54 protein-coding genes (1 of these 54 running past the window's edge) are annotated in these 57,671 nt (G+C 57.0%); 36 read left to right on the top strand and 18 right to left on the bottom strand.

The window, feature by feature from the left end:
- Nucleotides 1–425: 425 nt before the first annotated feature.
- Nucleotides 426–1,829, top strand: a complete 1,404-nt coding sequence (mdtD, locus tag MXF20_RS19780) for a multidrug transporter subunit MdtD (protein ID WP_325970985.1) — start codon at nt 426–428, stop codon at nt 1,827–1,829.
- On the opposite strand, the gene rbsR is transcribed toward mdtD, so the two are convergent.
- The 7 genes from rbsR to MXF20_RS19815 all read right to left on the bottom strand — a co-directional run bounded on the left by rbsR (nt 1,826) and on the right by MXF20_RS19815 (nt 8,191).
- Nucleotides 1,826–2,818, bottom strand: coding sequence for a ribose operon transcriptional repressor RbsR (gene rbsR / locus MXF20_RS19785; RefSeq protein WP_418936868.1), 993 nt, complete (start codon nt 2,816–2,818; stop codon nt 1,826–1,828). The genes mdtD and rbsR overlap by 4 nt on opposite strands.
- A gap of 4 nt (nt 2,819–2,822) precedes the next feature.
- Nucleotides 2,823–3,752: a ribokinase gene (rbsK, locus tag MXF20_RS19790; RefSeq protein WP_325970987.1), complete on the bottom strand. Its 930-nt coding sequence runs from the start codon at nt 3,750–3,752 to the stop codon at nt 2,823–2,825.
- 64 nt (nt 3,753–3,816) lie between these two features.
- Nucleotides 3,817–4,692: a ribose ABC transporter substrate-binding protein RbsB gene (rbsB, locus tag MXF20_RS19795; protein ID WP_021508171.1), complete on the bottom strand. Its 876-nt coding sequence runs from the start codon at nt 4,690–4,692 to the stop codon at nt 3,817–3,819.
- A 27-nt stretch (nt 4,693–4,719) separates the two neighbouring features.
- Nucleotides 4,720–5,691, bottom strand: coding sequence for a ribose ABC transporter permease (rbsC, locus tag MXF20_RS19800; protein ID WP_021508172.1), 972 nt, complete (start codon nt 5,689–5,691; stop codon nt 4,720–4,722).
- On the bottom strand, nt 5,688–7,196 hold the full coding sequence (gene rbsA, locus MXF20_RS19805) for a ribose ABC transporter ATP-binding protein RbsA (protein ID WP_325970989.1): 1,509 nt from the start codon (nt 7,194–7,196) through the stop codon (nt 5,688–5,690). The genes rbsC and rbsA overlap by 4 nt, the downstream gene beginning before the upstream one ends.
- Nucleotides 7,197–7,203: 7 nt before the next feature.
- Nucleotides 7,204–7,623, bottom strand: a complete 420-nt coding sequence (gene rbsD / locus MXF20_RS19810) for a D-ribose pyranase (protein WP_264250031.1) — start codon at nt 7,621–7,623, stop codon at nt 7,204–7,206.
- A 172-nt stretch (nt 7,624–7,795) separates the two neighbouring features.
- A complete protein-coding gene (locus tag MXF20_RS19815) occupies nt 7,796–8,191 on the bottom strand; it encodes a NirD/YgiW/YdeI family stress tolerance protein (protein WP_325970994.1) in 396 nt (131 codons plus the stop codon).
- 170 nt (nt 8,192–8,361) lie between these two features.
- Between MXF20_RS19815 and qseB the strand changes: the two genes are divergently transcribed.
- Complete coding sequence (qseB, locus tag MXF20_RS19820; RefSeq protein WP_325970996.1) at nt 8,362–9,024, top strand: quorum sensing response regulator transcription factor QseB; 663 nt, start codon at nt 8,362–8,364, stop codon at nt 9,022–9,024.
- On the top strand, nt 9,021–10,352 hold the full coding sequence (gene qseC / locus MXF20_RS19825; protein WP_325970997.1) for a quorum sensing histidine kinase QseC: 1,332 nt from the start codon (nt 9,021–9,023) through the stop codon (nt 10,350–10,352). Before qseB ends, qseC begins: the two co-directional genes overlap by 4 nt.
- A gap of 11 nt (nt 10,353–10,363) precedes the next feature.
- Here qseC and kup read toward each other — a convergent pair whose 3' ends face one another.
- Nucleotides 10,364–12,232, bottom strand: a complete 1,869-nt coding sequence (gene kup / locus MXF20_RS19830; protein ID WP_325970999.1) for a low affinity potassium transporter Kup — start codon at nt 12,230–12,232, stop codon at nt 10,364–10,366.
- A gap of 299 nt (nt 12,233–12,531) precedes the next feature.
- Here kup and ravA point away from each other — a divergent pair, with 299 nt between their 5' ends.
- From ravA to MXF20_RS19965, 27 genes are all read left to right on the top strand, one after another.
- Nucleotides 12,532–14,028 (top strand): ATPase RavA, encoded by a 1,497-nt coding sequence (ravA, locus tag MXF20_RS19835; RefSeq protein WP_125311209.1) that lies wholly within the window; start codon nt 12,532–12,534, stop codon nt 14,026–14,028.
- Entirely contained in the window at nt 14,025–15,485 is a 1,461-nt protein-coding gene (gene viaA, locus MXF20_RS19840) for an ATPase RavA stimulator ViaA (protein ID WP_325971001.1), read from the top strand. The genes ravA and viaA overlap by 4 nt, the downstream gene beginning before the upstream one ends.
- Nucleotides 15,486–15,556: 71 nt before the next feature.
- Nucleotides 15,557–17,695, top strand: coding sequence for a 5-histidylcysteine sulfoxide synthase (gene ovoA / locus MXF20_RS19845; RefSeq protein ID WP_325971003.1), 2,139 nt, complete (start codon nt 15,557–15,559; stop codon nt 17,693–17,695).
- A 105-nt stretch (nt 17,696–17,800) separates the two neighbouring features.
- Nucleotides 17,801–18,262, top strand: coding sequence for a transcriptional regulator AsnC (gene asnC, locus MXF20_RS19850; RefSeq protein ID WP_007893613.1), 462 nt, complete (start codon nt 17,801–17,803; stop codon nt 18,260–18,262).
- A 154-nt stretch (nt 18,263–18,416) separates the two neighbouring features.
- Entirely contained in the window at nt 18,417–18,857 is a 441-nt protein-coding gene (gene mioC, locus MXF20_RS19855) for an FMN-binding protein MioC (RefSeq protein ID WP_325971005.1), read from the top strand.
- Nucleotides 18,858–19,297: 440 nt separating this feature from the next.
- Entirely contained in the window at nt 19,298–21,187 is a 1,890-nt protein-coding gene (gene mnmG, locus MXF20_RS19860) for a tRNA uridine-5-carboxymethylaminomethyl(34) synthesis enzyme MnmG (RefSeq protein ID WP_325971007.1), read from the top strand.
- A gap of 47 nt (nt 21,188–21,234) precedes the next feature.
- Entirely contained in the window at nt 21,235–21,852 is a 618-nt protein-coding gene (rsmG, locus tag MXF20_RS19865; protein WP_325971009.1) for a 16S rRNA (guanine(527)-N(7))-methyltransferase RsmG, read from the top strand.
- 713 nt (nt 21,853–22,565) lie between these two features.
- On the top strand, nt 22,566–22,946 hold the full coding sequence (atpI, locus tag MXF20_RS19870; RefSeq protein WP_325971012.1) for a F0F1 ATP synthase subunit I: 381 nt from the start codon (nt 22,566–22,568) through the stop codon (nt 22,944–22,946).
- A gap of 8 nt (nt 22,947–22,954) precedes the next feature.
- On the top strand, nt 22,955–23,773 hold the full coding sequence (gene atpB / locus MXF20_RS19875) for a F0F1 ATP synthase subunit A (protein ID WP_325971013.1): 819 nt from the start codon (nt 22,955–22,957) through the stop codon (nt 23,771–23,773).
- 49 nt (nt 23,774–23,822) lie between these two features.
- Nucleotides 23,823–24,062: a F0F1 ATP synthase subunit C gene (atpE, locus tag MXF20_RS19880; RefSeq protein ID WP_003849523.1), complete on the top strand. Its 240-nt coding sequence runs from the start codon at nt 23,823–23,825 to the stop codon at nt 24,060–24,062.
- Nucleotides 24,063–24,170: 108 nt separating this feature from the next.
- On the top strand, nt 24,171–24,641 hold the full coding sequence (gene atpF, locus MXF20_RS19885) for a F0F1 ATP synthase subunit B (RefSeq protein ID WP_021313757.1): 471 nt from the start codon (nt 24,171–24,173) through the stop codon (nt 24,639–24,641).
- 14 nt (nt 24,642–24,655) lie between these two features.
- On the top strand, nt 24,656–25,189 hold the full coding sequence (gene atpH / locus MXF20_RS19890; RefSeq protein WP_021508187.1) for a F0F1 ATP synthase subunit delta: 534 nt from the start codon (nt 24,656–24,658) through the stop codon (nt 25,187–25,189).
- Nucleotides 25,190–25,203: 14 nt separating this feature from the next.
- On the top strand, nt 25,204–26,745 hold the full coding sequence (gene atpA, locus MXF20_RS19895) for a F0F1 ATP synthase subunit alpha (RefSeq protein WP_021508188.1): 1,542 nt from the start codon (nt 25,204–25,206) through the stop codon (nt 26,743–26,745).
- Between the two features lie 52 nt (nt 26,746–26,797).
- Nucleotides 26,798–27,664 carry a F0F1 ATP synthase subunit gamma gene (atpG, locus tag MXF20_RS19900; protein ID WP_150361070.1) on the top strand — a complete coding sequence of 289 codons (867 nt, stop codon included), beginning with the start codon at nt 26,798–26,800 and terminating at the stop codon, nt 27,662–27,664.
- A 63-nt stretch (nt 27,665–27,727) separates the two neighbouring features.
- A complete protein-coding gene (gene atpD / locus MXF20_RS19905) occupies nt 27,728–29,125 on the top strand; it encodes a F0F1 ATP synthase subunit beta (protein WP_021508190.1) in 1,398 nt (465 codons plus the stop codon).
- 24 nt (nt 29,126–29,149) lie between these two features.
- Nucleotides 29,150–29,569, top strand: coding sequence for a F0F1 ATP synthase subunit epsilon (locus MXF20_RS19910; RefSeq protein WP_084932800.1), 420 nt, complete (start codon nt 29,150–29,152; stop codon nt 29,567–29,569).
- A 438-nt stretch (nt 29,570–30,007) separates the two neighbouring features.
- Complete coding sequence (gene glmU / locus MXF20_RS19915; protein ID WP_325971020.1) at nt 30,008–31,378, top strand: bifunctional UDP-N-acetylglucosamine diphosphorylase/glucosamine-1-phosphate N-acetyltransferase GlmU; 1,371 nt, start codon at nt 30,008–30,010, stop codon at nt 31,376–31,378.
- Between the two features lie 179 nt (nt 31,379–31,557).
- Nucleotides 31,558–33,387, top strand: coding sequence for a glutamine--fructose-6-phosphate transaminase (isomerizing) (gene glmS / locus MXF20_RS19920; protein ID WP_325971022.1), 1,830 nt, complete (start codon nt 31,558–31,560; stop codon nt 33,385–33,387).
- Between the two features lie 217 nt (nt 33,388–33,604).
- Entirely contained in the window at nt 33,605–34,096 is a 492-nt protein-coding gene (locus MXF20_RS19925; protein ID WP_325971024.1) for a fimbrial protein, read from the top strand.
- 110 nt (nt 34,097–34,206) lie between these two features.
- Nucleotides 34,207–34,620, top strand: a complete 414-nt coding sequence (locus MXF20_RS19930; protein WP_325971026.1) for a fimbrial protein — start codon at nt 34,207–34,209, stop codon at nt 34,618–34,620.
- 47 nt (nt 34,621–34,667) lie between these two features.
- The gene (locus MXF20_RS19935) at nt 34,668–35,600 is read left to right on the top strand and encodes a hypothetical protein (RefSeq protein ID WP_325971028.1); all 933 of its coding nucleotides are present in this window, start codon (nt 34,668–34,670) and stop codon (nt 35,598–35,600) included.
- A gap of 291 nt (nt 35,601–35,891) precedes the next feature.
- On the top strand, nt 35,892–36,935 hold the full coding sequence (gene pstS, locus MXF20_RS19940) for a phosphate ABC transporter substrate-binding protein PstS (protein WP_325971030.1): 1,044 nt from the start codon (nt 35,892–35,894) through the stop codon (nt 36,933–36,935).
- Nucleotides 36,936–37,021: 86 nt separating this feature from the next.
- Nucleotides 37,022–37,984, top strand: coding sequence for a phosphate ABC transporter permease PstC (pstC, locus tag MXF20_RS19945; RefSeq protein ID WP_031279603.1), 963 nt, complete (start codon nt 37,022–37,024; stop codon nt 37,982–37,984).
- On the top strand, nt 37,981–38,868 hold the full coding sequence (gene pstA / locus MXF20_RS19950; protein ID WP_325971032.1) for a phosphate ABC transporter permease PstA: 888 nt from the start codon (nt 37,981–37,983) through the stop codon (nt 38,866–38,868). Before pstC ends, pstA begins: the two co-directional genes overlap by 4 nt.
- Before the next feature lie 44 nt (nt 38,869–38,912).
- The gene (pstB, locus tag MXF20_RS19955) at nt 38,913–39,686 is read left to right on the top strand and encodes a phosphate ABC transporter ATP-binding protein PstB (protein WP_021506925.1); all 774 of its coding nucleotides are present in this window, start codon (nt 38,913–38,915) and stop codon (nt 39,684–39,686) included.
- Between the two features lie 14 nt (nt 39,687–39,700).
- Nucleotides 39,701–40,435, top strand: a complete 735-nt coding sequence (gene phoU, locus MXF20_RS19960) for a phosphate signaling complex protein PhoU (protein ID WP_021506924.1) — start codon at nt 39,701–39,703, stop codon at nt 40,433–40,435.
- A 119-nt stretch (nt 40,436–40,554) separates the two neighbouring features.
- A complete protein-coding gene (locus MXF20_RS19965) occupies nt 40,555–41,793 on the top strand; it encodes an MFS transporter (protein ID WP_325971033.1) in 1,239 nt (412 codons plus the stop codon).
- A 228-nt stretch (nt 41,794–42,021) separates the two neighbouring features.
- Here the strand turns inward: MXF20_RS19965 and yieH are convergent, their stop codons facing one another.
- On the bottom strand, nt 42,022–42,684 hold the full coding sequence (yieH, locus tag MXF20_RS19970) for a 6-phosphogluconate phosphatase (RefSeq protein ID WP_325971034.1): 663 nt from the start codon (nt 42,682–42,684) through the stop codon (nt 42,022–42,024).
- A 151-nt stretch (nt 42,685–42,835) separates the two neighbouring features.
- Between yieH and MXF20_RS19975 the strand changes: the two genes are divergently transcribed.
- Nucleotides 42,836–44,149, top strand: coding sequence for an NCS2 family permease (locus MXF20_RS19975; RefSeq protein WP_325971035.1), 1,314 nt, complete (start codon nt 42,836–42,838; stop codon nt 44,147–44,149).
- A 31-nt stretch (nt 44,150–44,180) separates the two neighbouring features.
- Here the strand turns inward: MXF20_RS19975 and MXF20_RS19980 are convergent, their stop codons facing one another.
- Complete coding sequence (locus MXF20_RS19980; protein ID WP_325971036.1) at nt 44,181–44,942, bottom strand: 4'-phosphopantetheinyl transferase family protein; 762 nt, start codon at nt 44,940–44,942, stop codon at nt 44,181–44,183.
- Nucleotides 44,943–45,235: 293 nt separating this feature from the next.
- Here MXF20_RS19980 and MXF20_RS19985 point away from each other — a divergent pair, with 293 nt between their 5' ends.
- The gene (locus tag MXF20_RS19985) at nt 45,236–45,745 is read left to right on the top strand and encodes a flavin reductase family protein (RefSeq protein WP_325971037.1); all 510 of its coding nucleotides are present in this window, start codon (nt 45,236–45,238) and stop codon (nt 45,743–45,745) included.
- Between the two features lie 41 nt (nt 45,746–45,786).
- Here the strand turns inward: MXF20_RS19985 and MXF20_RS19990 are convergent, their stop codons facing one another.
- From MXF20_RS19990 to rpmH, 8 genes are all read right to left on the bottom strand, one after another.
- Nucleotides 45,787–46,377, bottom strand: a complete 591-nt coding sequence (locus tag MXF20_RS19990) for a malonic semialdehyde reductase (protein ID WP_325971039.1) — start codon at nt 46,375–46,377, stop codon at nt 45,787–45,789.
- Between the two features lie 149 nt (nt 46,378–46,526).
- Nucleotides 46,527–47,837 carry a type II toxin-antitoxin system HipA family toxin gene (locus tag MXF20_RS19995; RefSeq protein WP_325971041.1) on the bottom strand — a complete coding sequence of 437 codons (1,311 nt, stop codon included), beginning with the start codon at nt 47,835–47,837 and terminating at the stop codon, nt 46,527–46,529.
- Nucleotides 47,837–48,094 carry a helix-turn-helix domain-containing protein gene (locus MXF20_RS20000; RefSeq protein WP_325971043.1) on the bottom strand — a complete coding sequence of 86 codons (258 nt, stop codon included), beginning with the start codon at nt 48,092–48,094 and terminating at the stop codon, nt 47,837–47,839. Before MXF20_RS20000 ends, MXF20_RS19995 begins: the two co-directional genes overlap by 1 nt.
- 207 nt (nt 48,095–48,301) lie before the next feature.
- Nucleotides 48,302–49,666 (bottom strand): tRNA uridine-5-carboxymethylaminomethyl(34) synthesis GTPase MnmE, encoded by a 1,365-nt coding sequence (gene mnmE / locus MXF20_RS20005; protein WP_325971045.1) that lies wholly within the window; start codon nt 49,664–49,666, stop codon nt 48,302–48,304.
- A gap of 81 nt (nt 49,667–49,747) precedes the next feature.
- Nucleotides 49,748–51,394 (bottom strand): membrane protein insertase YidC, encoded by a 1,647-nt coding sequence (yidC, locus tag MXF20_RS20010; protein WP_325971047.1) that lies wholly within the window; start codon nt 51,392–51,394, stop codon nt 49,748–49,750.
- A gap of 2 nt (nt 51,395–51,396) precedes the next feature.
- Complete coding sequence (gene yidD, locus MXF20_RS20015) at nt 51,397–51,654, bottom strand: membrane protein insertion efficiency factor YidD (RefSeq protein WP_325971049.1); 258 nt, start codon at nt 51,652–51,654, stop codon at nt 51,397–51,399.
- Complete coding sequence (gene rnpA / locus MXF20_RS20020; protein WP_325971051.1) at nt 51,618–51,977, bottom strand: ribonuclease P protein component; 360 nt, start codon at nt 51,975–51,977, stop codon at nt 51,618–51,620. Before rnpA ends, yidD begins: the two co-directional genes overlap by 37 nt.
- 15 nt (nt 51,978–51,992) lie before the next feature.
- Nucleotides 51,993–52,133 (bottom strand): 50S ribosomal protein L34, encoded by a 141-nt coding sequence (rpmH, locus tag MXF20_RS20025; protein ID WP_000831330.1) that lies wholly within the window; start codon nt 52,131–52,133, stop codon nt 51,993–51,995.
- A 601-nt stretch (nt 52,134–52,734) separates the two neighbouring features.
- Between rpmH and dnaA the strand changes: the two genes are divergently transcribed.
- From dnaA to gyrB, 4 genes are all read left to right on the top strand, one after another.
- On the top strand, nt 52,735–54,138 hold the full coding sequence (gene dnaA / locus MXF20_RS20030; protein WP_325971053.1) for a chromosomal replication initiator protein DnaA: 1,404 nt from the start codon (nt 52,735–52,737) through the stop codon (nt 54,136–54,138).
- Between the two features lie 5 nt (nt 54,139–54,143).
- Nucleotides 54,144–55,244 (top strand): DNA polymerase III subunit beta, encoded by a 1,101-nt coding sequence (gene dnaN, locus MXF20_RS20035; RefSeq protein WP_325971055.1) that lies wholly within the window; start codon nt 54,144–54,146, stop codon nt 55,242–55,244.
- Between the two features lie 172 nt (nt 55,245–55,416).
- The gene (gene recF / locus MXF20_RS20040; protein WP_325971057.1) at nt 55,417–56,502 is read left to right on the top strand and encodes a DNA replication/repair protein RecF; all 1,086 of its coding nucleotides are present in this window, start codon (nt 55,417–55,419) and stop codon (nt 56,500–56,502) included.
- Between the two features lie 17 nt (nt 56,503–56,519).
- Nucleotides 56,520–57,671, top strand: the 5' end (the start) of a protein-coding gene (gyrB, locus tag MXF20_RS20045) for a DNA topoisomerase (ATP-hydrolyzing) subunit B (RefSeq protein ID WP_325971059.1). Its footprint extends 1,257 nt past the window's final position; only the first 1,152 of its 2,409 coding nucleotides appear in the window; its start codon is at nt 56,520–56,522; its stop codon lies beyond the right edge, outside the window.

Raw genomic sequence — 57,671 nt, forward strand, 5'->3', positions numbered from 1 at the left:
TCCTGCGAGTGCCCACACAGATTGTCTGATAAATTGTTAAAGAGCGGTGCGACGCGGCGTTCGGCCTGCTGTCGCGAGGTGGCGTATATTACGCTTTCCTCCTTCAGAGTCAAACACTTTTTTCAGCATTTTTCTCCGGCGGGGTGAATCGCTTCACGCCCTGCTGAGCCGCCTGCGTTGCCGCTTTGCCGTCTCAGTGGTGGCGCATTATAGGGAGTTAATCTGAAGTGACAAGCATTTCCTGAAAAAAATTGACCGAAAGCTACTTTTTTATACGAACGCGTTAAAAACAGACATTTCCCGGCCAATAATCAGGCAAATCAGCTCTCCCGGCGGCACAAATCAGCGCCATCATCGCAGCCACCGATGCTATCCTGTTTAACTTACGCTCTTTGCTGACCGTTTTTCTTTAAGAAGGATTTTCAATGATTCGCTCCGCGCGCAGTATGGCCGGCCTGCCCTGGATCGCCGCCATGGCGTTTTTTATGCAGGCTCTCGACGCCACCATCCTGAATACCGCGCTTCCCGCCATTGCCACCAGCCTTGAACGTTCCCCACTCGCCATGCAGTCCGCTGTCATCAGCTATACGCTTACGGTCGCGATGTTGATTCCGGTCAGCGGCTGGCTGGCGGACCGCTTTGGCACGCGCAAAGTATTTATTGTGGCGGTTTCGCTGTTTACGCTCGGTTCACTGGCCTGCGCCCTGTCCGGCTCGCTGAGCATGCTGGTGGTTTCGCGCGTGGTGCAGGGCGTTGGCGGAGCGATGATGATGCCGGTCGCGCGTCTGGCGCTGCTGCGCGCCTATCCGCGCAGCGAACTGCTGCCGGTGCTCAACTTTGTCACCATGCCCGGCCTGGTCGGACCGATTCTCGGGCCAATGCTCGGCGGGCTGCTGGTTACTTACGCCAGCTGGCACTGGATCTTCCTGATTAATATTCCTATCGGTATCGCGGGCATCTTCTATGCGCGCAAATATATGCCGGACTTCACCACGCCAAAACGCCGCTTCGATTTCGCTGGCTTCATCCTGTTTGGTTTGGGCCTGGTGCTGATCTCCATCGGTATCGAGCTGTTCGGCGAACGCATCGTATCGCCGTGGCAGGCGGTGCTGGTGCTGGTCAGTGGCGTGGTGTTGCTGCTGCTCTACATCATGCATGCGCGCCGCCATCCGGCTCCGCTGATTAGTCTGCCGATGTTTAAGACCCGCACGTTCTCCGTCGGGATTATCGGCAATATTGCCGCGCGTCTCGGTACCGGCTGTATTCCGTTCCTGATGCCGCTGATGCTACAGGTAGGATTTGGCTATCCGGCGATCATTGCCGGCTGCATGATGGGACCCACGGCGATCGGCTCGCTGCTGGCCAAATCCACCGTTACCCAGGTGCTGCGCCGTTTTGGCTATCGTAAAACGCTGGTGGGCATTACGGTTATCATCGGCGTGCTGGTCGCCAGCTTTGCGCTGCAGTCGCCGGACGGAAGCATCATTATGCTGCTGGTAGCGCTGTTTGTGCTGGGCATGGCGATGTCCACCCAGTTCACCGCCATGAATACTATTACGCTGGCGGATTTGAATGATGAGAACGCCAGCGGTGGCAACAGCGTGCTGGCGGTAACCCAGCAGGTATCGATCAGTTTTGGTGTGGCGGTGAGCGCGGCCGTGCTGCGCTTTTACCAAGATTTTGAAAGCACCACGGTGCAGCAGTTCCACGCCACCTTCTTTACCATGGGCGTGATTACTGTGCTGTCAGCGCTGGCGTTTCTGATGTTGCGTCCGGGCGATGGCCGCAACCTGATTGCCAACCGGGAGAAGACGCGTAAAAACGCTTAAACCGAACCGCGCTCCACCAGCTCCGGCGTCAGCACCAGCGTTTGCTGGCTGGCGTCGGGATCGCTCATGCGATGAATCAGCGTATCAATGGCCAGCTCGCCCAGCTCATCTTTCGGCTGATGAACGGTGCTGAGCGGCGGCGTCAGATAGCGCGCCAGCTCGATGTTGTCATAGCCCATCACCGCCATGTCCTGCGGCACGCGCAGCCCGGCCTGATACAGGGCATGATAAACGCCCACCGCCATCGCATCGTTGCTGGTGAAAACCGCCTGCGGTGGCGGATCGAGCGCCAGCAGCTGATTCATGGCGTTAAAACCGCCCTGAAACTCGAAATCGCCGTCCACCACATAGCCCGGCGGCACGGCCAGCCCGCTGGCAGCCATCGCCTGATGAAAACCGTCCAGACGCAGGCGCGCCGGCGTTTTATCCTGCGGCCCGGCAATACAGGCAATACGGGTGTAACCGCGATCGATCAGATGCTGCGTAGCCAGTTCACCGCCCAGCAGCGCATTGTCCTGAATAATATCGCCGCGTCCTTCAAACGGTGCCCAGTCCATCATCACCATTGGCACCGACGGATAACGATTGAGGATTTCAGCGGAGGGCAGATGGGTTTCCGTGCACATCATCAGCAGGCCATCCACGCGCTTCTGCATCAGCGTTTCAAGGCTGCGATTCATGCGCTCTTCGTCGCCTTCGGTGTTGCACAGAATCAGGCTGTAGCCGCGTTCATAGCAGCTGTTCTCTACACCGCGCACCACTTCCGAGTAGAACGGGTTGCTGCTGGCGGTCAGTAACATACCAATGGTGCGCGTTTGCTTGATCTTCAGGCTGCGCGCCAGCGCCGACGGCGCGTAATTTAATTCGCGAATCGCCTGTTCCACTCTGTCGCGCACCTGCTCACTAACAAAACGGTTGTTGTTGATCACGTGCGAAACGGTGGAGGTGGAGACGCCCGCCAGGCGGGCGACATCTTTCATGGTAGCCAAGCGCTTAACCCTGTTGTTGCAGGAACGCGTCAATCTCAGTGCGCCATGGCACTGAGGGCTGCGCGCCGGGACGCGTCACGGCAATCGCTGCTGCCGCATGGGCAAAGCGGACCGCATCCTGTATCGCCACACCTTCCAGACGCGCGGTAATGAAGGCCCCGTTGAAGGTATCACCGGCAGCGATGGTATCCACCGCCTGCACGCTGAAGCCGGGAATACGCTGTCCGCGGCCCTGCTCGCTGAGCCATACGCCGCGCCGGCCCAGCGTAATCAGTACGGTATCGATGCCTTTGGCGTGCAGCGCCTGCGCTGCACGCGCCGCGTCGTCGTCGTCGTTGACGGCGATACCGGTGAGGATTTCCGCTTCGGTTTCATTCGGCGTAATAATGTCGATCAGCGCCAGCAGCTCATCAGAGAGCTGGGTCGCCGGCGCCGGATTGAGGATCACCTGGGTGTGGCTGGCGCGCGCGATGCGGGCCGCTGCCAGCACGCTGTCCAGCGGCGACTCCAGCTGCATCAGCAGTGCATCCGCCGAACGAATCACCTGCTGGTGGCGCTCCACACAGGCTGGCGTCAGCGCCGCATTCGCGCCTGAGTAAATGCCAATGTTATTTTCGCCTTCGCCATTCACGAAGATCATCGCCACGCCGGTGGCTTCTTGCGCCACGGTTTCCACCGGGGCGGTATCAATCTGGTCCTGCTGCAGCTGCTGACGAATACGTTCGCCGATGTCATCTGCGCCCACGCAGGCAATAAAAGCAATGTCAGCGCCGGCACGGCCCGCCGCCACGGCCTGGTTGGCCCCTTTACCGCCAAAGGCAACCTGATACTGTTTCCCGATCACCGTTTCACCCGGACGGGGAAAATGGGCGAGGTTGAGGATGTGGTCGGCGTTGATGCTGCCGAGTACCGCCAGTTTTGCGCTTTTGCTCATAGGGAGTTATCCAGAAAGTTGCGCCACCGCGAGGGTGGCGCGTTGCCATGCTTTTCTTTGGGTTTTATTTAGTAACCAGTTTCAGGTCAACCGGGTTGATCGCCTGCACCTTTTCGCCCTTCAGAACTTTATCAGCGGTATCGACGCCAATCATACCAATCTTGTCTGGCATCTGTGCAACGGTCGCGCTGAGTTTACCGGATTCTACCGCCTTCACGCCGTCCGCGGTGCCGTCAAAGCCCACCACCAGCACGTCGGTTTTGCCTGCGGTCTGCAGCGCACGCAGCGCGCCCAGCGCCATTTCGTCGTTCTGGGCAAAGACTGCCTGCACGTCCGGATGCGCCTGCAGCAGGTTCTGCATCACGTTCAGGCCTTTAGTACGGTCGAAGTCGGCCGGCTGGCTGGCCAGCACGTTGAATTTGTGCGCGTCAGCGGCCTGCTTAAAGCCTTCACCACGCTCGCGGGCCGCGGAGGTGCCGGCAATGCCCTGCAGCTCGATGATTTTCGCGCCGTCGCCCAGTTTCTTCGCGATGAAATCGCCGGCCATTTTGCCGCCGAAGCGGTTATCAGACGCCACGTGGCTGACAACTTTCCCCTGCGCCGCCATACGGTCCAGCGTAATCACCGGGATGTTTGCCTGGTTAGCCATTTTCACGGCGTTGCCGACCGCGTCAGAATCCGTTGGGTTGATCAGCAGCAGTTTGGTGCCGCGCACGGTGAGATCCTGCACGTTTGCCAGCTCTTTTGCCGGGTTGTTCTGCGAGTCGAGCACCACCAGGTTATAGCCCAGCTTATCGGCTTCTTTCTGTGCGCCATCTTTCAGTGACACAAAGAACGGGTTATTCAGCGTTGAGACCACCAGCGCAATCGTGTCCTTTGCCATTGCGCCAGCACTGAGGGTGGCGCCAAGGATGACGGCCAATGCAGTTAACTTTTTCATTTCTTTAATCCTGTGTGAAGGTCAGAGTTACTTACTGCTTTTGTTATCCACCAGCACCGCCAGCAGAATGACGACGGCTTTGACAATCATCTGGTAGTAAGACGATACGCCCATCAGGTTGAGGCCGTTATTGAGGAAGCCGAGAATCAGTGCACCAATCAGCGTGCCCATGATGCGCCCTTTACCGCCCGCCAGGCTGGTCCCGCCCAGCACTACTGCGGCAATCGCATCCAGTTCATAACCGGTGCCCGCCGTCGGCTGCGCCGAAGAGAGACGCGCCACTTCGATGGTTCCCGCCAGCGCCGCCAGCAGGCCGCACAGCGAATAGACGATGACTTTAACGCGGTTAACGTTGATGCCGGACAGCCGCGTGGCCGCTTCGTTTCCGCCCAGCGCATAGATGTAGCGGCCGAGGCGGGTGTGATGCAGCATGTACCACGCCAGTGCGAACACCACTGCCATCAGCCATACCGGCGTCGGAATGCCGAGCGGACGGCCAATGCCAAACCAGCCAAACAGATCGGCGTTATCGCTGAAGCCGGTATTGATTGGACTGCCGTTGGTGTAAACCATGGTGACGCCGCGCAGCAGCAGCATCATCACCAGCGTGGCGATAAACGCCTGCACCTTGCCGCGCGCCACAATCACGCCGGTAATGGCACCAATAAAGGCGCCGAGCGCCAGCGATGCCGCCACCGCCACCAGCGCATTGACCTCCAGCCCGACAATCGATGCCGCGACCGCGCCGGTCAGCGCCAGCAGCGAGCCCACCGAGAGGTCGATGCCTGAGGTCAGAATCACCAGCGTCATGCCCACCGCCATGATGGCGTTGACCGACGTCTGCTGCAGGATGTTGAACATGTTGGGCAGCGTGAAGAAGTTCGGGCTCTGGCTGGCGACCACGGCGATCAGCACAATCAGCGCGATCAGCGATTTCTGCTCCAGCAGCCAGGCTTTGCTGAACCAGCGACGGCTGGCAGGTAAGGTTTGGGTACTCATACAACTAACTCCTCGCTGTGTTGCTTACCGACCGCCGCTGCCATCAGGGATTCCTGGGTAGCCTGCTCACGGGAAAATTCGCCACTCAGATGGCCTTCATGCATCACCAGGATGCGGTCGCTCATGCCCAGCACTTCCGGCATTTCCGACGACACCAGGATGATGCTCAGCCCTTCGGCTTTAAACTGGTTAATTAACTGATAGATCTCTTTTTTCGCCCCGACGTCGACGCCGCGCGTCGGCTCATCGAGGATCAGTACATCCGGGCGCGTCATCAGGCCGCGCGCAATCGCCACTTTTTGCTGATTACCGCCGGACAGCAGACCGATCGGCTGCATCATTGACGGGGTTTTCACATTGAACAGGCGGATAAAATCGCCCACCGCCAGCTGCTCTTCGGCGTGCTTCAGGCCGCCATCGGCGCGGCTGAAGTAGCGCAGCGCGGTCAGTGACATGTTCTCTTTGACCGACATACCGAGCACCAGCCCGTCACGCTTACGGTCTTCCGAGATATAAACGATGCCGTTGGCGAGGCCGTCCTGCGGCGAGCGGGTGATAATCTCGCGGCCGTTGAGCGTCACTTTGCCGTGGGTGCGCGGCAGCGCGCCGTACAGTATCTTCATTAATTCGGTACGGCCCGCGCCCATCAGACCGGATACGCCAAGAATTTCGCCCTTACGCAGGCTAAAGCTGACATCCTCCACGCCCGGCCCGCTAACGTGCGCAACCTGCAGCCGCACTTCGCCCGGAGCCTGATCGAGATGCGGATACTGATCCTCCAGCTTGCGGCCGACCATCATTTCAATCAGGCTCTCTTCGCTGAGATCGTTCACCGCGCGCTCGGCAATAAACTGGCCGTCGCGGAACACGGTGACGTCGTCGCAAATCTCAAAGATCTCTTTCATGCGGTGGGAGATATAAACAATGCCGCAGCCCTGCGCTTTCAGCTCATTGATGACGCGGAACAGCGACAGGGTTTCGGTATCGGTCAGCGCATCGGTCGGTTCATCCATAATGATGACCTGCGACTCGAAGCTGAGCACTTTGGCGATCTCCACCATTTGCTGGTCGCCAATGGACAGATCGCCCACCAGCTTGTGGCTGCTGAAGCGCAGATTGAGGCGCTTCAACAGCGCATCCGCGGCGGCATACATCTGTTTCCAGTTGATGCGGCCAAAGCGGTTCACGAATTCGCGACCGAGGAAGATATTTTCCGCCACGGTCAGCTGCGGGATCAGGTTCAGCTCCTGATGGATAATGCCGATGCCGGCTTCCTGAGACGCTTTCGGTCCGGAGAACGTCACCTCTTTGCCCAGCCAGTGCAGCGAACCGGCGTCCATGCTGTAGATGCCGGTCAGCACCTTCATCATGGTGGATTTGCCTGCGCCGTTTTCCCCGACCAGCGCCATCACGCGCCCGGGATAGACCGCCAGCGATGCGCCGTTGAGCGCCTTCACGCCGGGAAATGATTTTTCAATGCCCCTGAGTTGCAATAACGGTTGCATAGCGGCCTCAGAAAGTGACGCCCGCGCTCAGGATGACATTCGCATACGGAGAACACTCTCCGCTGCGAATGACCGCCTGACTACGCTGAGTGTGTTGTTTGAACTGTTCATGGCTGGTGTAACGAACGCTAATCACATTCCCTTGGTGCTGTTGCAAGGCTTCGAGCACGGCGATCAGCTGGCTGTGGAGTTGCGGATTGTGTTGTTGGATCTCTTCCGCTATCAGGGCGCTCTCAACCTGCATCTCCTGCGTGATGACGTCCACCACCTGTAAAAAATCGGGCGTACCGGGCGTCAGCGCCAGATCGATGCGCTGTGGACCGGCCGGGATCGGCAAGCCCGCATCGGCAATCGTCAGCGTATCGGTATGCCCGAGGCGGGCAATCACATGAGAGACTTCAGCGTTTAACAGGCGACCTTTTTTCATTTATTCCACTCCACAGCGAAACGTTTCGCTGTCTGGCAGTGTATTAAATGTACATGGCAACTCAATGACGTCATCACGGAAATGTGATCGCCATCGAAACGTTTCGCTTATGCCAGATGAAATTTGAGTTTGGTGGGATGGCGTAGCCCACGACGTGGCTCCGCAGGGGAGGTTACGGCAGTTTACGTACCTGTTTAACGTCCAGTTCGATCGAATTGAAATCCTTGTCCAGCTCGCCGGTCAGCTCGACCTGATCTTTCGGCGTAATGGTCTGGCCGTTCCAGCGTTTGTGGTCGATCTCCACTTTCATACTGCCGCTGCTGTCGCGGAACAGATAATCTTCATCGCCGATCTGCTTATCAAGCTGGCCGCGCACGGTGATCCAGCTGTCATCCTTCATCTCTTCGGCCTGCTTCACCGTCACCACGCTGGTGTTATCGGCCTTAAAACCGCCGGCTTTAGCCTGAGCGGCTGGCGCGTTCGGGTCGACAAAACCACCCTGCTGGGCAGCCAGTACCGGGGTTGCCGCCAGGGCGATAATGGCTAATAGCGCTGCACTCTTTTTCATTTTTCACCTCATTTCCATGTCTGTGCGGATTACGGGAGCCATTTCATCATAGAGTTCTTAACAGGATCTTAAGGAAAAAAAAGAAGCGGAAAATACGCCAAAGCGAGCGAATGGCGCTGTACAAGCGCGCATCTGCTTCGTATAACGACGCAGGCAACCGGGAGAAACGCATGCGTATTTTATTGATTGAAGACGACACGCTGATTGGCGATGGCCTGAAGGTCGGCCTGAGCAAACTGGGTTTCAGCGTCGACTGGTTTGTCAGTGGCGAAGCCGGATTTCAGGCGCTCAACGCGGCACCGTGGGATGCCGTGGTGCTGGACCTGTCGCTACCGGAGCGCGACGGGCTGGACATCCTGCGTCAGTGGCGCGAACAGGGCGCTGATATACCGGTGCTAATCCTCACCGCGCGTGATGCGCTGGATCAGCGTGTGCAGGGCCTGCAGCTTGGCGCCGACGACTACCTGTGCAAACCGTTTGCGCTGACGGAGGTCGCCGCACGTCTGCAGGCGCTGATTCGTCGCCGTCACGGTCAGCTGCAGCCGGAGCTGCGTCATGGCCGGCTGGTGATGGCACCCGGCAGCCACAGCGTGATGCTCGATGGCGAACCGCTCAGCCTGAAAAGCCGTGAGCTGGCGCTGCTGGAGCTGTTCCTGCGCAATCCCGGCCGCGTGCTGACGCGCGCCCAACTGGAGGAGAAGCTGTACAGCTGGGATGACGACGTCTCCAGTAACGCGGTCGAGGTGCATATTCATCATCTGCGTAAAAAACTCGGCAGCCAGTTCATCCGCACCGTGCACGGCATTGGCTACACGCTGGGAGCGGCAGAATGAGTCTGTTCCTGCGACTGGCGATCGGCTTTCTGCTGTTAATTATCCTGTGCGGTGCCAGCGCCACCTTCAGCGCGTGGCAGCAGACGCGCGACACCGTCAACGAGCTGTTTGATACCCAGCAGATGCTGTTCGCCAAGCGCCTGCTGGCGCTGGATGCCAGCCGCCTGCAGGCCGCCTCACTGCCAAAAACCAAAGCGATTTTGCGCCACCATCGCGGCGATCAGGATGACGACGCGCTGGCCTTTGCGGTGTTCAGCGCCGACGGCAAACCGCTGCTCAACGACGGCGAAAACGGTCGCGATTTGCCGTTTACCGCGGATCGTGACGGATTCCACGATGGTCGCCTGCGCGGCGATGACGATCGCTGGCGGCTGCTGTGGCTGACCTCAGCCGATAAGCAGTGGCGCGTGGTGGTCGGACAGGAGTGGGAATATCGCGATGATATGACACTTGATCTGGCACTGAGCAGCCTGCTGCCGTGGCTGGTGGCCATGCCGTTGATGCTGCTGTTGCTGCTGGCGCTGGTGTGGTTTGAGCTGCGTCCGCTGAAACGCCTGACCGCATCGCTGCAGCAGCGCGCGCCGGATGAGGCTGCGCCGCTGACACCGCAGCGCCTGCCGCTGGAGGTGAAGCCGCTGGTGGCGGCGCTGAATGGCCTGTTCGCCCGCATGGCGCAGCTGGTTCAGCGCGAACGGCGCTTTACCTCCGATGCGGCGCACGAGCTGCGCAGTCCGCTGGCGGCGCTGCGCGTGCAGAGTGAGGTGATTCAGCTGGCCGGCGATGACGAGGCGATGCGCAACCATGCGCTGCAGCAGCTCGACAGCGGCATCCTGCGTGCCACGCGACTGGTCGATCAGTTGCTGACGCTGTCGCGCGTCGAAGCGGACGATCTGCGCAGCGAATTTCAGCCGGTGCCCATCACGCAGCTGCTGCATCAGCTGGTGACCGAACACCAGGCGCAGGCGGCAGCGCAGCACACCGGGCTGACGCTGACGGCTGACGCAGAACCGGTGATGAACGGTCATCCGCTGCTGCTGGGTTTACTGCTGCGCAACCTGCTGGATAACGCGCTGCGCTACACGCCGCCCGGCAGTGAGATTCAGCTGCGGCTGAGCGCGCGCAGGCTGGAGATCGCGGATAACGGGCCGGGCGTCAGCGCAGAACAGCTGACGCGGCTGGGTGAACGCTTCTGGCGACCACCGGGGCAGACGCAAACCGGCAGCGGCCTCGGCTTGTCGATTGTGAAGAATGTGGCACAGCTGCACGGCATCCGTCTGACCTTCAGCGCGGTGCAGCCGCAGGGGCTGCGCGTCACCCTCAGCTGGTGACGCGCGCTGCGTCAGATTTCGACCTGGGTACCGAGCTCGATCACCCGGTTAGGCGGGATTTCAAACTGATCCGGTGCGCGCAGGGCGTTGCGCTGCAGCGCAAGGAACAGCTTGCCGCGCAGACGCAGATACCACGGACGTTTGCCGATAATCAGCGACTCGTGTGACATAAAGAACGAGGTTTCCATCATGCGGCAGTTGAGCCCTTCAAGGCCGCAGCGGTGGAAAATCTCCTCGACGTTCGGCGTTTCACGCCAGCCGTAGCTTGCCACCACGCGCCAGAAGGTGGGCGACAGCTGCTCAATGGTCACGCGACGCACGTTATGCACATAAGGCGCATCTTCGGTGCGCAGCGTCAGCAGCACCACGCGCTCGTGCAGCACCTTGTTGTGTTTGAGGTTATGCAACATGGCAAAGGGGATGACATTGAGCGCCCGCGACATGTAGACCGCCGTGCCCGGCACGCGCACCGGCGGCGACTTCTCCAGCGAGGCGATCATCGCCTCCAGCGAGTTGCCGTGTTCGTGCATGCGACGCAGCAGGCGGAAGCGCTCGCTCTTCCACGTGGTCATCACGATAAACATCATCAGCGCCAGCGTCAGCGGCAGCCAGCCGCCTGAGAACACTTTGACCAGGTTGGCGGAGAATAGCGAAACGTCGATGCACAGCATCGCGATGAGAATCAGCACCACCAGATAGCGATTCCAGTGCCAGTTCTGAATCGCCACCGTTGAACACAGAATCGCGGTCAGCACCATGGTGCCGGTCACCGCGATACCGTAGGCGGCCGCCAGATTGCTGGAGTGTTCAAAGCCGACGATCACAATCACCACCGAGAAATAGAGCAGCCAGTTGATCACCGGAATGTAGATCTGCCCGGATTCCTCTTCAGACGTGTGCACAATGCGCATCGGCGGCAGATAGCCAAGACGCACCGCCTGGCGCGTCAGCGAGAATACGCCGGAGATCACCGCCTGCGAGGCGATCACCGTGGCCAGCGTCGCGAGAATCAGCATCGGAATCAGCGCCCAGTCCGGCGCCAGCAGTAAGAACGGGTTTTTGATGGCCTCCGGATGCTCCAGCAGCAACGCACCCTGGCCGAAATAGTTGAGCACCAGCGACGGCAGCACCACCACAAACCATGCCAGCCGGATGGGAAACTTACCAAAGTGGCCCATATCGGCATACAGCGCTTCAACGCCGGTGATCGCCAGCACCACCGCGCCCAGCGCGAAGAACGATACCGTTTTGTATTGAATAAAGAAGTGCAGCGCCCAGTACGGGTTCATGGCGTGCAGCACCTCGGGATTGTTGATGATACTGCGCGCGCCCAGCACCGCCAGAATGATGAACCACAGCAGCATCACCGGCGCAAACAGCTTACCGACGATACCGGTGCCGTGTTTCTGGATGACAAACAGCAGCGTCAGTACCGCAATCGCCAGCGGCACAATGTAGCTATCAAGACTTGGTGCGGCGATCTCCAGCCCTTCAATGGCCGACAAGACCGATACCGCCGGCGTGATCACCACTTCCCCGTAGAAGAAGCTGCCGCCAATCAGCCCCATAATCACCAGAATCGCCGTGGCGCGCGCGCCAGTATTGCGCCCCGCCAGCGACATCAGCGTCAGAATCCCACCTTCCCCGGCGTTGTCGGCACGCATCACGTAGCTGATGTATTTAAGCGAAACCACCAGAATCAGCAGCCAGAAGATCAGCGACAGAAAGCCAAACACCGCCTCGCGTTCCACGCCGAAGCCGAACTGACCAGAGAGACACTCGCGCAGGGTATAGAGCGGGCTGGTACCAATATCGCCATACACCACGCCGATCGCCGCCAGGGTGACTGCGCCAAGGGACTGTTTCTTATCCGAGCTCATAAGTTGTCTTTTGTTGGAGCTGCGCAGGCCTCAGCCCGGCGCTCAGATCATCAAAAAGCGCACAGTATGCACATATTCCCGAAAAAACCTACTTTTACCGTCTGGCCTTCCGCCGTCAGCACGGCGTTTTTTCGCCGAAAATCGGCGCGAAATGTGCTGAAAACCCACGATATGCCTTACCTCAACCTTCTGAAACAAAAAAGCTGACGGCTATCAACGCTTTCACGCATGATAATCAGTAGAGTATTGCGCTCGCCAGAACATGACGGCACCAGGATCAGAAGGACAATGATGTGATTATGGCTCAACCCCATCTTTTGGCAGAAAGAATTTCTCGCCTCAGCAACGCCCTGGAGAAAGGGCTGTATGAACGGCATCATGCCATTCGTCTCTGCCTGCTGGCAGCGCTGAGCGGCGAAAGCGTGTTTCTGCTTGGGCCACCGGGCATCGCCAAGAGCCTGATTGCCCGCCGCCTGAAGTACGCCTTCCAGCACGCCCGTGCGTTTGAATACCTGATGACCCGTTTTTCCACGCCTGAAGAGGTGTTTGGCCCGCTGTCGATTCAGGCGCTGAAAGATGAAGGCCGCTACCAGCGTCTGACCAAAGGCTATCTGCCGGACGCCGAAATTGTCTTCCTTGATGAGATCTGGAAAGCCGGTCCGGCGATTCTCAATACGCTGCTCACCGCCATCAACGAACGTCGCTTCCGCAACGGCGACAGCGAAGAGCCGATCCCGATGCGCCTGCTGGTCACCGCCTCCAACGAACTGCCGGAAGCCGACAGCGGACTGGAAGCGCTGTACGACCGCATGCTGATCAGGCTGTGGCTCGACAACGTGCATGAAAAGCAGAACTTCCGCAGCATGCTGACCCACCAGCAGGATGAAAACGCCAACCCGGTGGCGGAATCGCTGTGCATCAGTGATGAAGAGTATCAGCAGTGGCAGAAAGGCATCAGCCAGGTCAGCCTGCCCGATCATGTGTTTGAGCTGATCTATCAGCTGCGTCAGCAGCTGGAGAATCTGCCAGAAGCGCCCTATATCTCCGATCGCCGCTGGAAAAAAGCCATCCATCTGCTGCAGGCCAGCGCGTTTTACAGCGGCCGCGTGGCGATTGCCCCGCTTGATCTGATCCTGCTGAAAGATTGCCTGTGGCACGACGTGGCGTCGATGCAGCTGCTGGATCGTGAAATTGACGCGCTGATGACGCAGCACGCATGGCAGCAGCAGGCGATGCTGCACACGCTGCAGCAGATCAAAGCGCGCCGGCTGGCGCTGCAACAGCAGCAGAGCGTGGCGCAGGCGCTGACGCTGGAGAAGCACAGCGGCATGTTCAGCCGTAAACCGCACTATGAATTACCGGCCTCCGTCACGGACGAACAGCTGACGTTGATGCTGCAGCAGCCGCTGACACTGCATGACATGCAGGTCACGCACGTGGTGGTAGGGCGCGATGCGCTCAATCAGTGGCTGCTGAAGGCGGGCGAGATCCGCGGCAAGCTCAACGGCATCGGCTTTGGCCAGACGCTCGACCTGCTGGTGGACGCGCACCACTGTCTGACGCTGCGCGACGTCAGCCTGCAGTCCACGCGCCTGACGCTGCCGGGCGCCGCCAGCAGCAGCGACGTGCCGCAGGAAATCATTGAAGAATACGACGCGCTGGAGGCCCAGCTGCGCGCGCAGCGCACGCTGTTTAGCCAGCACCAGCGCTGCCTGTTTATCAGCGACGACTGGCTGGCGCGCGTCGAAACCAGCCTGCAGGATGTGGCGGAACAGCTGAAACAGGCGAGAAAATGATCTCGCTGGAGACGCTCAGCACGCTGCTGTCGATTGGCGAAACCGAGCTGATTGAAGAGCTGATCGTGGCGCTGCTGGCTTCGCCGCAGCTGGCGCTGTTCTTTGAAAAATTTCCGCGCCTGAAACAGGCGATGATGGGCGAGCTGCCGCGCTGGCGCGCTGAGATTGCCGCCCAGATGAAAACCACGCCGGTACCGGACGCGCTGGCGCGTGAATTTCAGCTGTTCCAGCAGATGCAGCTGCTCAGCAGCCACGCCTTCAGTGAGCAACTGCCGGCCATTATGACGCAGCTGAAAGCGCTGCCGTCCCCGTTTATCGAAGAAGCCAGCAAACTGCTGCTGCATACCGACAGCGCCCAGCTGAGCAATGCGCAGCACACGCTGTTCCTGCAGCGCTGGCGTCTGAGCCTGACGCTGCAAACTCTGACGCTGAACGAAACCCTGCTGGAAGAGCAGCGGGAACGCCTGATGGCTGAGCTGCAGCAGCGCATGGCCATCAGCGGCCAGCTGGCGCCGATTCTGACCGATGATGACGAAGCCGCCGCCGGACGCCTGTGGGATCTGAGCAAGGCACCGCTACAGCACGGTGACTATGAGCTGATTGTGCAGTACGGCGATTTCCTCGCCCAGCAGCCGGAACTGATGAAACTGGCGCAGCAGCTGGGACGCAGCCGCGAAGCGAAATCGGTGCCGTCACAGGATGCGCCGCTGGAAGCGTTTCACCAGCTGGTGCGCGAGCCGGACAACGTGCCGGAAGAGGTCAGCGGCATCCATCAGAGCGATGACGTGCTGCGTCTGTTGCCGCCGGAGCTGGCGGCGCTGAGCATCAGCGAACTGGAGCTGGAGTTTTATCGCCGGCTGGTGGAGAAACGCCTGCTGACCTACCGGTTACAGGGCGATGCCTGGCACGAGAAAGTGACGCTGCGCCCGGCCAGCCATCAGCAGCACGAGGCGCAGCCGCGCGGGCCGTTCATCGTCTGCGTGGACACTTCCGGTTCGATGGGCGGTTTCAATGAACGCTGCGCTAAAGCGTTTTGCCTGGCGCTGCTGAAGGTAGCGCTGGCGGACAGACGGCGCTGCTACATCATGCTGTTTGCCCACGAGGTGATTGGCTACGAGCTCACCGCCGATAACGGCATCGAGCAGGCAATCCGCTTTCTCAGCCAGCGTTTTCGCGGCGGCACCGATCTGGCCGCCTGCCTGTCTGCGGTGGTCACGCGCATGGAAGGTAGCCTGTGGCAGGAAGCCGATGCGGTGATCGTTTCTGATTTTATCGCCCAGCGTCTGCCGGACGACATCGTCAGCACCATTAAACAGCGTCAGCGTCACCATCAGCAGCGCTTCCACGCTGTGGCGATGTCGGCACACGGCAAGCCTGGCATTCTGCGCATATTCGATCACATCTGGCGCTTCGATACCGGCCTGAAAAGCCGCCTGCTGCGCCGCTGGAAGCGCTAATTCATCAGGCAGAAATGCTAATTTGCTATAGTGAATTACCCGCTGTGTTTAATCAGCTTACGGAGTTCACTGTGACAACCGCTCATCTTCACGATCAATTGCCTGCGCCCACCCGCACCGTTCGGCTTTCCGGCACCAGCAGCGACGCCAAACGCGCCGAACTGCTGGCCTATTTCACCCAGACCTGGGAGCTGTACGAAAGCCTGTTCGACTGCCTCGCCGATGAGCGCGCGTACTTTAATAAAGCCATCACCCTGCGCCATCCGCTGATCTTTTATTTTGGCCATACCGCCACTTTCTACATTAATAAGCTGATGGCGGGTGGTTATCTGCAGCAGCGCATTGACGATCGCATCGAGGCGATGATGGCGATCGGCGTGGATGAGATGAGCTGGGACGATCTCGACGACAGCCATTACAGCTGGCCGGACGTAGCCGAGGTGCGCGACTACCGCGGCAAAGTGAAAACCGTGGTAAGCGAATTTATCCGTACCATGCCGCTGGATCTGCCGATTGACTGGGACAGCCCGGCGTGGGTTATTCTGATGGGCATTGAGCATGAGCGTATTCACCTTGAAACCTCCAGCGTGCTGATCCGCCAGCTGCCGCTGGCGTGGGTGAAACCGCAGCCGCACTGGCCAGCGTGTCCGCAGGCGCGCCACGATCGCGCCTCGGTACCGGCCAATACCTTGGTGGCGATGCCTGGCGGGCGCGTCACGCAGGGTAAAACCGATGACACCTACGGCTGGGATAACGAGTACGGCAGCCTTGTCACTGAGCTGAAACCGTTTAAAGCCAGCAAAATGCTGGTGAGCAACGCCGAGTTCTTTCAGTTTATTGCCGCCAACGGCTATAACGAACGCCGCTGGTGGGACGACGAAGGCTGGGGCTGGCGCGAGTTTGCTCAGGCGCAGATGCCCACCTTCTGGGTCGGTGACATCGCGCAACCTGACGATCTTCGCCTGCGCCTGATGACCGAAGAAGTGGCGATGCCGTGGGACTGGCCGGCCGAGGTGAATCAGCTGGAAGCCGCCGCGTTCTGCCGCTGGCTGGCGGAAGAGAGCGGTAAGGCGATCCAGCTGCCGTGCGAAGCGGAGTGGATGCAGCTGCGCGAACAGGTTGCTGGCGATCAGCCGGACTGGATCGATGCGCCAGGCAACATCAATCTTGCCCGCTGGGCCTCTTCCTGTCCGGTAGACCGCTTTGCGCAGGGGGATTTCTTCGACATCGTCGGCAACGTCTGGCAGTGGACCACTACGCCGACCAACGGCTTCGAAGGCTTCCGGGTGCATCCGCTGTATGACGATTTCTCCACGCCCACCTTTGACGGTAAACATGCGCTGATCAAAGGCGGCAGCTGGATCTCCACCGGCAACGAAGCGCTGAAATCCTCACGCTACGCCTTCCGTCGCCACTTCTTCCAGCACGCCGGCTTCCGCTATGTGGTTTCCTCGCACCAGGAGAGCATGGCGCTGAATCCGTATGAAACCGACAGCATGGTGTCGCAGTACCTCGACTTCCAGTACGGCCCCGGCTATTACGGCGTGCCAAACTATGCGGCGGCGCTGGTCGACATCGTGCTGCCGCACTGCTCACAACGCGGCCACGCGCTGGATATCGGCTGCGCTACCGGCCGTGCCAGTTTTGAACTGGCGCGCCATTTTGCTGCGGTCACCGGCATGGATTACTCGGCGCGCTTTATCGACGTGGCGCTGCAGCTGACGTCGGGCGAGGATTTCCGTTACGTGATACCGGAAGAGGGTGAGCTGGTGGAGTATCGCCAGGTGCGACTGAAAGAGTTTGGTTTCGATGAGACTCTGGCGCAGCGCATACAGTTTGTGCAGGGCGACGCCTGTAACCTGAAACCGCAGCCTGATAGCTACGATCTGGTGCTGGCCTCTAACCTGATCGATCGTCTGCGCCAGCCGAAGCGCTTCCTGCAGGATATCACGCCGATGATCCGCTCCGGGGGCTTGCTGGCCATCTCCTCGCCTTACACCTGGCTGGAAGAGTTCACGCCGAAGGAGAACTGGCTGGGCGGTTTCCGTGAAAACGGTGAAGCGCTCACCACCTGGCAGGCGCTGCAACGGCTGCTGCGCGATGCCTTTGACGAAGTTGCGCCGCCGCAGGACGTGCCGTTTGTGATTCGCGAAACCGCGCGTAAGTTTCAGCATACGCAGGCACAGCTGACGCTGTGGCGTAAACGCTAAAAAGCGTGCAGACAGCGGCAGCTCCGCTGTCTGCGCCTTGCCTGTCCCGCTAATTTGCTGCACATTCTCCCTGTTCAGAGAAGAAGAACCTAATGAGGATGGATGATGGCGGAACACCTGCAACTGGATAATCTCGACCGCGGCATTTTAAATGCGCTGCTGCAAAACGCGCGCACCGCGTACGCCGAACTCGCCAAGCAGTTCAACGTCAGCCCCGGCACGATTCACGTGCGCGTCGAGAAGATGCGTCAGGCGGGCATTATTCTGGGTACGCGCGTGGAGATCGATCCGCGCCAGCTCGGGTTCGATGTCTGCTGTTTTATCGGCATCATTTTGAAAAGCGCGCGCGACTATCCGGCTGCGCTCAGCAAGCTGGAAGCGCTGGATGAAGTGGTGGAAGCCTGGTACACCACCGGCCACTACAGCATCTTTATTAAAGTCATGTGCCGTTCGATTGATGCGCTGCAGCAGGTGCTAATCAACAAGATCCAGACCATTGATGAAATCCAGTCCACCGAAACGCTAATCTCGCTGCAAAACCCGATCATGCGCACCATCAAGCCGTGATCGCCTTCCCCGCTGTGCATAACCTTATCCCAGGCGGATCGCTACGGTGATGCGCCTTGTCGCCTGATGCTATCGGCGATTAACCCTGTTTTCCACAGGTGGATCACCGCTTGATCACAGCGTACAATGCTCGCCTTTAGTGCGGGAGAGCATCATGGCCGATATTACCTTAATCAGTGGCAGTACCCTTGGCAGCGCCGAATATGTCGCGGAACATCTGGAAGAGAAACTGCAGGAAGCGGGCTTTTCAACCAGCGTGCTGCACGGGCCCGGGCTGGATGAGGTGCCGCTGGAAGGCATCTGGCTGATTGTCACCTCAACGCACGGCGCCGGCGAACTGCCGGATAACCTGCTGCCGTTTTATGAAGCCCTGCAGGAAAGCCAGCCGGATCTGTCAGGCGTCCGTTTTGGCGCGGTAGGTATCGGTAACCATGAATATGATCTGTTCTGCGGGGCGATCAAGCTGCTGGAAACCACGTTAACCCAGCTGGGCGCGAAGCGTATTGGCGATCGGCTGGAGATCGACGTGCTGGAGCATGAGATTCCGGAGGATCCGGCAGAAGCGTGGGTGGCCAGCTGGCATCCGCAGATTTAAACGATCTTTACCGGTCGGGGATCGGGAATTTATACCGATCCCCAGTGGATTCCGCTGTTTTATCGTCTTTTACCTGCGTTGCTCTGTGGATAAGATCGGTTGTTTCATGCGTATAACCGGTAGTTATCCAGAGAACAACCCCTGATGCTTTTTTGCTCTGTGCATAAGTCCCTAAGTTGATCTCAGCTTATACGGATCAGGATCACCGATCATTCACAGTAAACGATCCTCACTAATCCCCTGTTGCTTAACCGCTTTTCCGGGTTATCAACAGCCAGGCGCGATCCTAATAAGAGATCTAACAGAGAGATCATATAAAAGAATAAAGATCCTTTCTTTTAAACCGCAGGATCCCGCGACTTTCACCCTGAACAGAATTTCAGTAGAATCCACCGCCCAGGGCAACGATCCCTGTCCGAACACTAACGAGGACCCACTTCATGTTTTATCCAGATCCTTTTGACGTCATCGTAATCGGTGGTGGTCATGCGGGCACAGAAGCCGCGATGGCTGCTGCCCGAATGGGTCAGCAAACCCTGTTACTCACCCATAATATTGATACGCTGGGACAAATGTCCTGTAACCCGGCGATCGGTGGCATCGGGAAAGGACACCTGGTTAAGGAAGTGGATGCCTTAGGCGGTTTGATGGCCAGCGCGATCGATCAGGCCGGTATTCAGTTTAGGATACTAAACGCCAGCAAAGGCCCGGCGGTGCGTGCCACGCGTGCACAGGCAGACCGGGTACTGTATCGTCAGGCGGTACGCACCGCACTGGAAAACCAGCCGAACCTGATGATCTTCCAGCAGGCGGTTGACGATCTGATTGTGGAGAACGATCGCGTTGTTGGTGCCGTGACTCAGATGGGCCTGAAGTTCCGGGCCAAAACCGTGGTTCTGACGGTCGGTACCTTCCTGGACGGCAAAATTCACATCGGCCTGGATAACTACAGCGGTGGCCGTGCAGGCGATCCGCCGTCAATTCCGCTGGCTAAACGTCTGCGTGCGCTGCCGCTGCGCGTAAACCGCCTGAAAACCGGTACGCCGCCGCGTATTGATGCCCGCACCATCGACTTTTCGGTACTGACGCCGCAGCACGGGGATAACCCGATGCCGGTGTTCTCGTTTATGGGCCACGCCGCACAGCATCCACAGCAGGTGCCGTGCTGGATCACCCACACCAACGAACAGACGCATGAAGTGATCCGCAATAACCTCGATCGCAGCCCGATGTATGCCGGGATCATCGAGGGGATCGGCCCACGCTACTGCCCGTCGATCGAAGACAAAGTAATGCGCTTTGCCGATCGTAACGCGCACCAGATTTTCCTTGAGCCGGAAGGGCTGACCAGTAACGAAATCTACCCGAACGGCATCTCCACCAGCCTGCCGTTTGATGTGCAGATGCAGATCGTGCGCTCAATGAAAGGTCTGGAGAACGCGAAGATCGTGCGTCCGGGTTACGCCATCGAATATGACTTCTTCGATCCGCGCGATCTTAAGCCGACGCTGGAGAGCAAATTTATCCACGGCCTGTTCTTTGCCGGCCAGATCAACGGCACCACCGGTTATGAAGAAGCCGCCGCGCAGGGATTGCTGGCCGGTCTCAATGCTGCGCGTCAGTCCGCGGACAAAGAGGGCTGGGCGCCGCGTCGCGACCAGGCGTATCTTGGTGTGCTGGTCGACGATCTGTGCACCCTCGGCACCAAAGAGCCGTATCGCATGTTTACCTCACGCGCCGAGTATCGTCTGATGCTGCGTGAAGACAACGCCGATCTGCGCCTCACCGAAACCGGACGTGAACTCGGCCTGGTCGATGACGCGCGCTGGGCTCGCTATAACCAGAAGCTGGAAGCGATTGAGCAGGAGCGTCAGCGTCTGCGCGATCTGTGGGTGCATCCGAAGTCTGAAAACGTCAGCGAAGTGAATACAGTGATCAGCGCACCGCTGACCAAAGAGGCCAGCGCGGAAGATCTGCTGCGTCGTCCGGAGATGACCTACGAACTGCTGATGTCGCTGCCGAGCTACGGTCCGGCGCTGGCGGATGAGCAGGCGGCGGAGCAGGTAGAGATTCAGGTGAAGTATGAAGGTTACATTGCGCGTCAGCAGGAGGAGATCGACCGCCAGCAGCGCAATGAAAACACCTTACTCCCGGCCGACCTCGACTATCGCCAGGTGAATGGTCTGTCGAATGAGGTGATCGCTAAACTCAACGATCACAAACCGACCTCAATCGGCCAGGCATCGCGTATTTCCGGCATCACGCCGGCGGCAATTTCAATTTTGCTGATTTACCTGAAAAAACAGGGCCTGCTGCGTAAAAGCGCCTGATCGACCCCGGGGCGGGCACGCTCGCCCCAGCTAATGGAATTCTCGTCGTGATTAATAAACTCTCCCGGCTGCTGCAAGCGGCAAACATTTCCCTCTCCGATCAGCAAAAACAGCAGCTGGTGGGTTATGTCGAACTGCTGCACAAGTGGAATAAGGCATACAACCTGACCTCAGTGCGCGATCCGCAGCAGATGCTGGTGCGCCATATACTCGACAGCATCGTGGTGGAGCCACACCTGCAGGGTGAGCGCTTTATTGATGTCGGTACCGGTCCGGGCCTGCCAGGGATTCCGCTGGCGATTGTTCGCCCGCAGGCGCACTTTACGCTGCTGGACAGCCTCGGAAAACGCGTGCGGTTTCTGCGTCAGGTACAGCATGAGTTAGGGCTTACTAACGTCACGCCGGTTCAGAGCCGGGTGGAAGAGTTTCCCGCTGAGCCACCGTTTGATGGGGTGATCAGCCGCGCCTTTGCCTCGCTGGACGACATGCTCAACTGGTGTCACCATCTGCCGGGCGCGACAGGCCACTTCTATGCGCTGAAAGGCGTCAGGCCGGATGACGAAATTGCTGCGCTGCCTGCCGGCTTCGCCATCGAAAAAATTGAGCCACTGCGCGTACCGGAACTGGACGGTGAACGTCATCTGGTGGTGATCAGGCGGCAATAGTCGCGCAAACGGTGTGGATTTATCGCAATTCATGCCGTTTCGCTTCACGCCATGGCTGACTAAAAAATCAGCGGTTGAACGCGTTACGATAAACGCTTTTATTCAACAGGGCAGGGCAAGCGGGTTAACATCCACCGCGGAAATTATCCGAAAAGCTCTGTTACATTTAACGAATAATTCACATTTCATTATCAGTTGCATCACTTTAACCGCTGTATTTACGGCATCGAATAGTCACGGCGGAAAATATAACTCTGCAATAAATCGGCGGACGTAATATCAGTTTTACGTTTTTATTGCGGCGGCTGATGTCAATAGAGTGTTTTTATCGAAAATCGGGCACTTGTCCTGGTGTGATATTTCTATCTCACTGATAGAAAAGTGAATTACGGGTTTCATTAATCCCGCAGCCACGGTTAAAAAGCAAATTATCGTTTCAGGTGGTGCTTATAATGTGATCTAAAGCACGCTTTAAAAGCAAGTCCGCAGGGCAATTTCAAGCCTGTTCTGCAGGACAGGTCGAAGCGGATGTTTTGAAAAATAGCCCTCCAGAAAGAAATTTAAATAATTGTTCACCTTTTCGCTACTTACCGATTGAAATCGCAGGTGCGGCCCGTATAATTTGCACGGCTTTTGCTGCTTGACTCAAAAGAGTAAAGGCAGTCTTATACGACACGCGACATACCCCGTTCGGGGCAGGAGAGTTAAGCGTCATGTCAGTGTCTCTTTACAGTGTGAAATTAGCCCGAGCCGTGCTGGTGATCCAGCTGGTGACCTTTGTCGTAATCGGTGCGCTGTTTGCCCTGAAAGATGTCACCTGGGGCGCCTCTGCCATCGCGGGTGGTGCGGCAGCCTGGCTGCCAAACGTACTGTTTATGTTTTTAGCCTGGCGCCTGCAGGATCAAACTCCGGCAAAAGGGCGTGTCGCCTGGAGCTTCGCCCTCGGTGAAGTGCTCAAGGTGTTTGCCACCGTTGTTCTTCTCGTCGTGGCGTTGGGTGGATTTGGAGCGGTCTTCTGGCCACTCGCAATCACCTGGTTATCGGTGCTGGTGGTACAAATCGTCGCGCCGGCTGTAATTAACAACAAAGGGTAAGAGGCATCATGGCCGCAGGAGAGATCTCAACGCCGCAGGAATACATAGGTCATCATCTGACACATCTTCAGATGGACCTGCGTACTTTCGAGCTGGTGAATGCACACGACGCGCCAGCAACATTCTGGACGTTAAACCTGGACTCCATGTTTTTCTCTGTTGTACTGGGACTGCTGTTCCTGGTGCTGTTCCGTAAAGTAGCGAAAAGCGCTACCAGCGGTGTTCCAGGGAAAATGCAGGCGGCTATCGAGCTGGTCGTCGGCTTTGTTGATAGCAACGTCCGCGACATGTACCACGGTAAAAGTAAAGTTATCGCCCCGCTGGCTCTGACGATTTTCGTCTGGGTCTTCCTGATGAACTTCATGGATCTGCTGCCTATTGATTTGCTGCCGACTATCGGTGAACGCTATCTGGGCCTGCCGGCGCTGCGGGTCGTGCCGTCTGCAGACGTGAACATCACGCTGTCTATGGCGCTGGGCGTATTTATTTTGATTCTGTTCTACAGCATCAAAATGAAAGGTGTAGGTGGCTTCGCCAAAGAGCTGACGCTGCAGCCTTTTAATCACCCGATCTTCATCCCCATCAACCTGATTCTTGAAGGTGTTAGCCTGCTGTCTAAACCCGTTTCACTGGGTCTGCGACTGTTCGGCAACATGTATGCGGGTGAGCTGATCTTTATCCTGATTGCCGGTCTGCTGCCGTGGTGGTCGCAGTGGGTGCTGAATGTGCCATGGGCCATTTTCCACATCCTGATTATTTCGCTGCAGGCTTTCATTTTCATGGTCCTCACGATTGTCTATCTGTCGATGGCATCTGAAGAGCATTGATTTTTATCTCAACAACTTAGCTTTTAACTGAAACAAACTGGAGACTGTCATGGAAAACCTGAATATGGATCTGCTGTACATGGCTGCCGCTGTGATGATGGGTCTGGCGGCAATCGGTGCTGCGATCGGTATCGGCATCCTCGGAGGTAAATTCCTGGAAGGCGCAGCGCGTCAGCCGGATCTGATTCCTCTGCTGCGTACGCAGTTCTTTGTTGTAATGGGTCTGGTGGATGCAATCCCAATGATCGCTGTTGGTCTGGGTCTCTACGTGATGTTTGCTGTCGCCTAAAGCCTGTAGCCGTGGTTCACTCATGGCACGCAGTGTGATGAGGAACGGATTCTGCCGCTTATCGCTGATAGCGGCAGAGCAAGTTAACTTAATAAGAGGCATTGTGCTGTGAACATTAATGCAACAATCCTCGGCCAGGCCATCGCGTTCATCCTGTTTGTCGCGTTCTGCATGAAGTACGTATGGCCGCCGATTATGGCTGCCATCGAAAAGCGCCAGAAAGAAATTGCTGAAGGCCTTGCTTCTGCTGAACGCGCGAAGAAAGATTTGGATCTCGCGCAGGCCAATGCGACCGACCAGCTGAAAAAAGCCAAAGAAGAAGCTCAGGTCATTATCGAGCAGGCGAACAAACGCCGTGCCCAGATTCTGGACGAAGCCAAAACTGAAGCTGAGACTGAACGTAACCGCATCGTGTCTCAGGCGCAGGCAGAAATCGAAGCCGAGCGCTCACGTGCACGTGAAGAGCTGCGTAAGCAAGTCGCGCTGCTGGCCTTAGCTGGCGCCGAGAAGATCATCGAACGTTCCGTGGATGAAGCTGCTAACAGCGACATCGTTGATAAACTGGTCGCTGAACTGTAAGGAGGGAGGGGCTGATGTCTGATCTGATTACTGTAGCTCGCCCCTACGCCAAAGCAGCTTTTGACTTTGCTGTTGAGCATCAAAGTATCGACCGCTGGCAGACCATGCTGGCGTTTGCCGCAGAAGTGGCTCGCAACGAACAGATGGCAGAACTCCTTTCCGGTGCATTGGCACCGGAAGCCTTGTCTGCCTCTTTCAACGCAGTCTGTGGTGATCAACTTGATGAACACGCCCAGAACCTGATCAAGGTAATGGCGGAGAACGGACGTTTGACAGCGCTTCCAGCGGTACTGGAACAGTTCATTCAACTGCGTGACGCTTATGAAGCGACAGCCGAAGTTGATGTGATCTCCGCCAGTGCGCTGAGTGACAGCCAGCTGAGTAAAATCAGCGCCGCGATGGAAAAACGTCTGTCACGCAAAGTTAAGCTGAATTGCAAAATTGATAAGTCTGTAATGGCAGGTGTGGTTATCCGTGCGGGTGACCTGGTGATTGATGGCAGCGTGCGCGGCCGTCTTGACCGTCTGGCAGACGTCTTGCAGTCTTAAGGGGACTGGAGCATATGCAACTGAATTCCACCGAAATCAGCGAACTGATCAAGCAGCGCATTGCTCAGTTCAATGTCGTGAGTGAAGCTCACAACGAAGGTACTATTGTTTCTGTAAGTGACGGTATCATCCGCGTACACGGCCTGGCCGATGTGATGCAGGGTGAGATGATTGCCCTGCCGGGCAACCGTTACGCTATCGCCCTGAACCTCGAGCGTGACTCTGTAGGTGCAGTGGTGATGGGTCCGTACGCTGACCTCGCTGAAGGTATGAAGGTGAAGTGTACTGGCCGTATCCTGGAAGTGCCGGTTGGCCGTGGCCTGCTGGGCCGCGTGGTTAACACCCTGGGTGCACCTATCGACGGTAAAGGCGCTATCGACAACGATGGCTTCTCACCGGTTGAAGTGATTGCGCCAGGCGTTATCGACCGTCAGTCAGTCGACCAGCCTGTTCAGACCGGTTACAAATCTGTCGATGCGATGATTCCAATCGGCCGTGGCCAGCGTGAGCTGATCATCGGTGACCGTCAGACCGGTAAAACTGCGATGGCCATCGACGCCATCATCAACCAGCGCGATTCAGGCATCAAATGTGTCTACGTCGCGATCGGTCAGAAAGCGTCTACCATCTCTAACGTGGTACGTAAGCTGGAAGAGCACGGTGCGCTGTCTAACACCATCGTGGTTGTCGCTTCCGCTTCTGAATCCGCTGCGCTGCAGTACCTGGCACCGTATGCCGGTTGCGCGATGGGTGAATACTTCCGTGACCGCGGTGAAGATGCGCTGATCGTGTATGATGACCTGTCTAAGCAGGCTGTTGCTTACCGTCAGATTTCTCTGCTGCTGCGCCGTCCGCCAGGTCGTGAAGCATTCCCAGGCGACGTGTTCTATCTCCACTCTCGTCTGCTGGAGCGTGCATCACGCGTAAGCGCTGACTACGTTGAGCGTTTCACCAACGGTGAAGTGAAAGGCCAGACCGGTTCTCTGACCGCGCTGCCGATCATCGAAACTCAGGCGGGTGACGTTTCTGCGTTCGTTCCGACCAACGTAATCTCGATTACCGATGGTCAGATCTTCCTGGAATCGAACCTGTTCAACTCCGGTATCCGTCCAGCCGTTAACCCGGGTATTTCGGTATCCCGTGTTGGTGGTGCTGCACAGACCAAGATCATCAAGAAACTGTCCGGTGGTATCCGTACCGCGCTGGCACAGTATCGTGAACTGGCAGCGTTCTCTCAGTTCGCTTCCGATCTGGACGATGCAACGCGCAAACAGCTGAGCCACGGTCAGAAAGTGACCGAGCTGCTGAAGCAGAAACAGTATGCACCGATGTCTGTTGCACAACAGGGTCTGGTACTGTTCGCTGCCGAGCGCGGCTTCCTGAACGACGTTGAACTGGCGAAAATCGGCAGCTTCGAAGCCGCTCTGCTGGCGTTCGCCGATCGCGAACACGCGGAGCTGATGGCTGAAATCAACCAGGCGGGTAACTACAACAACGAAATCGAAGAGAAGCTGAAAGGCCTCCTCGAAACGTTTAAAGCAACCCAGTCCTGGTAATGTCTGGCGGCTTGTCTGAAAAGGCAGGCCGCAAGGCTTTGAGGAGAAGCTAATGGCCGGCGCAAAAGAAATACGTACCAAGATCGGAAGCGTTAAAAATACGCAGAAGATCACCAAAGCGATGGAAATGGTCGCCGCCTCCAAAATGCGTAAAACGCAGGAACGCATGGCGGCCAGCCGTCCGTATGCAGATACCATGCGCAAAGTGATTGGTCACCTTGCTCTGGGTAATCTGGAATACAAGCACCCTTACCTGGATGAGCGCGACGTTAAGCGCGTCGGCTACCTGGTCGTTTCGACTGACCGCGGGCTTTGTGGTGGTTTGAACGTTAACCTGTTCAAAAAATTGCTGGCAGAAATGAAAGGCTGGTCTGATAAAGGCGTACAGAGCGATCTGGCCATTATCGGTTCCAAAGGCGTTTCTTTCTTCGGCTCTGTAGGTGGCAACGTCGTGGCTCAGGTTACCGGCATGGGCGATAAGCCTGCGCTGTCCGACCTGATCGGCCCGGTAAAAGTGATGTTGCAGGCTTATGATGAAGGCCGCATCGACAAGCTGTTTATCGTCAGCAATAAATTTAATAACACCATGTCTCAGACTCCGACCATTACCCAACTGCTGCCGTTACCGCCAGCGGAAGGTGAAGAAGAGATGAAGGCGAAGACCTGGGATTACCTGTACGAACCCGATCCGAAAGCGCTGCTGGATACCCTGCTGCGTCGTTATGTCGAATCGCAGGTTTATCAGGGTGTGGTGGAAAACCTGGCCAGTGAGCAGGCTGCACGTATGGTGGCCATGAAAGCGGCAACCGATAACGGCGGAAACCTGATCAAAGAGCTGCAGTTAGTGTACAACAAAGCTCGTCAGGCCAGCATCACTCAGGAACTTACCGAGATCGTCTCGGGAGCCTCCGCGGTTTAACCAGGCATATATCCCGTCGCGCGAGCGCGGCCGGATATTCTCGTATTAGGTAGAGGATTCAAGATGGCAGCTGGAAAGATTGTCCAGATTATCGGCGCCGTAGTTGACGTCGAATTCCCTCAGGACGCGGTACCGCAGGTATACAGCGCTCTCGAGGTAAAAAATGGTGATGCTCGTCTGGTGCTGGAAGTTCAGCAGCAGCTGGGCGGTGGCGTGGTGCGTACCATCGCCATGGGTTCTTCTGACGGCCTGAAGCGCGGTCTGGAAGTCACCGACCTGAAAAAACCTATCCAGGTTCCGGTTGGTAAAGCAACACTCGGCCGTATCATGAACGTGCTGGGTGAGCCAATCGACATGAAAGGCGACCTGAAAGAAGAAGACGGCAGCGCTGTAGAGGTTTCCTCTATTCACCGCGCCGCGCCTTCTTATGAAGATCAGTCAAACTCGCAGGAACTGCTGGAAACCGGCATCAAGGTTATCGACCTGATGTGTCCGTTCGCGAAGGGCGGTAAAGTCGGTCTGTTCGGTGGTGCGGGTGTAGGTAAAACCGTAAACATGATGGAGCTGATCCGTAACATCGCGGCTGAGCACTCAGGTTATTCGGTCTTTGCCGGCGTGGGTGAGCGTACTCGTGAGGGTAACGACTTCTACCACGAAATGACGGATTCCAACGTTATCGATAAAGTAGCGCTGGTGTATGGCCAGATGAACGAGCCGCCGGGTAACCGTCTGCGCGTGGCACTGACCGGTCTGACCATGGCGGAAAAATTCCGTGATGAAGGCCGCGACGTTCTGCTGTTCATCGACAACATCTACCGTTACACCCTGGCCGGTACAGAAGTTTCTGCACTGCTGGGTCGTATGCCATCGGCGGTAGGTTATCAGCCAACGCTGGCTGAAGAGATGGGTGTGCTGCAGGAGCGTATTACCTCCACCAAGACCGGTTCAATCACTTCCGTACAGGCCGTTTACGTTCCTGCGGATGACCTGACTGACCCGTCACCAGCAACCACCTTTGCTCACTTAGACTCAACCGTTACCCTGAGCCGTCAGATCGCGTCCCTGGGTATTTACCCGGCCGTTGACCCGCTGGATTCTACCAGCCGTCAGCTGGATCCGCTGATCGTCGGTCAGGAGCACTACGACGTCGCGCGTGGCGTGCAGTCACTGCTGCAGCGTTACCAGGAGCTGAAAGACATCATCGCCATCCTCGGTATGGACGAGCTGTCTGAAGAAGACAAACTGCTGGTGGCACGTGCGCGTAAGATTCAGCGCTTCCTGTCTCAGCCGTTCTTCGTAGCAGAAGTCTTCACCGGTTCTCCGGGTAAATACGTGACGCTGAAAGACACCATCCGTGGCTTCAAAGGCATCATGGAAGGCGAATTCGACCACCTGCCAGAGCAGGCGTTTTACATGGTCGGCGCGATCGAAGAAGCTGTCGAAAAAGCGAAGAAACTGTAATAACGGTTTCCCGGGAGGAGTGGTATGGCTATGACTTATCATCTGGACGTGGTCAGCGCGGAGCAGCAAATGTTCTCCGGTCTGGTGCAGCGTATCCAGGTGTCAGGTAGCGAAGGTGAGCTGGGTATTCACCCGGGCCACGCCCCGCTGCTGACTGCCATCAAGCCTGGTATGATTCGCATCGTTAAACAGCACGGCGAAGAGGAGTATATCTACCTCTCTGGCGGCGTGCTGGAAGTACAGCCGGGCAGCACGACCGTTCTGGCCGACACTGCAATTCGCGGTGAAGACCTCGACGAAGCGCGCGCGCTGGAAGCGAAACGTAAAGCAGAAGAGCACATGAACAGCAGCCACGGCGACGTGGACTATGCTCAGGCTTCTGCGGAGCTGGCGAAAGCTATCGCAAAACTGCGCGTCATCGAGCTGACCAAAAAAGCGATGTAATCAGGCTTTATGCGTCACGAAATGCCAGCCTCCGGGCTGGCATTTTTTTTGCCTGCTGCCGGTGCGCATAAATGCGCACCCTACGAATAGCTATGCTAGTGCCCTGTATGAACGCCATCTATGGCGACCAAATGTCGGTGCGCATAAATACGCACCTGTCCAAAACCGCGCAATTACCCCGTAGGGGCGCCATTTATGGCGACCAAATGTCAGTGCGGATGAATACGCACCTGTCCAAAACCGCACAATTAACCCTGTAGGGGCGCCATTTATGGCGACCGGAAATGGCACAACGCCCTTACCTCATGCCCTCCCCGACGACCCGTGCTGACCACTCGCTACCGCTCATCCTCTCCTGCTAATTTCGCACGGAGAAAAATGTAGTAATCTCAGGGGTAAACCTTACACTTTCGAAAGCTAAATTGAGTCAGGATAGTTATGTCGACAAGCGCAATGAGCGTGGTGATCCTTGCCGCTGGCAAAGGCACCCGCATGTATTCCGATCTGCCCAAGGTCTTACACAGCCTGGCAGGAAAACCGATGGTGCAACACGTCATTGATGCCGCTACCGGCCTCGGCGCACAGCAGGTGCATCTGGTCTACGGTCACGGCGGTGAATTGCTGCAGGAGAAACTGGCGCATAACCCGCTGAACTGGGTGTTGCAGGCGGAACAGCTCGGCACCGGCCATGCCATGCAGCAGGCGGCACCGTTCTTCGCCGATGACGAAGATATCCTGATGCTGTACGGCGATGTCCCGCTGATCGCCCAGGAAACCCTGCAGCGTCTGCGCGACGCCAAACCCGCAGGCGGCATCGGGCTGCTCACCGTGGTGCTGGATAATCCCACCGGCTACGGGCGTATCGTGCGTGAAAATGGCACCATCACCGGCATCGTGGAGCAAAAGGATGCGTCTGCCGAACAGCTGAAGATTCAGGAAATTAACACCGGCATCCTGATTGCTAACGGTGCCGACCTGAAGCGCTGGCTGGCGCAGCTCAACAACCACAATGCGCAGGGCGAATTCTACATCACCGATATCATCGCCATGGCGCATCAGGAAGGCCGCGTGATTAATGCGGTGCACCCGGCGCGCATCAGCGAAACCGACGGCGTAAACAATCGTCTGCAGCTGGCCACGCTGGAGCGCACTTATCAACGCGAGCAGGCGGATAAGCTGCTGCTGGCTGGCGTCATGCTGCGCGATCCGGCGCGCTTCGACCTGCGCGGTACGCTGCAGCACGGTCGTGATGTCGATATCGATACCAACGTGATCATTGAAGGCAACGTCACGCTGGGCCATCGGGTGAAAATCGGCGCTGGCTGCATCATCAAAAACAGCGTGATTGCCGATGACTGCGAAATCAGCCCTTATTCGGTGATTGAAGATGCCACGCTGGCTGCCGCCTGCACCGTCGGGCCGTTTGCGCGCCTGCGTCCGGGCAGCGAACTGGCTGAACAGGCGCACGTCGGTAACTTCGTTGAGATGAAGAAAGCGACGCTGGGCAAAGGCTCGAAGGCCGGCCACCTGTCGTATCTCGGGGATGCGGAGATTGGCGCGGGCGTGAATATCGGTGCCGGCACCATCACCTGCAACTATGACGGTGCCAACAAGTTCAAAACCATCATCGGCGACAACGTGTTTGTCGGCTCGGACACCCAGCTGGTGGCTCCGGTCAGCGTGGCTGCAGGCGCGACCATCGCCGCCGGTACCACGGTGATGAAAGACGTTACCGCTGCCGATCTGGTCTATAACCGCAAAGAGCAAAATCAGAAGTCTGGCTGGCAGCGTCCGGTTAAGAAAAAATAAATGTCAGGGCCGGCAAAGATCGGCCCGGTATTAAAAACCCGAAATAATGCGGGCTTCAGGCAGCTAACGCACCTGCAACCCGGAATATGAAGGGATCTCCCCACTCTCTACAAGGCTCGGGGAACAATCAGGTCAGATGACAACGCAATGGCCGAAAGCCATGACGTCAGGAAATTACTATGTGTGGAATTGTTGGTGCAGTAGCGCAGCGTGACATCGCAGAAATTCTGCTGGAAGGGCTGCGTCGTCTTGAGTATCGCGGTTATGACTCTGCCGGTCTGGCGGTAGTGGATCGCCAGGGCCACATGACGCGGTTGCGTCGTCTGGGTAAAGTGGCCAATCTGGCGGAAGCGGCGGAGCAGCAGCCGCTGATTGGCGGAACCGGCATCGCGCACACCCGCTGGGCGACGCACGGTGAGCCGTCGGAGGCCAATGCGCACCCGCACGTCTCAGAGCACATTATCATTGTGCACAACGGTATCATTGAGAACCACGAACCGCTGCGTGAGCAGATGATCGCACGCGGTTACCGCTTTGCCTCCGAAACCGACACCGAGGTGGTGGCGCATCTGGTGCACTGGGAGCAGAAACAGGGCGGTACGCTGCGTGAAGTGGTACTGCGGGTGATTCCGCAGCTGCGCGGGGCGTATGGCATGGTGATCATGGACAGCCGCGATCCGTCGGTGCTGGTGGCTGCCCGTTCCGGCAGCCCGCTGGTGATTGGCCGCGGCGTGGGCGAAAACTTTATCGCTTCCGATCAGCTGGCGCTGCTGCCGGTGACCCGCCGCTTTATCTACCTCGAAGAGGGGGATATTGCCGAAATTACCCGCCGCGAAGTGACGATTATCGATCGCGACGGGAAGCAGGCGCAGCGCGCGGAGATCGAGTCCAATGCGCAGTACGATGCCGGCGATAAAGGCGTCTACCGCCATTACATGCAGAAAGAGATCTACGAACAGCCGAACGCCATCAAAAACACGCTGGCCGGCCGCTTCCATGACGGCATTGTTGATCTCAGCGAGCTGGGCGCTAACGCGGAAACGCTGCTGAGCCAGGTGGAACACATCCAGATCATCGCCTGCGGCACCTCCTATAACTCCGGCATGGTGTCGCGTTACTGGTTTGAGTCGCTGGCCAACATCCCGTGTGACGTGGAAATCGCCTCGGAATTCCGCTATCGCAAATCGGCGGTGCGTAAAAACAGCCTGCTGATCACCCTGTCGCAATCCGGTGAAACTGCCGATACGCTGGCAGCGCTGCGCTTGTCCAAAGAGCTGGGCTATCTCGGTTCACTGGCGATCTGCAACGTGGCCGGTTCGTCGCTGGTGCGTGAGTCGGATCTGGCGCTGATGACCAAAGCCGGCACCGAAATCGGTGTGGCCTCGACCAAAGCGTTCACCACTCAGCTCACGGTACTGCTGATGCTGGTGGCGAAGCTGGGGCGTCTGCACGGCATGCGCGCTGACACCGAGCACGAGATCGTCCATGCGCTGCAGGCACTGCCGAGCCGCATTGAACAGATGCTGGCGCAGGATAAAGTGATCGAGAACCTTGCCGAAGGCTTCTCCGACAAGCATCACGCGCTGTTCCTCGGCCGTGGCGATCAGTATCCGATTGCCATGGAAGGGGCGCTGAAGCTGAAAGAGATCTCCTATATCCACGCCGAAGCCTATGCGGCAGGCGAGCTGAAGCACGGCCCGCTGGCACTGATTGATGCCGATATGCCGGTGATTGTGGTGGCGCCAAACAACGAGCTGCTGGAGAAGCTGAAATCCAACATTGAAGAGGTGCGCGCGCGCGGCGGTCTGCTGTACGTGTTTGCCGATCAGGATGCCGGTTTCAGCGACAGCGAAGGCATGAAAATCATCCCGCTGCCGCACGTCGAAGAGGTAATTGCCCCAATCTTCTACACCGTGCCGCTGCAGTTGCTCTCCTACCACGTGGCGCTGATCAAAGGCACTGACGTCGACCAGCCGCGTAACCTGGCGAAATCGGTGACGGTTGAGTAATTAATAACGTTGTTTTTGTCATTAAAAAGGGTTGGTGCAAATGTGAATTGGCGCTAACCCTTTTTTCAATAAATTATTGAATTTAAAAGAGTAATAACTTGTGAATCGCTGAGTGATAATAATTCACAAAGAATGACTTCGTCTCTGCCCCCTTTTCCAGTTTAATATCATTCTGCTTCCTTATCTTGTGTCGCTATTATTAACTTCCGGATGAACTATGAAAACTCATAGTGCCAGTTGGCTACTCATTTCTTGTTTGTTATTTGCATGCTTAGCAAACGCAGCGAGCAACACTATATTAAATATTACAGGTATAGTTCAGGCCACGGCAAACTGCAGCATTAATGATGGAAATCCTGTAAGTATAAAATTCGATAATGTCGCGATAGACCAGGTTAACGGAGTGAATTATTCGAGGCCAGTAAATTTTACATTGAAATGTGTCAACTTACCATCACCATCCTTAAAAGTTCGGTTGACCGGTACCGGTGCTGCTTTTGACAGCACTTCATTAGGGACATCGGTTGATAACCTTGGAATCGCTTTCACTGACAGGAATGGTGATCGTATGGCTCTGAATGCTACCTGGCAAAATTTTAATTATGCTACACAACCGACAATAAACGCGGTGCCAGTAATGCGTACTGGAGCGACTCTTACTACGGGAGGATTTACTGCATCGGCCACCCTGGTTATAGAGCAGCAATAATCCTGATTAAAAAAATGAGGGTATACTTTGTGTCCCGATATATAAATATATCTCTGACTTTTTTAATAATCCTTGTAAGTCATCCATTAGCATTGGCCTGGAATGCACAAGTGAACTTTAGTGGTACTTTGGTAAGGCCTCCGTCCTGTATCATTAACAACGATACACCAATTGATTTGGATTTCGGCGATAATTTATTAACTACCCGAATTGATGGGATTCACTATCGTCAGCCACTTAACTGGACATTAGTTTGTCGTGATAACCCATCCAACAGCATGCACCTGCGTATTACTGGCAGTGGCGCTAGTTTTGACGGTACAGCTTTGGCTACAAATGTTAATGGACTGGGTATACGTTTCTCCCAGGGGGCTGCTAATACAACGTTAAAACTAAATGACTGGTTAGACTTTACCTATCCAACACTTCCGGTTTTAACTGCGATACCCGTAAAAGATCCATCGGTGAAGTTATCTGGCGGTACTTTTACTGCCGGAGCTACGCTGATTACTGAGTTTCTTTGAAGTAGCTTAATGATGAATTTTTGAAAGTTAGATGAAAAGGATAATGAATGCCAGCCAGAATAACTCCTCAGGGCAGGAGAAATTTAGTAACGACACCCTTGTTTTTATTGTCTGGCGACGGAATAGCAAAGATAAAAGATAAGATGAAATTCATTTTTTTTGCTAATTTTATTAACGCTAGCCTTGGCTTAATAACTTTGGTGTTAATTTCTCAATTATCTTTTATCTCGGCTGCGCATGCAAAAATATATCTATCGATTACCAAAGTCACGGCTAATGCTGGCTGTAGTAAAAGCTGCTACGAAGTCGAGGGAGATATGATTTGGACCCCTGAAGAGGATGGTCATGCCGTTCCTCAGGAGGGGCGCTTCCCTACATGGACTCTGCAATCCGTAGTGAATGGGGTGGTTCAACCATTGGTTGCAGCAGGTTTTCCATTTTGTACATATCAGGGTTATGCAACTGTTGGTGAGGTTCGTAGGGCATGCAACAGAACCCACTTTTCACAATTGAATAATAATCAGACCGGGCAGCCTCCTGTAGGAGCGAAGTTCTGTTTCAGGATTCTGGACGGCAACGATATGCCGTTGCCAGCGAATGTCGTTACCTGGGAGTGTGCTCCTCTTCCGCCGCCAGATATTACGTGTGATATTGGAGGGCCTTATACCATCGATTTTGGGACAGTTGATATTACCTCTCTCAGTGGTCGGGCTGCATCTGTTAATGTCCGGGCAAGCTGCACCAGTAACGTGAGTGCGACGATAAAGCTTGTCCCGTTAGATGGAACAAATGTTGTAACACTGATGCCCGGACTTTTCGGGACGCTCAGTGTGGATGGTCAGCCAGGTGCGACCGGTTCGCGTAAAACAGTGGGACCGGCGGGGGCAAATTTCCAACTGACGACTACTTTACAAACAAGTGGAACCGTGGCACCAGGAACGATGAACGGTTCGGCTATTGTTCGTATCGAGATTAACTAAGCACGGGATGTTTCACCTATAGATCGGCGATGTGCTGGCGTTTGTATCACAACTTTAAACCACCGGTACGCCGCAGGCCGGCACCTTTGACAAGGTTTACCTGTTACAGGCCACCATTCAGTAACCCGCTTCCTTTATAGCAATGACAATCGCCGCGCCGGCGATTGTCATATTACTGTCACAATTCGTACATTTCACTGTCATCAAACTGTCCTATTTTGCCTCCAGCAGCAATCACTGACTCTTACTAAAACGGCGTCAAAGCCTGATTTTTAATCCCCTGGAGGGAACATGACACTGATGCGTAGCACCGTAGCCCGAATTCTCGCCGCCACCTTCGCAGTAAGCGCGGTTTCTGCTTTTGCAGCCACCGACCTGACAGGCGCAGGCGGGACGTTCCCGGCACCGGTTTATGCCAAGTGGGCAGCAGAGTACCAGCAAGCCACCGGTAGCAAAATCAACTATCAGGGTATTGGTTCGTCAGGCGGCGTGAAGCAAATCATCGCCAAAACTGTCGATTTCGGTGCGTCCGATGCGCCGATGAAAGAGGAAGATCTGCAGAAAAATGGCCTGTTCCAGTTCCCGACGGTGATCGGTGGCGTGGTGCTGGCGGTGAACATTCCTGGCGTCAAATCCGGTGAGCTGACGCTCGACGGTAAAACGGTCGGCGACATTTATCTCGGCACCATCAAAAAGTGGAACGATCCGGCGATCACCAAACTGAACCCTGGCGTGAAGCTGCCAGACTCCAACATCAACGTGGTGCGCCGCGCGGATGGCTCTGGTACGTCCTTCGTCTTCACCAGCTACCTGTCTAAAGTGAACGAAGCGTGGAACAGCAAAATCGGTAAAGGCAACACCGTTAACTGGCCAACCGGTCTGGGCGGTAAAGGTAACGACGGCGTGGCTGCGTTTGTACAGCGTCTGCCGGGCTCGATTGGCTACGTAGAGTACGCCTACGCCAAACAGAACAACCTGACTTACACCAAACTGGTTGATGCCGACGGCAAGCCAGTGGCGCCGAGCGAAGCCAGCTTTGCGAACGCTGCCAAAGGCGCTGACTGGAGCAAATCCTTTGCCCAGGACCTGACCTTCCAGAAAGGCAACGATGCATGGCCGATCACCTCAACCACCTTCATCCTGATCTACAAAGAGCAGGCGAATGCGGAGAAGGGCAGCGAAGTGCTGAAGTTCTTTGACTGGGCGTACAAAGGCGGCAGCAAAACGGCTACGGCGCTGGATTACGCCGCGCTGCCAGAGAGCGTAGCGAATCAGATTCGTGCTGCCTGGAAAGCCAACATCAAAGACAGTTCCGGTAAAGCGCTGTACCAGTAAGTGTATGACCCGGCCAGCGTCCGCGCTGGCCAGCCTGATGGGCGGCCTGGTTGCCGCCCTGATTACCCTCTGAGATCGAGAATTCTATGGCTGCCACTAAGCCGACGTTTAAAGCACCGGGCAAGCAAGGCGACATGATATTCGGCGCGCTGGTGAAGCTCTCCGCGCTGATTGTGTTACTGCTGCTGGGTGGCATTATCGTCTCCCTGATTTTCTCCTCCTGGCCGAGCATCCAGAAATTTGGCTTCTCCTTTCTGTGGACCAAAACCTGGGATGCGCCAAACGAAGAATTTGGTGCGCTGGTGCCGATTTACGGCACCCTCGTAACCTCACTGATTGCCTTAATCATCGCGGTGCCGGTGAGTTTTGGTATTGCCCTGTTTCTGACCGAGCTGGCGCCAAACTGGCTGCGCCGTCCGCTGGGTACCGCGATTGAGCTGCTGGCGGCCATTCCCAGCATCGTGTACGGCATGTGGGGCCTGTTTATCTTTGCTCCGCTGTTTGCGGAGTATTTCCAGACGCCGGTAGGCGACGTGCTGGCGAACATCCCGATCGTCGGCGCGCTGTTCTCCGGTCCGGCCTTCGGCATCGGCATTCTGGCGGCGGGCGTGATCCTCGCCATCATGATCATCCCTTACATCGCCTCGGTGATGCGCGATGTGTTCGAGCAGACGCCGGTGATGATGAAAGAGTCGGCCTACGGTATCGGCTGTACCACCTGGGAAGTGATCTGGCGCATCGTGCTGCCGTTCACCAAAAACGGCGTGATCGGCGGCGTGATGCTGGGTCTCGGCCGCGCGCTGGGCGAAACCATGGCGGTCACCTTTATCATCGGTAACACCTACCAGCTGGACAGCGCATCGCTGTTTATGCCCGGCAACAGCATCACCTCGGCGCTGGCGAACGAGTTCGCTGAAGCCGAATCCGGCGTGCACGTGGCGGCGCTGATGGAGCTGGGCCTGATTCTGTTCGTGATTACCTTTATCGTCCTGGCGATCTCCAAACTGATGATTCTGCGTCTGGCGAAGAGTGAAGGAGCCCGTTCATGACCGCAATTGAAATGCAGGCGCGCGCCGAGCTGGAAGCCTCGCGCCGTAAAATGCAGGCGTGGCGCAGCACCAAAAATAAAATTGCCCTGACGCTCTCGCTGCTGACCATGGCCTTCGGCCTGTTCTGGCTGATCTGGATCCTGTTCACCACCGTTACCAAAGGGATCGATGGCCTGAGCTGGACGCTGTTTACCGAATCCACGCCGCCGCCGAATACCGCGGGCGGTGGCCTGGCGAACGCCCTCGCGGGCAGCGGCCTGCTGATCTTCTGGTCGACGTTCTTCGGTACGCCGCTGGGCATCATGGCGGGTATCTACCTGGCAGAATATGGTCGCAAGCACTGGCTGGCGGAGGTGATTCGTTTCATCAATGACATCCTGCTGTCCGCGCCATCGATTGTGGTCGGCCTGTTTGTGTACACCATCGTGGTGGCGCAGATGCAGCACTTCTCCGGCTGGGCCGGTGTGGTGGCGCTGGCGCTGCTGCAGATTCCCATCGTGATCCGCACCACCGAGAACATGCTGCGGCTGGTGCCGGACAGCATGCGTGAAGCGGCTTATGCGCTGGGCACGCCGAAGTGGAAGATGATCTCGGCTATTACGCTGAAAGCCTCGGTCTCCGGCATTATCACCGGTGTGCTGCTGGCGATTGCGCGCATTGCCGGTGAAACCGCACCGCTGCTGTTCACCGCGCTGTCGAACCAGTTCTGGAGCACCGACATGATGCAGCCGCTGGCCAACCTGCCGGTGACCATCTTCAAATTCGCCATGAGCCCGTTTGCCGAATGGCAGAGCCTGGCGTGGGCCGGTGTGCTGATTATTACGCTGTGCGTGCTGCTGCTGAACATCGTGGCGCGCGTGGTTTTCGCCAAAGGCAAACACTAATTTTCCGGCGCGGCTTCGGCGGCGCTGCACATGAGAGATGAGCAATGAGTATGGCAACTCCTTCTGCCGGTAAAATTCAGGTGCGCAATCTGAACTTCCACTACGGTAAGTTCCACGCGCTGAAGAACATCAATCTGGACATCGCCAAAAATCAGGTGACGGCGTTTATCGGTCCGTCGGGCTGCGGCAAATCCACCCTGCTGCGCACCTTCAACAAAATGTACTCGCTCTATCCGGAGCAGCGTGCTGAGGGTGAAATTCTGCTGGATGGCGACAACATTCTGGCATCGCATCAGGATATCGCTCTGCTGCGCGCGCGCGTCGGCATGGTGTTCCAGAAGCCGACGCCGTTTCCGATGTCGATTTATGACAACATCGCCTTTGGCGTGCGGCTGTTTGAGAAGCTGTCGCGGGCCGATATGGACGAGCGCGTGCAGTGGGCGCTGAGCAAAGCCGCGCTGTGGAATGAAACCAAAGACAAGCTGCACCAGAGCGGTTACAGTCTCTCCGGCGGTCAGCAGCAGCGTCTGTGCATCGCGCGCGGCATCGCCATCCGCCCGGAAGTGCTGCTGCTGGATGAGCCATGTTCGGCACTGGACCCGATCTCCACCGGACGCATCGAAGAGCTGATCACCGAGCTGAAGCAGGATTACACCGTGGTCATCGTGACCCACAACATGCAGCAGGCGGCGCGCTGTTCCGATCACACCGCGTTTATGTATCTGGGCGAGCTGATTGAGTTCAGCGACACCGACACGCTGTTTACCAAGCCGGCGCAGAAGCAGACAGAAGATTACATCACCGGTCGTTACGGCTGATTCAGGAGAGGCACATGGATAATTTAAATCTGAACAAACATATCTCCGGTCAGTTCAATGCGGAGCTGGAGCACATTCGCACCCAGGTGATGATCATGGGCGGCATGGTTGAGCAGCAGCTTACCGATGCCATCACTGCGATGCACAACCAGGATGGCGAACTGGCGCGCCGGGTGATCGACGGTGACCAGAAGGTCAACATGATGGAAGTGGAGATTGATGAAGCCTGCGTGCGCATCATCGCCAAGCGCCAGCCTACCGCCAGCGACCTGCGTCTGGTGATGGCGATCATCAAAACCATTTCAGAGCTGGAACGCATCGGCGACGTGGCGGAGAAGATCAGCCGCACCGCGCTGGAGAAGTTCGGTCAGCAGCACCTGCCGCTGCTGGTGAGCCTCGAGTCGCTCGGTCATCACACCGTGCAGATGCTGCACGATGTGCTGGACGCCTTTGCGCGCATGGATCTCAACGAAGCCATCAAGATCTACCGCGAAGACAAAAAGGTGGATAAAGAGTACGAAGGCATTGTGCGCCAGCTGATGACCTACATGATGGAAGATCCGCGCACCATTCCCAGCGTGCTCACCGCGCTGTTCTGCGCGCGCGCCATCGAGCGCATCGGTGACCGCTGCCAGAACATCTGCGAAATTATCTTCTATTTCGTGAAAGGTCAGGATTTCCGTCACGTTGGCGGTGACAAGCTGGATGAACTGCTGTCGGGCGACGACGGCAGCAATAAACCCTCCTGATTGACGTGATGACTGCCTGTTAGCGCTGAGGCTGACAGGCAGTGCGCTTGATTTCTGCCTGTTCTCAACCTGCCGCTCTCTTTATACTTGGCGCACATTTTTCTGCCAGGTGCTGTTTTATGTCCTCTGCAAACAACAACAAAACCGCCGTTACGCCGGCGAAAGCGATGGTGGCTGCCGTCAGCGGCTATGCCATGGATGGATTTGATCTGCTGATTCTGGGCTTTATGCTGCCGGCGATCAGCGTGTCGCTGGCGCTGGATGCGTCGCAGGCCGGCTCGCTGGTAACCTGGACGCTGATCGGCGCGGTGGTCGGCGGCATTGTGTTTGGTCATCTGAGCGATCGCTACGGCCGCATCCGCATTCTGACCGTCACCATCCTGATGTTCTCGCTGTTCACCGGGCTGTGCGCTGTGGCGCAGGGCTACTGGGATCTGCTGGCCTACCGCACGCTGGCCGGCATGGGGCTGGGCGGGGAGTTTGGCATCGGCATGGCGCTGATTGCCGAAGCCTGGCCGAAGGAGAAGCGTAACCGCGCCTCGGCGTGGGTCGGTATCGGCTGGCAGCTCGGCGTATTGCTGGCGGCCTTTATCACACCGCCGCTGCTGAGCGTGATTGGCTGGCGCGGTATGTTCCTGGTTGGCCTGCTGCCGGCGCTGGTGTCGTTTGTGATTCGCCGCAGCATGGGCGAGCCGGAAGCTTTCACCCGCCATGTGGAACAAGCCCCGCAGCTCTCTTTTTCCGCGCGCATCAAACTGCTGTTTGCCGATCGCGCCACCAGCAAAGCCAGCCTCGGCATTTTGATTCTTTGCTCGGTGCAAAATTTTGGCTATTACGGCCTGATGATCTGGATGCCAAGCTATCTCTCCTCCAGCTTCGGCTTTAGCCTGACCAAATCCGGCCTGTGGACCGCCGTTACGGTGGTGGGCATGACATTCGGCATCTGGCTGTTCGGCGTGCTGGCGGACCGCTTTGCGCGCTGGAAGATTTTCCTGCTGTACCAGTTTGGCGCCGTGGCGATGGTGGTGGTTTACGCCCAGCTGCGCGACCCGACGGTAATGCTGTTTACCGGCGCCATTATGGGGATGTTTGTTAACGGCATGATTGGCGGCTACGGCGCGCTGATTTCCGACACCTTCCCACCGCAGGCGCGCGCCACCGCGCAGAACGTGCTGTTCAACCTCGGCCGCGGCGTCGGCGGTTTTGGCCCGCTGGTGATCGGCATGCTGGCCACGCATATTTCGTTCACCGCTGCGATTACGCTGCTGGCGCTGATTTACCTGCTGGATATTGTCGCCACGCTGTTTCTGCTGCCGAAAAGCCAGGGCAACGAGGATTCGCTGGGCGCGATTGGGTGATTTTTTCCCCTCACCCTAACCCTCTCCCGCAAACGGGAGAGGGAACCGTCTGGTGCGGTAGGTGGGTGTGCACTTTTGTTCAACCCCCGCTCGATCGGCCCCTTCTCCCGCTGGCGGGAGAGGGAACCGTCTGGTGCGGTAGGTGGGTGGGCACTTTTGTTCAACCCCGCTCGATCGGCCCCTTCTCCCGCCAGCGGGAGAAGGCTGGGATGAGGGGGCTGCGCGCACTTACCTGACCAAATCCCAGCCACGCGCACGCCACAGCGCTGGCAGCTGCGCCATATCGTCAAAACGCGTCACCAGCGGGTGATCAATCACCGGATTGTGCGCATCGGCGCAGTAGTAAAACACCGGAATGCCAGCGGCGATGCCCGCCCGCGCGCCAGCCTCTGAATCATCCACCAGAATGCACTTTTCAATCGGCACCTGCATCTGTTCCGCCGCGTGATACATCAGCTCCGGATCCGGCTTCCAGTGATTGATGTCATAGCCACTGTACAGCCGCCCGGTCAGATACGGCAGCATGCCAGTCAGCCCCAGCGAATGCTCCATCTTCTTCACCGTACCGTTCGACACCACGCACATCGGCACCTTCACGCGCTCCACCAGCGCGCGGGCGCCGGCAATCGGCTGCAAATCAAGATCGAACAGGCGCGCGACTTCCGCGCGGTAGGCGCTCTCCACCTCAGCCAGCGGCAGTGTTACCTGATGCTGTGCCGTCACGTCGCGGATGATGTCGTAAAGCTTCACCCCTTTATACTGCTCGAACATCTGCTGCAGCGAGAGTTCGATACCGTAACGGGCAAAGGTGTTGACGTAAGACTGCGTGCAGATCACTTCGCTGTCGACCAGCGTGCCGTCGCAATCAAAAAAAATACATTCAACTGACATCGCGCCTCATCCTTTTAGTAAACAATAAGCTGTCACTCTAGCGCACTGAGCGCAGAAAGCGACCCCATGCAACCGGTTGCGAAAAATCAGTGTTTTGCGCCGCCAAAGTCTATAGGATACGCGGCGATAAATTTTTCATCGGAACAGCGAAATGAACCAGCAGGGCCTTTTGCAGCGTATTTTTAAGCTGCAGGAACACGGAACCACCGCACGCACCGAAGTGATTGCCGGTTTCACGACTTTCCTGACGATGGTGTACATCGTCTTCGTTAACCCGCAGATTCTTGGCGCCGCAGGCATGGACACCCAGGCGGTGTTTGTCACCACCTGCGTGATTGCTGCGTTCGGCAGCATCCTGATGGGGCTGGTGGCCAACCTGCCGGTGGCGCTGGCACCGGCCATGGGTCTCAACGCCTTCTTCGCCTTTGTGGTGGTGGGCGCGATGGGCTACTCGTGGCAGGTCGGCATGGGCGCGATCTTCTGGGGCGCGCTGGGGCTGCTGATCCTGACGCTGCTGCGCGTGCGCTACTGGATGATTGCCAACATTCCGCTTAGCCTGCGCGTGGGCATCACTGCCGGTATCGGTCTGTTCATCGCCATGATGGGGCTGAAAAACGCCGGCATCATTGTGCCGAACGCGGACACCATCGTAACCGTCGGCAACCTGGCCTCGCACAACGTGCTGCTCGGCGCGCTCGGCTTCTTTATCATTGCGATTCTGGCGTCACGCAATATCCATGCGGCGGTGCTGGTGTCGATCGTCGTGACCACCGCGATCGGTTTGCTGCTGGGCGATGTGAAGTTCACCGGTCTGTTCGCCGCGCCGCCGGCCATCACCTCGGTGGTGGGCCAGGTCGATATCAAAGGCGCGTTTAACGTGGGCATGGCGGGCATGATCTTCGCCTTCATGCTGGTAAACCTGTTTGACTCATCCGGTACGCTGATTGGCGTAACTGATAAAGCGGGCCTGACCGATGAGAAGGGCACGTTTCCACGCATGAAGCAGGCGCTGTACGTGGATAGCATCAGTTCGGTCACCGGTGCGCTGATCGGCACTTCGTCGGTGACGGCGTACATCGAAAGCTCTTCTGGCGTGGCGATTGGCGGCCGTACCGGCCTGATGGCGGTGGTGACCGGCATCCTGTTCCTGCTGGTGATGTTCCTGTCGCCGCTGGCTGCCATGGTGCCCGCCTATGCGGCGGCCGGCGCGCTGATCTATGTCGGCGTACTGATGACGGCTTCGCTGGCGCGCGTGCGCTGGGACGATCTTACCGAAGCGGTGCCGGCGTTTGTCACCGCGGCGATGATGCCATTCAGCTTCTCGATCACCGAAGGTATCGCGCTCGGTTTTATCTCGTATTGCGTGATGAAACTCGGCACCGGGCGCTGGCGTGAAATCAGCCCGTGCGTGGTGGTAGTGGCGCTGCTGTTTGTGCTGAAAATCGCCTTTATCGACGCACACTAAACGCAACAGGCCGCGTAAGCGGCCTGAGCGATCAGAAATGCCCGACTTCCGGCTGGCTGGTGAGGCGTTCGCCGGGCAGGCTGGTGAGGCGCAGGGTGCGCGGTCCGATGTTGGGTTTGCTCATCTCCACATCGCGCAGTGACTGCCACTGCTGCTGCGCATCAATCTCCCACAGCCGCAGACGTTCGGTACCGGGCGACAGTGCGCAGGACCACACCAGCGTCGGCTCGGCATCGCACACCGCCTGAATATCGGGATAGACGCTGGATCGCAGCCGGCCGGCCGCCGGATGCAGCCGCAGCGCATCAATACCGCTATCCGCTTCGCCGGTCAGTTTGAGAATGCTCTGGCGCAGCGTCCAGATCTGCGTCACCGCCTCCATAAAATCCTGCTGGGCATTAATCCACGCCTTTTCGCCCGATGACAGCCCGTGCGTGAGCGCATCCTGCGCCTGACGGCTGTGCGCCCGCACGATCTCCATATCCAGGCCGGCACGTCCGCCTTCTTCGGCCAGCAGCACGCCGACCATGTTACCGGCATAGGAGATACTGAAGTCAGGCAGATTAGGATCGGCAAAGCAGGGACGCCCGCTGCTGCTGGCGATCAGCGGCGGCAGTTCCGGAATACCGTAGACGCGCAGCATCAGCTGCGCCAGCAGCGCGCGTGCGGCAAGAAAGCGGCCACGGCGCTTATCAGGCAGCAGCCCGGCGCTGGTCATCACATCCTGTGGAACCCGCATTGTCTCAGAGGAGAGGGGCGGGTTACCCATCCAACGAACAAAATGACTAGCCATCTGTCGCTCCGTGAAAATGGTCGGATAATCATCAGGGCTATTGTAAGAATTTTCTCATGGGTTTGCATCTGGCTTCCGCTGCATAGCGAACAAATTCAGACAAGGACGAGGCGAATCTTATTGTCATGAGCGGCAATTGAATATGAGGCTTTTGCACATTGATGCCGGATGGGGTGCCGAAGCGGCGGATGTGGTGTAGGATTTGGGCGGGAAAGAACTGCACAATGAAGTGCGTAAATTATTCACTTATCTGCCAATCGTGCGCATCGCAAACCATGCACGTCGGAGTTGTTATGTCAGTTACCTCTCTTGCTCGCCAGGAATCGATCTCGCTGGATGAGTTTCGTCACGGCATGCGCCGTCTCACTGCCGGTGTCTCGCTGGTGACCACGGCATTCAGCGGCGAAAAATTTGGGCTGATCGCCACCTCGGTCAGCTCGCTGGCGGCGGAACCGCCCAGCCTGCTGGTCTGCGTCAACCGCAGCGCATCAAGCCACGACGCCATTCTGCAGGCCGGCCACTTTGCCGTGAACGTGCTGCGTGAGCAGCATGATGATCTGTGTGGGCAGTTCAGCTCGCCGACGCGTCGCGCCGAGCGCTTCCAGAGCGGTGAATGGCAAACCCTGAATACCGGAGCGCCGGTGCTGGCTGATGCGCTGGTCAGCTTCGACTGTCAGCTGGAGAAAGCGGTTGAGTGGAACACGCACAGCGTGCTGCTGGCGCGTATTGTTGGTATTGCGCTGCCGGGCGAAGCGGCAGCGCCAATGGTCTACTTCAACAGCGGTTTTCACTCGCTGGGCTGAGCCACCGTGCAGCGCGCCATCGGGCTGCGCTGCTTAACGCATCAGGCAAATTTGCTGGCTTCATCAAAGCCCAGGCGCGGCAGGCGCGGGTGCAGCTTGCTGGCTTCGCCATAGCCGAGGTTGATCAGTAAATTGACCTGCCAGTTATTCTCGCCAAAGAACGCAGCGTTAACTTTGGCCGGATCGAAACCGGACATCGGGCCGGCATCCAGTCCCAGCGAGCGGGCGGCCAGAATCAGATAGCCCGCCTGCAGGCTGCTGTTGCGGAATGCCGTCTCTTTGGCCAGATCCGGGCTGCTGGTGAACCAGCTGCGCGCATCGCCGTGCGGGAACAGCTTCGGCAGTGCTTCGTAGAACGTCGGATCCCACGCCACAATCACCGTCACCGGTGCCGCCATGGTCTTATCCACGTTGCCGGAGGAGAGCGCCGGTTTCAGTTTCTCTTTGCCTTCCTGCGATGTCACGAATACAAAGCGGCCCGGCGAACAGTTGGCTGAAGTCGGCCCCAGCGCCGTCAGCGTATAGAGCTGCTCCAGCACCTCCTGCGAAATCGGTTTATCCTGCCAGTAGCTATGGGTGCGGGCTTCAGTAAACAGCGCGTTCAGCGCCGCGCTGTCGAGCGGTGTACTCATGTTTCTCTCCTGTTCAGGCAACAACCTGCGCCTGATTTTTAGCATGAATAATGGATGTGGCCGCTGCGTTTAAGCGGCGACCATCAACCGTTATACGACAAAGGAGAGGGAGAACCAAATAACAAACACGCATGACAACCGTTAAACGTTTATTGCTGCAGACGCGCGACCCGCGCCTTAAAACCATTCAGGATTGTCTGGCTCACGTGCAACGGGAATGAGGCAGGAAGTTGCTCTTGCACGCGCTTAATGACTTCAGGCGCGGTTATGCTGAACTCATTGAGGATGCGTTCCATCGCGGTGAGGGCAAATTTTGTTGCTTTGGCTGTTGCCATAAAATGGCGCGGAAAAATGTGTTCGATAGCGGCTTTGCGGCCTTTACTCCCGTTCAGTCCCATTGCCAGCTTTGCATCACGCATATGCAATCCCGGACCGCCAATCACGGGATAGACGGAAAGGATGTCGTAAAACGGCGTCAGACGAAAACGCCCTTCCGCTTCGATAAAAATGGAAAAGTTTTTAGCATGTCCATCGGTGGCCGCCAGCAGCCAAAACAGGACCTGAGCTTTCATAAAATCATATCGATCCTGCTCTGCGTTAGCTGAATTCAGGAGATAATCCATAATTGCAGAGATGCCTGGACCGCCGTGGCTTTCGTATTTTCCTGCCGCGGGCACATTGAGCACCTGGCAAAAATCTTCCTGAGGCAACCGCATGATCCACTGTCCATCCGACGCATAACGTCGATCAAATCGCTCCACGGCCAGTGCTTTAATTTTCCCGGTGTTTACGATAAAGCAGTGGGGAACTGCCAGGCCAAATTCTCTGGCAATGAGCGTACAGAGCCACTCATTCTCCACGCTATCTGAAAGATCAAGGCGATGCGAATGGCTCTGAATATTGCCAATCGGCAATTTTAAAATGTGGGTGGTTGGTGTATTACCCTGCGGCAGGCACCATTGTTGATTAATGCGTAACAGCGCCGTTTTCTCCTGCGCGCCTGCCAGTGAAATACGAAAATCAGTTAGCTCTTCCAGCATGCCAAGCGGTGCGCCTGATTGATAGCCGGAAAGGATTTTTTCCAGTTCGCTATCGCTTAATCTGCGGTAATCGATTGTGCGGACAGTGTGCGGTTTGCTGTCGGGAGGTAACAGTTGCAGCGCACCAATGGTGTCGCTGCCGACTTTTGCCAGTAAGTCAAAAGGCTGGGTGGAGCTGGCCTGATAGCGAGACAGAATTCGTGCGCGAATTTCAGGATTATCAGGCAGCAGGTTGTCAAAAAAGTTATAGACCTCTGCGCCCTTGTAAGGCTGGTGGCGCAAAGGCATGGAGAGGGATATCGGTCGGCTACCCGGCTGATTCAGCCAGCTCTCATAATATCTGAATGCATGTGCCCCCGTTGCTGCCCTGCTGAATACGCCTGTCCGATAGCCATTCATGTAGACATCCAGTTCTGCCATCACCACTCCTCCTTCCAGCCGCCCTGATCCTGTTTTGCCGATGGCAAACCCCGGGGTTTTATCTCCATTTCCAGATCCAGCGCAGCGAGAATGCGAAACAGCGTGTCCAGTCGGGTGGTTTCAGGCTGTAGCTCAAAGCTTGATACGGTATCCTGGCGAATACCAATTTTACTGGCGACTTTCGCTTGCGAGAGTGCTTCAGTGAGCCTGATATCTTTAAGATATGAACTTAATTGTTTGGCACTGGTGATTTTCATTGCGGCACTCCAGTCTGGCAACCGTGCTACCATTACACGGCATCGCGTGTAGTTCAAGTTTTACCCGCTATCGCAGGTAAACCCGATCTCATGCGCAACTGGCGGTAGTGAGCTGAAGTTAACGCGGGTTAATAATACCGGGAAGAACAGCGTGGAGTGGCTGACGAACGGTAAAAACGCCGCCAGCCATTAATGTAAGTTATTGTTTTACTTACCAATACAAAAGCTGGAGAAAATGCGGCCCAGTAGATCGTCGGAGGTAAACTCGCCGGTGATTTCACTCAGCGCCTGCTGCGCCAGCCGCAGCTCTTCGGCCAGCAGTTCGCCCGCCCACGCGCCCAGCAACTGATCTTTACCCTGTTGCAGGTGAGTGGCTGCTAACTCCAGCGCCTGCAGATGGCGGCGGCGTGCGAGGAAACCACCTTCCATATTGCCGGCAAAACCCATGCTCTGTTTCAGGTGATCGCGCAGCGTATCAACGCCGGCACCGGTGCGCGCCGACAGGCGAATCAGTGAGTGACCATTTACTTCTGTCAGGCCCAGCGTTTCCCCGGTCATGTCCGCTTTATTGCGTACCACAGTAATCGGCAACGCAGCCGGGAGACGTGCCACGAAATCAGGCCAGATGGCGTTGGCTTCAGTGGCGTCAGTGGTGGTGCCATCCACCATGAACAACACGCGATCGGCCTGCTCAATTTCCTGCCAGGCGCGTTCGATGCCAATACGTTCCACTTCGTCGCTGGCTTCACGCAAACCGGCGGTATCGATGATGTGCAGCGGCATGCCGTCGATATGAATGTGTTCGCGCAGCACGTCACGCGTGGTGCCGGCGATATCGGTGACAATCGCCGCTTCGCGTCCGGCCAGGGCGTTGAGCAGGCTCGATTTCCCGGCGTTGGGACGACCGGCAATTACCACCTTCATGCCTTCACGCAGCAGGCTGCCCTGACGCGCTTCGGCGCGCACGCCGTTGAGATCGCCGATCACCGCATTAAGCTGCGCTTCGATTTTGCCGTCGGAAAGAAAGTCGATCTCCTCATCCGGAAAATCAATCGCTGCTTCTACATAGATGCGCAGGTGAGTAAGTGCTTCCACTAACGCATTAACGCGCAGTGAAAACGCCCCCTGCAGCGAGTTGACGGCGGAGCGGGCAGCCTGTTCAGAGCTGGCGTCAATCAGATCGGCAATCGCTTCTGCCTGCGCCAGGTCGAGCTTGTCATTCAGAAAGGCGCGTTCCGAGAACTCGCCCGGCTGCGCAATGCGTACACCCGGCAGCGCCACGATGCGCTTCAGCAGCAGATCGAGAATCACCGGACCGCCGTGGCCCTGCAGTTCCAGCACATCTTCGCCGGTAAAGGAGTTCGGACCCGGGAACCACAGCGCGATGCCCTGATCCAGCACGCTGCCGTCGGCATCGTTAAAGGGCAGATAGTCGGCGTAGCGCGGCTTCGGCAGCTTGCCCAGCACGGCCTGCGCCACCTCAGCGGCTCTGGCACCGGAAACACGCAGAATACCAACGCCACCGCGGCCGGGAGGCGTCGCCTGGGCAACGATAGTGTCACTGTGGCTCATAATCACCTTCTTCCAAAAAAAACAGGGCGGCATTAAATGCCGCCCCTGGAGATGTTGCGTCCTGCTCAGCGTCGCCGGGCGTTACGCTTTCTTCTTGTCGCGGCTGTGTAAACCACGTTTTTCCAGCCCGCGATAAATCAGCTGCTGCTGGAGAATGGTCACCAGGTTGCTGACGATGTAGTACAGCACCAGACCTGACGGGAACCACAGGAAGAACACGGTAAAGATCACCGGCATGTAAGTCATGATCTTCTGCTGCATCGGATCGGTCACGGTGGTCGGTGACATCTTCTGAATGAAGAACATGGTGATACCCATGATGACCGGCAGAATGTAGTACGGGTCCTGCGCGGACAGGTCATGGATCCACAGTACAAACGGTGCATGACGCAGTTCAACAGAACCGGACAGCATGTAGTACAGCGCCAGGAAGATTGGCATCTGGATAACCAGTGGCAGACAGCCGCCCAGCGGGTTCACTTTCTCCGCTTTGTACAGCGCCATCATCTCCTGGCTCTGCTTCTGCTTATCATCACCCAGACGCTCGCGCATCGCCTGAATCTTCGGCTGCAGCATACGCATCTTGGCCATCGAGGTGTACTGCGCTTTGGTCAGCGGGTACATGATGCCACGCACGATGAAGGTGATAACGATAATGGAGAAGCCCCAGTTACCGATAAAGCTGTGCAGGAATTTCAGCAGTTTAAACAGCGGCTGAGAGATGAACCACAGCCAGCCGTAATCCACGGTCAGGTCGAGGTGTGGCGCGATAGCCGCCATCTTGTCCTGGATTTCCGGGCCCACCCACAGGGTCGCACCGAGATCCTGCTGTGCGCCGGCGGCGATAGTCACCGGGGCTGACTTGTAGCCAATCGCCGCAACGCCATTGCCGAGATTGCTGGTGTACAGCGTATTGTTACCCTGAGTGCGTGGCACCCATGCGGTCGCAAAGTACTGCTGCAGCATTGCCACCCAGCCATTGCTGGTGGTGGTGTTCAGGTTCTCGTTATCAGCGATGGTATCGAATTTGTATTTTTCATACTTCGCATCGCTGGTCGAGTACGCGGCACCACGGAAAGTGTGCAGCGCAAAGTTGTTGCTGCCGGTATCGCGATGCTTCGGCAGATCGATCGTCTGCTTCAGCTGACCAAACATCGCCACTTCCAGCGGCTGCTGTGAGGCGTTATTGATGTTGTAGTCGACGTTAACCGCGAATTCGCCACGTTTGAACACGAAGGTTTTGGTGTAAACCACGCCGTTCTCACCGGTCCAGCTCAGCGGCACGCGCAGCTCGGTCTGGCCATCGGCCATCTCGAAGTGATCCTGGGAAGTGGTATACAGCGGACGTGCGCCGTTGTTCGGGTTATCCGGACCGTTACGGCCAGTTAAGCCGCTCTGCGCCTGATAAACGAAGGCCGGAGTGGTTTCCAGCAGCTGGAACGGCGCATCTGAACCCAGTTTGTCCGGGTAAGTCAGCAGCTGTGCCTGCTCGATATCACCGCCACGGGTGTTGATGTTGAGTGACAGGACATCAGTCTTAACGGTGATCGTTTTGCCCTGGCCGCTGGCCGGCACGCCGGAAGAGGCGGCATCACCCGCTGCGCTGCTTGTGTTCTGCGTGGTCTGGGTCTGCTGTGGCTGCGGAGCGTGGTCCGTCTGCCAGGCTTGCCAGATCATAAAAGACACGAACAGAAAAGCGATGAGAAAGAGATTGCGTTGCGAATCCATCGTTAATGTTCTCTGGTATCAAAGGTTTTTGGCGGCACCGGATCGTCGCCACCCGGGTTCAAAGGGTGGCATTTTAATACGCGTTTAATCGTCAACCAACTGCCTTTTACCATGCCGAAGCGGCGTAAGGCTTCCACCCCATACTGCGAACAGGTGGGATGGAACCGGCAATGAGGTCCCAGCAGTGGACTGATGGCGCGTTGATAAACGCGTATCAGGGCGATCAGGAGCCGCGCGCCAGGCGACAGTGACGACGCCATAATTTCTCCAACGCTTCCATCAGTGCACGGTTATCGAGGTCAGCAATCCCTTTTTTCGCCACGATGACAAAATCCATCGGCGGCAGCTCGTGTTGGCGCAAACGAAAGCTTTCGCGGGTCAATCGCTTGATCCGGTTACGTTCATGGGCGCGTTTCACATGCTTTTTAGCGACGGTAAGACCGATGCGGGGATGCCCCAGCGAATTAAGGCGGCCGAGGATGGTGATTTGCGGCGTGCCAGCCCGAAGAGGTTGCTGGAAGACGAAAGTGAAATGAGCGGGAGTTAACAAACGTAACTCCCTGGGAAATGCGAGCTTAACCACGAGGGTTAGCTTTTATTACTTAGAAACGGTCAGACGAGCACGGCCTTTAGCACGACGACGTGCCAGAACCTGACGACCATTTTTAGTAGCCATACGAGCACGGAAGCCGTGAGAACGGTTGCGCTTCAGTACGGACGGTTGAAAAGTGCGTTTCATGGCGATTTCTACCTAAACTTGAAAAATTTCACTGGGTGACGCGTTTTCGGGCCAGTAAAACGACCGACGCCTCAATGTGTCTTTAATAAAGAGGCGGGATTGTAATAATTGTACAGTCCGGAGTCAATTTACTTCGCTGGTCGCGGGACCTGAAAACCCTGATACAGCCCGCTAATTCCGGGCATCAAAGCTTCACGCGCCAATGCCGGGTGGAGAATTATACGGGCTATAAAGGAAAGCGCAAGGATCGTCCAGGATCTTCTTGCGATCGCCGCGCCGATCGTGACGGCAAAAATGCGAGCGCGGCGGAAAATTTCTCGCTTTCAGCCTGATCCCCGCTCGCTTTTTCCGCAGACAGCGTAAACTAATGCTTGCTTTGACACCCTGTGGATAAAATGGATCAAAACTGTGTAGAAAGGGAAGATCTCTGTAGCGCTTTGCGCTATGATCCGCCCTTCCGCTGACGATCCTCCCTGCGATCGCCAGGGATGACTACCGCGGATAGCGGTCGCAGGCGCTTTCTGACCGCCTGTGTCAAAAAAGACAGTTTCTATTATTAGCGCCTGAAATTCTTATCGATTTTGTACGAGTGGAGTCCGCCGTGTCACTTACGCTTTGGCAACAGTGTCTTGCCCGTTTGCAGGATGAGCTTCCTGCCACCGAATTCAGCATGTGGATTCGTCCGCTGCAGGCTGAATTGAACGACAATACGCTGGCCTTGTATGCACCAAATCGGTTTGTACTCGACTGGGTTCGGGATAAATATCTCAATAGTATCAATGGGCTGCTGAATGAATTCTGCGGTGCGAACGTGCCGTTGCTGCGTTTTGAAGTCGGCACGCGTCCGGTCGCACCGGTCGCCGCTGCGCAACCGGCCATGGCCAGCAGCGTCAGCGCACCCGCGCCGGCTGAGAATCGTCCGGCACCGGCACAGCCGCTGCGCCCGAGCTGGGATTCCGTTCCGGCACCGGCCGATGTGACCTACCGCTCGAACGTGAATAATCGCCATAACTTCGACAACTTCGTTGAGGGTAAATCCAACCAGCTGGCGCGCGCGGCGGCACGTCAGGTGGCGGATAATCCTGGCGGTGCTTACAACCCGCTGTTCCTGTATGGCGGCACCGGCCTTGGCAAAACGCACCTGCTGCATGCGGTGGGCAACGGCATCATTGCGCGTAAGCCGAATGCCAAAGTGGTCTATATGCACTCCGAACGCTTCGTGCAGGATATGGTGAAAGCGCTGCAGAACAATGCCATCGAAGAGTTTAAGCGCTACTACCGTTCGGTGGATGCGCTGCTGATCGATGATATTCAGTTCTTTGCCAATAAAGAGCGCTCGCAGGAAGAGTTTTTCCACACCTTTAATGCCCTGCTGGAAGGTAATCAGCAGATCATCCTCACGTCGGATCGTTATCCAAAAGAGATCAACGGGGTGGAAGATCGTCTGAAGTCGCGCTTTGGCTGGGGATTAACCGTGGCGATCGAGCCGCCTGAGCTGGAGACGCGAGTCGCGATTCTGATGAAAAAGGCCGATGAAAACGACATTCGTCTGCCGGGCGAAGTGGCCTTCTTTATTGCCAAGCGTCTGCGCTCCAACGTGCGTGAGCTGGAAGGGGCGCTGAATCGCGTGATTGCCAATGCCAACTTTACCGGCCGCGCTATTACCATCGATTTCGTGCGCGAAGCGCTGCGCGACCTGCTGGCGCTGCAGGAAAAGCTGGTGACCATCGACAATATTCAGAAAACGGTGGCCGAGTACTACAAAATTAAAGTAGCGGATTTGCTGTCGAAGCGCCGTTCGCGCTCGGTGGCGCGTCCGCGTCAGATGGCGATGGCGATGGCGAAAGAGCTCACCAACCACAGCCTGCCGGAAATTGGCGATGCGTTTGGTGGCCGTGACCATACCACCGTGCTCCATGCCTGCCGTAAAATCGAGCAGCTGCGTGAAGAGAGCCACGACATCAAAGAAGATTTCTCTAACCTCATTCGAACATTATCTTCCTGACGCATATGAAATTTATTGTTGAACGTGAGCAGTTGCTGAAGCCGCTGCAACAGGTGAGTGGCCCGCTTGGCGGACGCCCGACGCTGCCGATCCTCGGAAATTTGCTGCTGCAGGTGAATGAAGGCACGCTGCTGCTGACCGGCACCGATCTTGAGATGGAAATGGTGGCGCGCGTGGCGCTGACCCAGCCGCACGAACCGGGCGCGACCACCGTCCCGGCGCGTAAATTCCTCGATATTTGCCGTGGCCTGCCCGATGGTGCAGAGATCAGCCTGACGCTGGAAGGCGACCGCATGCTGGTGCGCTCTGGTCGCAGCCGTTTTTCGCTGTCGACGCTGCCCGCCAGCGACTTCCCGAATCTCGATGACTGGCAGAGCGAAGTGGAATTCACGCTGCCGCAGGCCACGCTCAAACGCCTGATTGAAGCCACGCAGTTCTCCATGGCGCATCAGGATGTGCGTTATTACCTCAACGGCATGCTGTTTGAGACCGAGGGCGAAGAGCTGCGCACCGTTGCCACTGACGGCCACCGTCTGGCGGTGTGCTCGATGCCTGTCGGCCAGGCGCTGCCGAACCATTCGGTGATCGTACCGCGTAAAGGTGTGATTGAGCTGGTCCGTCTGCTGGACGGCGGTGAAACGCCGCTGCAGGTGCAGATTGGCAGCAGCAACATTCGCGCGCACGTCGGCGATTTTATCTTCACTTCGAAGCTGGTTGATGGCCGTTTCCCGGATTATCGCCGCGTGTTGCCGAAGAATCCTGACAAAGCGCTGGAAGCGGGCTGCGATCTGCTGAAACAGGCCTTTGCCCGCGCGGCAATCCTGTCGAACGAGAAATTCCGCGGCGTTCGCATCTATATTACTGAAAATCAGCTGCGTATTACCGCCAATAACCCGGAGCAGGAAGAAGCGGAAGAGATGCTGGACGTCTCGTACAGCGGCACCGAGCTGGAGATTGGCTTTAACGTCAGCTACGTGCTGGATGTGCTGAACGCGCTGAAGTGCGAAAACGTGCGTCTGCTGCTGACCGATTCGGTTTCCAGCGTGCAGATTGAAGATGTAGCCAGTCCGGCCGCGGCTTACGTCGTTATGCCCATGCGTTTGTAGTAGAAAATATCGGCCTGGCTTACTTGCCATTCTGGTCCCGGGCAGTGCTCGCCCCTGGTCACATACTTCAGTATGCTCCCAGGGTCTGCGCGCTGGCCGTGGCCAGACTGCCTGCGCCGCCAACGGCCTGGATTGTTAATGTTAGGCAACCCCCTTCTGGCTGGATTTGTTCATGGCTTTAACCCGCCTCCTGATTAAAGATTTTCGTAATATCGAGCAGGCCGATCTCGCGCTGGCGCCGGGCTTTAATTTTCTTGTGGGCGCCAACGGCAGCGGTAAAACCAGCGTGCTGGAGGCGATTTATACGCTGGGCCACGGCCGTGCATTCCGCAGTTTGCAGGCCGGACGCGTAATTCGTCACGATCAGGACGCGTTTGTGCTGCACGGGCGTATCGAAGGCAGCGAACGCGAAATGGCGGTTGGCCTGAGCAAAAATCGCGCCGGCGACAGCAAAGTGCGCATCGACGGCAGCGACGGCCATAAAGTGGCTGAGCTGGCGCAGCTGCTGCCGATGCAGCTGATTACGCCGGAGGGGTTTACTTTGCTCAACGGCGGCCCCAAATACCGTAGAGCCTACATTGACTGGGGCTGCTTTCATGCTTATCCCGGTTTCTTTCTGGCCTGGAGCAACCTGCGGCGTCTGCTGAAACAGCGCAACGCGGCGCTGCGCCAGGTCGGGCGCTACAGCCAAATCCGGCCGTGGGATCAGGAGCTGGTGCCGCTGGCAGAACAGATCAGCGCCTGGCGCGCCGAATACAGTGCGGCCATTGCCAGCGAAATCACCGCTACCTGCAGCCAGTTTTTACCGGAGTTTGCCCTGTCATTCTCCTTCCAGCGTGGCTGGGACAAAGAGAGCGACTTCGGCGAGCTGCTGGAGCGCAACTTCGAGCGCGATCGCGCGCTCACCTACACCGCCAGCGGTCCGCACAAAGCCGATTTTCGTATTCGTGCTGAAGGCACGCCGGTGGAAGATTTACTCTCACGCGGTCAGTTAAAGCTGCTGATGTGTGCGCTGCGGTTAGCGCAGGGCGAATACCTGACGCGCAGCAGCGGACGTCGCTGTTTGTACCTGATTGACGACTTCGCCTCCGAGCTGGATGACACCCGTCGTCGCCTGCTGGCGGAACGCCTGAAAGCCACGCAGGCTCAGGTGTTTGTCAGCGCCATTGGTGTCGAGCATGTAATCGACATGAGCGACGAAAAGGGCAAGATGTTCCGCGTGGAACAGGGTAAAATAGCGGTTCAACCTGAAGATTAAATGAGCGAGAAACGTTGATGTCGAATTCTTATGACTCCTCAAGTATCAAAGTCCTGAAAGGGCTTGATGCGGTACGCAAACGCCCGGGTATGTACATCGGCGATACGGATGACGGCACCGGTCTGCATCACATGGTATTCGAGGTCGTGGATAACGCCATCGACGAAGCGCTCGCCGGCCACTGTAGTGATATCGTGGTCACCATCCATGCCGACAACTCTGTCTCCGTGCAGGATGACGGCCGTGGTATTCCGACTGGTATTCACCCGGAAGAGGGCGTTTCTGCCGCCGAAGTGATCATGACCGTACTGCACGCCGGCGGTAAGTTTGATGACAACTCCTATAAAGTCTCTGGTGGTCTGCACGGTGTCGGCGTATCGGTAGTGAACGCCCTGTCGCAGAAGCTGGAACTAACTATTCGTCGCGACGGCAAAGTGCATCAGCAAACCTACGTGCACGGTGTGCCGCAGGCGCCGCTGGCGGTGACCGGCGATACCGACGCTACCGGTACGCGCGTGCGTTTCTGGCCGAGCCACGATACGTTCACCAACGTTACCGATTTTGAATATGAAATCCTGGCGAAGCGTCTGCGCGAGCTGTCATTCCTTAACTCCGGCGTGTCGATTCGCCTGGAAGACAAGCGCGACGATAAAAATGATCACTACCACTACGAAGGTGGTATCAAAGCGTTCGTCGAATATCTCAACCGCAACAAAAACCCGATTCACCCGAATGTGTTCTACTTCTCCACCGAAAAAGACGGTATCGGCGTCGAAGTTGCGCTGCAGTGGAACGACGGTTTCCAGGAAAACATCTACTGCTTCACCAACAATATTCCGCAGCGCGACGGCGGTACGCACCTTGCTGGTTTCCGTGCCGCGATGACGCGTACGCTCAATGCCTACATGGATAAAGAAGGCTACAGCAAAAAAGCCAAAGTCAGCGCCACCGGTGACGACGCGCGTGAAGGGCTGGTGGCAGTGGTTTCGGTGAAGGTGCCGGATCCGAAATTCTCCTCTCAGACCAAAGACAAGCTGGTCTCTTCCGAGGTGAAATCGGCGGTGGAACAGCAGATGAACGAACTGCTGAGCGAATACCTGCTGGAAAACCCGTCTGACGCCAAAATCGTGGTCGGTAAAATCATTGACGCCGCACGTGCGCGTGAAGCC

The organism is Pantoea dispersa (assembly GCF_035783935.1).
Taxonomy (GTDB): Bacteria; Pseudomonadota; Gammaproteobacteria; order Enterobacterales; family Enterobacteriaceae; genus Pantoea; species Pantoea dispersa_C.

Coding starts and splice junctions, on each gene's coding strand:
- yidD (WP_325971049.1), bottom strand. CDS start 51,654: ATGGCGTCGTCACTGTCGCCTGGCGCGCGGCTCCTGATCGCCCTGATA.
- ravA (WP_125311209.1), top strand. CDS start 12,532: ATGGCTCAACCCCATCTTTTGGCAGAAAGAATTTCTCGCCTCAGCAAC.
- viaA (WP_325971001.1), top strand. CDS start 14,025: ATGATCTCGCTGGAGACGCTCAGCACGCTGCTGTCGATTGGCGAAACC.
- asnC (WP_007893613.1), top strand. CDS start 17,801: ATGGCGGAACACCTGCAACTGGATAATCTCGACCGCGGCATTTTAAAT.
- MXF20_RS19995 (WP_325971041.1), bottom strand. CDS start 47,837: ATGGCAGAACTGGATGTCTACATGAATGGCTATCGGACAGGCGTATTC.
- mdtD (WP_325970985.1), top strand. CDS start 426: ATGATTCGCTCCGCGCGCAGTATGGCCGGCCTGCCCTGGATCGCCGCC.
- MXF20_RS19985 (WP_325971037.1), top strand. CDS start 45,236: ATGTCAGTTACCTCTCTTGCTCGCCAGGAATCGATCTCGCTGGATGAG.
- rbsA (WP_325970989.1), bottom strand. CDS start 7,196: ATGCAACCGTTATTGCAACTCAGGGGCATTGAAAAATCATTTCCCGGC.
- atpG (WP_150361070.1), top strand. CDS start 26,798: ATGGCCGGCGCAAAAGAAATACGTACCAAGATCGGAAGCGTTAAAAAT.
- dnaN (WP_325971055.1), top strand. CDS start 54,144: ATGAAATTTATTGTTGAACGTGAGCAGTTGCTGAAGCCGCTGCAACAG.
- qseB (WP_325970996.1), top strand. CDS start 8,362: ATGCGTATTTTATTGATTGAAGACGACACGCTGATTGGCGATGGCCTG.
- rpmH (WP_000831330.1), bottom strand. CDS start 52,133: ATGAAACGCACTTTTCAACCGTCCGTACTGAAGCGCAACCGTTCTCAC.
- MXF20_RS19990 (WP_325971039.1), bottom strand. CDS start 46,377: ATGAGTACACCGCTCGACAGCGCGGCGCTGAACGCGCTGTTTACTGAA.
- atpD (WP_021508190.1), top strand. CDS start 27,728: ATGGCAGCTGGAAAGATTGTCCAGATTATCGGCGCCGTAGTTGACGTC.
- rbsC (WP_021508172.1), bottom strand. CDS start 5,691: ATGAGTACCCAAACCTTACCTGCCAGCCGTCGCTGGTTCAGCAAAGCC.
- atpI (WP_325971012.1), top strand. CDS start 22,566: ATGTCAGTGTCTCTTTACAGTGTGAAATTAGCCCGAGCCGTGCTGGTG.
- MXF20_RS19910 (WP_084932800.1), top strand. CDS start 29,150: ATGGCTATGACTTATCATCTGGACGTGGTCAGCGCGGAGCAGCAAATG.
- recF (WP_325971057.1), top strand. CDS start 55,417: ATGGCTTTAACCCGCCTCCTGATTAAAGATTTTCGTAATATCGAGCAG.
- mioC (WP_325971005.1), top strand. CDS start 18,417: ATGGCCGATATTACCTTAATCAGTGGCAGTACCCTTGGCAGCGCCGAA.
- glmS (WP_325971022.1), top strand. CDS start 31,558: ATGTGTGGAATTGTTGGTGCAGTAGCGCAGCGTGACATCGCAGAAATT.
- atpE (WP_003849523.1), top strand. CDS start 23,823: ATGGAAAACCTGAATATGGATCTGCTGTACATGGCTGCCGCTGTGATG.
- phoU (WP_021506924.1), top strand. CDS start 39,701: ATGGATAATTTAAATCTGAACAAACATATCTCCGGTCAGTTCAATGCG.
- atpA (WP_021508188.1), top strand. CDS start 25,204: ATGCAACTGAATTCCACCGAAATCAGCGAACTGATCAAGCAGCGCATT.
- glmU (WP_325971020.1), top strand. CDS start 30,008: ATGTCGACAAGCGCAATGAGCGTGGTGATCCTTGCCGCTGGCAAAGGC.
- mnmG (WP_325971007.1), top strand. CDS start 19,298: ATGTTTTATCCAGATCCTTTTGACGTCATCGTAATCGGTGGTGGTCAT.
- MXF20_RS19935 (WP_325971028.1), top strand. CDS start 34,668: ATGCCAGCCAGAATAACTCCTCAGGGCAGGAGAAATTTAGTAACGACA.
- rbsK (WP_325970987.1), bottom strand. CDS start 3,752: ATGAGCAAAAGCGCAAAACTGGCGGTACTCGGCAGCATCAACGCCGAC.
- MXF20_RS19975 (WP_325971035.1), top strand. CDS start 42,836: ATGAACCAGCAGGGCCTTTTGCAGCGTATTTTTAAGCTGCAGGAACAC.
- MXF20_RS19815 (WP_325970994.1), bottom strand. CDS start 8,191: ATGAAAAAGAGTGCAGCGCTATTAGCCATTATCGCCCTGGCGGCAACC.
- MXF20_RS19925 (WP_325971024.1), top strand. CDS start 33,605: ATGAAAACTCATAGTGCCAGTTGGCTACTCATTTCTTGTTTGTTATTT.
- MXF20_RS19980 (WP_325971036.1), bottom strand. CDS start 44,942: ATGGCTAGTCATTTTGTTCGTTGGATGGGTAACCCGCCCCTCTCCTCT.
- pstC (WP_031279603.1), top strand. CDS start 37,022: ATGGCTGCCACTAAGCCGACGTTTAAAGCACCGGGCAAGCAAGGCGAC.
- pstA (WP_325971032.1), top strand. CDS start 37,981: ATGACCGCAATTGAAATGCAGGCGCGCGCCGAGCTGGAAGCCTCGCGC.
- yieH (WP_325971034.1), bottom strand. CDS start 42,684: ATGTCAGTTGAATGTATTTTTTTTGATTGCGACGGCACGCTGGTCGAC.
- atpB (WP_325971013.1), top strand. CDS start 22,955: ATGGCCGCAGGAGAGATCTCAACGCCGCAGGAATACATAGGTCATCAT.
- MXF20_RS20000 (WP_325971043.1), bottom strand. CDS start 48,094: ATGAAAATCACCAGTGCCAAACAATTAAGTTCATATCTTAAAGATATC.
- mnmE (WP_325971045.1), bottom strand. CDS start 49,666: ATGAGCCACAGTGACACTATCGTTGCCCAGGCGACGCCTCCCGGCCGC.
- MXF20_RS19965 (WP_325971033.1), top strand. CDS start 40,555: ATGTCCTCTGCAAACAACAACAAAACCGCCGTTACGCCGGCGAAAGCG.
- pstS (WP_325971030.1), top strand. CDS start 35,892: ATGACACTGATGCGTAGCACCGTAGCCCGAATTCTCGCCGCCACCTTC.
- atpH (WP_021508187.1), top strand. CDS start 24,656: ATGTCTGATCTGATTACTGTAGCTCGCCCCTACGCCAAAGCAGCTTTT.
- kup (WP_325970999.1), bottom strand. CDS start 12,232: ATGAGCTCGGATAAGAAACAGTCCCTTGGCGCAGTCACCCTGGCGGCG.
- pstB (WP_021506925.1), top strand. CDS start 38,913: ATGAGTATGGCAACTCCTTCTGCCGGTAAAATTCAGGTGCGCAATCTG.
- rbsB (WP_021508171.1), bottom strand. CDS start 4,692: ATGAAAAAGTTAACTGCATTGGCCGTCATCCTTGGCGCCACCCTCAGT.
- yidC (WP_325971047.1), bottom strand. CDS start 51,394: ATGGATTCGCAACGCAATCTCTTTCTCATCGCTTTTCTGTTCGTGTCT.
- qseC (WP_325970997.1), top strand. CDS start 9,021: ATGAGTCTGTTCCTGCGACTGGCGATCGGCTTTCTGCTGTTAATTATC.
- rbsD (WP_264250031.1), bottom strand. CDS start 7,623: ATGAAAAAAGGTCGCCTGTTAAACGCTGAAGTCTCTCATGTGATTGCC.